The organism is Mesorhizobium sp. A556 (assembly GCF_054489545.1).
Window position 1 is genome coordinate 448,120 of record NZ_JBTMXA010000001.1, and the last position, 54,103, is coordinate 502,222.

59 protein-coding genes, 1 tRNA gene and 1 riboswitch (2 of these 61 running past the window's edge) are annotated in these 54,103 nt (G+C 62.3%); of the genes, 28 read left to right on the top strand and 32 right to left on the bottom strand.

Annotated features, from left to right (window positions below):
• From ACX3P0_RS02155 to ACX3P0_RS02185, 7 genes are all read right to left on the bottom strand, one after another.
• On the bottom strand, nt 1-615 hold the 5' portion of the coding sequence (locus ACX3P0_RS02155) for a methyltetrahydrofolate cobalamin methyltransferase (RefSeq protein WP_459078432.1). Its footprint begins 354 nt before the window's first position; 615 of the gene's 969 nt are visible here — the first part of the coding sequence; it begins with the start codon at nt 613-615; its stop codon lies beyond the left edge, outside the window.
• A gap of 78 nt (nt 616-693) precedes the next feature.
• A complete protein-coding gene (locus ACX3P0_RS02160) occupies nt 694-1,785 on the bottom strand; it encodes a methylenetetrahydrofolate reductase (RefSeq protein ID WP_459078431.1) in 1,092 nt (363 codons plus the stop codon).
• Nucleotides 1,782-2,387 carry a methylenetetrahydrofolate reductase C-terminal domain-containing protein gene (locus ACX3P0_RS02165; RefSeq protein WP_459078561.1) on the bottom strand — a complete coding sequence of 202 codons (606 nt, stop codon included), beginning with the start codon at nt 2,385-2,387 and terminating at the stop codon, nt 1,782-1,784. The genes ACX3P0_RS02160 and ACX3P0_RS02165 overlap by 4 nt, the downstream gene beginning before the upstream one ends.
• A 52-nt stretch (nt 2,388-2,439) precedes the next feature.
• The gene (locus ACX3P0_RS02170; RefSeq protein ID WP_459078430.1) at nt 2,440-2,742 is read right to left on the bottom strand and encodes a virulence factor; all 303 of its coding nucleotides are present in this window, start codon (nt 2,740-2,742) and stop codon (nt 2,440-2,442) included.
• 131 nt (nt 2,743-2,873) lie between these two features.
• Complete coding sequence (locus tag ACX3P0_RS02175; RefSeq protein WP_459086217.1) at nt 2,874-3,656, bottom strand: formyl transferase; 783 nt, start codon at nt 3,654-3,656, stop codon at nt 2,874-2,876.
• Between the two features lie 80 nt (nt 3,657-3,736).
• Nucleotides 3,737-4,333, bottom strand: coding sequence for a DUF4893 domain-containing protein (locus ACX3P0_RS02180; protein ID WP_459078428.1), 597 nt, complete (start codon nt 4,331-4,333; stop codon nt 3,737-3,739).
• A gap of 79 nt (nt 4,334-4,412) precedes the next feature.
• Nucleotides 4,413-5,066, bottom strand: coding sequence for a DUF1638 domain-containing protein (locus ACX3P0_RS02185; protein ID WP_459086219.1), 654 nt, complete (start codon nt 5,064-5,066; stop codon nt 4,413-4,415).
• Nucleotides 5,067-5,129: 63 nt separating this feature from the next.
• Between ACX3P0_RS02185 and ACX3P0_RS02190 the strand changes: the two genes are divergently transcribed.
• On the top strand, nt 5,130-5,285 hold the full coding sequence (locus tag ACX3P0_RS02190) for an entericidin domain-containing protein (RefSeq protein ID WP_459086221.1): 156 nt from the start codon (nt 5,130-5,132) through the stop codon (nt 5,283-5,285).
• Nucleotides 5,286-5,358: 73 nt separating this feature from the next.
• On the opposite strand, the gene ACX3P0_RS02195 is transcribed toward ACX3P0_RS02190, so the two are convergent.
• Complete coding sequence (locus ACX3P0_RS02195) at nt 5,359-6,057, bottom strand: corrinoid protein (protein WP_459078425.1); 699 nt, start codon at nt 6,055-6,057, stop codon at nt 5,359-5,361.
• A 256-nt stretch (nt 6,058-6,313) separates the two neighbouring features.
• Between ACX3P0_RS02195 and ACX3P0_RS02200 the strand changes: the two genes are divergently transcribed.
• The 3 genes from ACX3P0_RS02200 to ACX3P0_RS02210 all read left to right on the top strand — a co-directional run bounded on the left by ACX3P0_RS02200 (nt 6,314) and on the right by ACX3P0_RS02210 (nt 9,509).
• A complete protein-coding gene (locus ACX3P0_RS02200; protein ID WP_459086223.1) occupies nt 6,314-7,888 on the top strand; it encodes a trimethylamine methyltransferase family protein in 1,575 nt (524 codons plus the stop codon).
• Between the two features lie 106 nt (nt 7,889-7,994).
• Entirely contained in the window at nt 7,995-8,678 is a 684-nt protein-coding gene (locus tag ACX3P0_RS02205) for a hypothetical protein (RefSeq protein ID WP_459086224.1), read from the top strand.
• Nucleotides 8,679-8,771: 93 nt separating this feature from the next.
• Nucleotides 8,772-9,509 carry a dienelactone hydrolase family protein gene (locus ACX3P0_RS02210; protein ID WP_459078422.1) on the top strand — a complete coding sequence of 246 codons (738 nt, stop codon included), beginning with the start codon at nt 8,772-8,774 and terminating at the stop codon, nt 9,507-9,509.
• Here the strand turns inward: ACX3P0_RS02210 and cobT are convergent, their stop codons facing one another.
• The 7 genes from cobT to cbiE are packed head-to-tail and all read right to left on the bottom strand — an operon-like array spanning nt 9,510 to nt 15,790.
• Nucleotides 9,510-10,520, bottom strand: a complete 1,011-nt coding sequence (gene cobT / locus ACX3P0_RS02215) for a nicotinate-nucleotide--dimethylbenzimidazole phosphoribosyltransferase (protein WP_459086225.1) — start codon at nt 10,518-10,520, stop codon at nt 9,510-9,512.
• Between the two features lie 24 nt (nt 10,521-10,544).
• On the bottom strand, nt 10,545-11,309 hold the full coding sequence (locus tag ACX3P0_RS02220) for an adenosylcobinamide-GDP ribazoletransferase (RefSeq protein WP_459086227.1): 765 nt from the start codon (nt 11,307-11,309) through the stop codon (nt 10,545-10,547).
• Nucleotides 11,310-11,312: 3 nt separating this feature from the next.
• Nucleotides 11,313-12,626 carry a cobyrinate a,c-diamide synthase gene (locus tag ACX3P0_RS02225; RefSeq protein ID WP_459086228.1) on the bottom strand — a complete coding sequence of 438 codons (1,314 nt, stop codon included), beginning with the start codon at nt 12,624-12,626 and terminating at the stop codon, nt 11,313-11,315.
• Entirely contained in the window at nt 12,623-13,420 is a 798-nt protein-coding gene (gene cobA, locus ACX3P0_RS02230) for a uroporphyrinogen-III C-methyltransferase (protein WP_459086230.1), read from the bottom strand. Before cobA ends, ACX3P0_RS02225 begins: the two co-directional genes overlap by 4 nt.
• A complete protein-coding gene (gene cobM / locus ACX3P0_RS02235; RefSeq protein WP_459086232.1) occupies nt 13,417-14,181 on the bottom strand; it encodes a precorrin-4 C(11)-methyltransferase in 765 nt (254 codons plus the stop codon). The genes cobA and cobM overlap by 4 nt, the downstream gene beginning before the upstream one ends.
• Nucleotides 14,178-14,564: a cobalamin biosynthesis protein gene (locus tag ACX3P0_RS02240; protein ID WP_459078416.1), complete on the bottom strand. Its 387-nt coding sequence runs from the start codon at nt 14,562-14,564 to the stop codon at nt 14,178-14,180. The genes cobM and ACX3P0_RS02240 overlap by 4 nt, the downstream gene beginning before the upstream one ends.
• On the bottom strand, nt 14,561-15,790 hold the full coding sequence (gene cbiE / locus ACX3P0_RS02245; protein ID WP_459086234.1) for a precorrin-6y C5,15-methyltransferase (decarboxylating) subunit CbiE: 1,230 nt from the start codon (nt 15,788-15,790) through the stop codon (nt 14,561-14,563). The genes ACX3P0_RS02240 and cbiE overlap by 4 nt, the downstream gene beginning before the upstream one ends.
• A 1-nt stretch (nt 15,791) precedes the next feature.
• Between cbiE and ACX3P0_RS02250 the strand changes: the two genes are divergently transcribed.
• The gene (locus tag ACX3P0_RS02250) at nt 15,792-16,553 is read left to right on the top strand and encodes a cobalt-precorrin-6A reductase (protein WP_459086235.1); all 762 of its coding nucleotides are present in this window, start codon (nt 15,792-15,794) and stop codon (nt 16,551-16,553) included.
• Here the strand turns inward: ACX3P0_RS02250 and ACX3P0_RS02255 are convergent.
• The 8 genes from ACX3P0_RS02255 to ACX3P0_RS02290 form a co-directional block, all read right to left on the bottom strand.
• Nucleotides 16,517-17,281, bottom strand: a complete 765-nt coding sequence (locus tag ACX3P0_RS02255) for a precorrin-3B C(17)-methyltransferase (RefSeq protein WP_459086237.1) — start codon at nt 17,279-17,281, stop codon at nt 16,517-16,519. The two genes, ACX3P0_RS02250 and ACX3P0_RS02255, sit on opposite strands and share 37 nt — an antisense overlap.
• Complete coding sequence (locus tag ACX3P0_RS02260) at nt 17,278-18,042, bottom strand: precorrin-2 C(20)-methyltransferase (RefSeq protein WP_459086239.1); 765 nt, start codon at nt 18,040-18,042, stop codon at nt 17,278-17,280. Before ACX3P0_RS02260 ends, ACX3P0_RS02255 begins: the two co-directional genes overlap by 4 nt.
• The gene (locus tag ACX3P0_RS02265) at nt 18,039-18,671 is read right to left on the bottom strand and encodes a precorrin-8X methylmutase (protein WP_459086241.1); all 633 of its coding nucleotides are present in this window, start codon (nt 18,669-18,671) and stop codon (nt 18,039-18,041) included. The genes ACX3P0_RS02260 and ACX3P0_RS02265 overlap by 4 nt, the downstream gene beginning before the upstream one ends.
• Nucleotides 18,672-18,673: 2 nt before the next feature.
• A complete protein-coding gene (cobG, locus tag ACX3P0_RS02270) occupies nt 18,674-19,975 on the bottom strand; it encodes a precorrin-3B synthase (protein ID WP_459086242.1) in 1,302 nt (433 codons plus the stop codon).
• Nucleotides 19,972-23,319 carry a cobaltochelatase subunit CobN gene (cobN, locus tag ACX3P0_RS02275; protein ID WP_459086244.1) on the bottom strand — a complete coding sequence of 1,116 codons (3,348 nt, stop codon included), beginning with the start codon at nt 23,317-23,319 and terminating at the stop codon, nt 19,972-19,974. Before cobN ends, cobG begins: the two co-directional genes overlap by 4 nt.
• A 16-nt stretch (nt 23,320-23,335) precedes the next feature.
• Nucleotides 23,336-24,367, bottom strand: coding sequence for a cobalamin biosynthesis protein CobW (gene cobW / locus ACX3P0_RS02280; RefSeq protein WP_459086246.1), 1,032 nt, complete (start codon nt 24,365-24,367; stop codon nt 23,336-23,338).
• Nucleotides 24,368-24,369: 2 nt separating this feature from the next.
• The gene (locus ACX3P0_RS02285) at nt 24,370-24,795 is read right to left on the bottom strand and encodes a DUF1636 family protein (protein ID WP_459078408.1); all 426 of its coding nucleotides are present in this window, start codon (nt 24,793-24,795) and stop codon (nt 24,370-24,372) included.
• 24 nt (nt 24,796-24,819) lie between these two features.
• Nucleotides 24,820-25,021, bottom strand: a riboswitch (cobalamin riboswitch).
• A 2-nt stretch (nt 25,022-25,023) separates the two neighbouring features.
• Complete coding sequence (locus ACX3P0_RS02290) at nt 25,024-26,250, bottom strand: winged helix-turn-helix domain-containing protein (protein WP_459086248.1); 1,227 nt, start codon at nt 26,248-26,250, stop codon at nt 25,024-25,026.
• Between the two features lie 320 nt (nt 26,251-26,570).
• Between ACX3P0_RS02290 and ACX3P0_RS02295 the strand changes: the two genes are divergently transcribed.
• From ACX3P0_RS02295 to ACX3P0_RS02400, 22 genes are all read left to right on the top strand, one after another.
• Nucleotides 26,571-26,936 carry an NADH-quinone oxidoreductase subunit A gene (locus ACX3P0_RS02295; RefSeq protein WP_459086250.1) on the top strand — a complete coding sequence of 122 codons (366 nt, stop codon included), beginning with the start codon at nt 26,571-26,573 and terminating at the stop codon, nt 26,934-26,936.
• Nucleotides 26,927-27,508: a NuoB/complex I 20 kDa subunit family protein gene (locus tag ACX3P0_RS02300; protein ID WP_459078405.1), complete on the top strand. Its 582-nt coding sequence runs from the start codon at nt 26,927-26,929 to the stop codon at nt 27,506-27,508. The genes ACX3P0_RS02295 and ACX3P0_RS02300 overlap by 10 nt, the downstream gene beginning before the upstream one ends.
• 4 nt (nt 27,509-27,512) lie before the next feature.
• Complete coding sequence (locus tag ACX3P0_RS02305) at nt 27,513-28,118, top strand: NADH-quinone oxidoreductase subunit C (protein WP_459086252.1); 606 nt, start codon at nt 27,513-27,515, stop codon at nt 28,116-28,118.
• A gap of 8 nt (nt 28,119-28,126) precedes the next feature.
• Nucleotides 28,127-29,317 carry an NADH-quinone oxidoreductase subunit D gene (locus tag ACX3P0_RS02310; RefSeq protein ID WP_459078403.1) on the top strand — a complete coding sequence of 397 codons (1,191 nt, stop codon included), beginning with the start codon at nt 28,127-28,129 and terminating at the stop codon, nt 29,315-29,317.
• Nucleotides 29,317-30,558 (top strand): NADH-quinone oxidoreductase subunit E, encoded by a 1,242-nt coding sequence (locus ACX3P0_RS02315; protein WP_459086254.1) that lies wholly within the window; start codon nt 29,317-29,319, stop codon nt 30,556-30,558. Before ACX3P0_RS02310 ends, ACX3P0_RS02315 begins: the two co-directional genes overlap by 1 nt.
• Nucleotides 30,559-30,568: 10 nt before the next feature.
• Nucleotides 30,569-31,873 carry an NADH-quinone oxidoreductase subunit NuoF gene (gene nuoF, locus ACX3P0_RS02320; RefSeq protein WP_459086256.1) on the top strand — a complete coding sequence of 435 codons (1,305 nt, stop codon included), beginning with the start codon at nt 30,569-30,571 and terminating at the stop codon, nt 31,871-31,873.
• Between the two features lie 2 nt (nt 31,874-31,875).
• The gene (locus ACX3P0_RS02325; protein ID WP_459086258.1) at nt 31,876-32,391 is read left to right on the top strand and encodes an NADH-ubiquinone dehydrogenase; all 516 of its coding nucleotides are present in this window, start codon (nt 31,876-31,878) and stop codon (nt 32,389-32,391) included.
• Between the two features lie 73 nt (nt 32,392-32,464).
• Nucleotides 32,465-34,546 carry an NADH-quinone oxidoreductase subunit NuoG gene (nuoG, locus tag ACX3P0_RS02330; protein WP_459086260.1) on the top strand — a complete coding sequence of 694 codons (2,082 nt, stop codon included), beginning with the start codon at nt 32,465-32,467 and terminating at the stop codon, nt 34,544-34,546.
• Between the two features lie 2 nt (nt 34,547-34,548).
• Nucleotides 34,549-35,592 (top strand): NADH-quinone oxidoreductase subunit NuoH, encoded by a 1,044-nt coding sequence (nuoH, locus tag ACX3P0_RS02335; protein WP_459078398.1) that lies wholly within the window; start codon nt 34,549-34,551, stop codon nt 35,590-35,592.
• Entirely contained in the window at nt 35,592-36,083 is a 492-nt protein-coding gene (gene nuoI, locus ACX3P0_RS02340; RefSeq protein ID WP_459078397.1) for an NADH-quinone oxidoreductase subunit NuoI, read from the top strand. Before nuoH ends, nuoI begins: the two co-directional genes overlap by 1 nt.
• A 231-nt stretch (nt 36,084-36,314) precedes the next feature.
• Nucleotides 36,315-36,935, top strand: coding sequence for an NADH-quinone oxidoreductase subunit J (locus ACX3P0_RS02345; RefSeq protein WP_459078396.1), 621 nt, complete (start codon nt 36,315-36,317; stop codon nt 36,933-36,935).
• 1 nt (nt 36,936) lies between these two features.
• Nucleotides 36,937-37,245 carry an NADH-quinone oxidoreductase subunit NuoK gene (nuoK, locus tag ACX3P0_RS02350; protein ID WP_459078395.1) on the top strand — a complete coding sequence of 103 codons (309 nt, stop codon included), beginning with the start codon at nt 36,937-36,939 and terminating at the stop codon, nt 37,243-37,245.
• Between the two features lie 3 nt (nt 37,246-37,248).
• Nucleotides 37,249-39,222, top strand: coding sequence for an NADH-quinone oxidoreductase subunit L (nuoL, locus tag ACX3P0_RS02355; RefSeq protein ID WP_459078394.1), 1,974 nt, complete (start codon nt 37,249-37,251; stop codon nt 39,220-39,222).
• Nucleotides 39,222-40,727 carry an NADH-quinone oxidoreductase subunit M gene (locus tag ACX3P0_RS02360; RefSeq protein ID WP_459086262.1) on the top strand — a complete coding sequence of 502 codons (1,506 nt, stop codon included), beginning with the start codon at nt 39,222-39,224 and terminating at the stop codon, nt 40,725-40,727. The genes nuoL and ACX3P0_RS02360 overlap by 1 nt, the downstream gene beginning before the upstream one ends.
• Nucleotides 40,728-40,738: 11 nt before the next feature.
• On the top strand, nt 40,739-42,172 hold the full coding sequence (gene nuoN, locus ACX3P0_RS02365) for an NADH-quinone oxidoreductase subunit NuoN (protein ID WP_459078392.1): 1,434 nt from the start codon (nt 40,739-40,741) through the stop codon (nt 42,170-42,172).
• Between the two features lie 8 nt (nt 42,173-42,180).
• A complete protein-coding gene (locus ACX3P0_RS02370; protein ID WP_459086264.1) occupies nt 42,181-43,002 on the top strand; it encodes a biotin--[acetyl-CoA-carboxylase] ligase in 822 nt (273 codons plus the stop codon).
• A 77-nt stretch (nt 43,003-43,079) separates the two neighbouring features.
• The gene (locus ACX3P0_RS02375; RefSeq protein ID WP_459086266.1) at nt 43,080-44,750 is read left to right on the top strand and encodes a ribonuclease J; all 1,671 of its coding nucleotides are present in this window, start codon (nt 43,080-43,082) and stop codon (nt 44,748-44,750) included.
• 35 nt (nt 44,751-44,785) lie between these two features.
• Entirely contained in the window at nt 44,786-45,190 is a 405-nt protein-coding gene (gene mce / locus ACX3P0_RS02380; RefSeq protein ID WP_459086268.1) for a methylmalonyl-CoA epimerase, read from the top strand.
• The gene (locus ACX3P0_RS02385; RefSeq protein WP_459078388.1) at nt 45,187-45,450 is read left to right on the top strand and encodes a DUF1467 family protein; all 264 of its coding nucleotides are present in this window, start codon (nt 45,187-45,189) and stop codon (nt 45,448-45,450) included. Before mce ends, ACX3P0_RS02385 begins: the two co-directional genes overlap by 4 nt.
• 536 nt (nt 45,451-45,986) lie before the next feature.
• Nucleotides 45,987-47,315, top strand: a complete 1,329-nt coding sequence (gene proS / locus ACX3P0_RS02390) for a proline--tRNA ligase (protein WP_459086269.1) — start codon at nt 45,987-45,989, stop codon at nt 47,313-47,315.
• Complete coding sequence (locus ACX3P0_RS02395; RefSeq protein ID WP_459086271.1) at nt 47,312-48,598, top strand: lipoprotein-releasing ABC transporter permease subunit; 1,287 nt, start codon at nt 47,312-47,314, stop codon at nt 48,596-48,598. The genes proS and ACX3P0_RS02395 overlap by 4 nt, the downstream gene beginning before the upstream one ends.
• Complete coding sequence (locus ACX3P0_RS02400; RefSeq protein WP_459086273.1) at nt 48,595-49,278, top strand: ABC transporter ATP-binding protein; 684 nt, start codon at nt 48,595-48,597, stop codon at nt 49,276-49,278. The genes ACX3P0_RS02395 and ACX3P0_RS02400 overlap by 4 nt, the downstream gene beginning before the upstream one ends.
• A 583-nt stretch (nt 49,279-49,861) precedes the next feature.
• Here ACX3P0_RS02400 and lipB read toward each other — a convergent pair.
• On the bottom strand, nt 49,862-50,590 hold the full coding sequence (lipB, locus tag ACX3P0_RS02405; RefSeq protein WP_459086275.1) for a lipoyl(octanoyl) transferase LipB: 729 nt from the start codon (nt 50,588-50,590) through the stop codon (nt 49,862-49,864).
• A gap of 284 nt (nt 50,591-50,874) precedes the next feature.
• Between lipB and ACX3P0_RS02410 the strand changes: the two genes are divergently transcribed.
• Nucleotides 50,875-50,959: transfer RNA gene (locus tag ACX3P0_RS02410), tRNA-Leu, on the top strand.
• A gap of 30 nt (nt 50,960-50,989) precedes the next feature.
• Here ACX3P0_RS02410 and ACX3P0_RS02415 read toward each other — a convergent pair.
• The 8 genes in view from ACX3P0_RS02415 to ACX3P0_RS02450 are tightly spaced (each overlapping or abutting the next) and all read right to left on the bottom strand, a layout consistent with a single transcriptional unit that may run on beyond the window.
• The gene (locus tag ACX3P0_RS02415; protein WP_459086277.1) at nt 50,990-52,075 is read right to left on the bottom strand and encodes a tyrosine-type recombinase/integrase; all 1,086 of its coding nucleotides are present in this window, start codon (nt 52,073-52,075) and stop codon (nt 50,990-50,992) included.
• Nucleotides 52,072-52,254: a hypothetical protein gene (locus ACX3P0_RS02420; RefSeq protein ID WP_459086279.1), complete on the bottom strand. Its 183-nt coding sequence runs from the start codon at nt 52,252-52,254 to the stop codon at nt 52,072-52,074. Before ACX3P0_RS02420 ends, ACX3P0_RS02415 begins: the two co-directional genes overlap by 4 nt.
• Nucleotides 52,247-52,615: a DUF4326 domain-containing protein gene (locus ACX3P0_RS02425; RefSeq protein ID WP_459086280.1), complete on the bottom strand. Its 369-nt coding sequence runs from the start codon at nt 52,613-52,615 to the stop codon at nt 52,247-52,249. The genes ACX3P0_RS02420 and ACX3P0_RS02425 overlap by 8 nt, the downstream gene beginning before the upstream one ends.
• The gene (locus ACX3P0_RS02430) at nt 52,605-53,045 is read right to left on the bottom strand and encodes a hypothetical protein (protein ID WP_459086282.1); all 441 of its coding nucleotides are present in this window, start codon (nt 53,043-53,045) and stop codon (nt 52,605-52,607) included. Before ACX3P0_RS02430 ends, ACX3P0_RS02425 begins: the two co-directional genes overlap by 11 nt.
• Nucleotides 53,035-53,253 carry a hypothetical protein gene (locus tag ACX3P0_RS02435; protein ID WP_459086283.1) on the bottom strand — a complete coding sequence of 73 codons (219 nt, stop codon included), beginning with the start codon at nt 53,251-53,253 and terminating at the stop codon, nt 53,035-53,037. The genes ACX3P0_RS02430 and ACX3P0_RS02435 overlap by 11 nt, the downstream gene beginning before the upstream one ends.
• Nucleotides 53,246-53,581, bottom strand: a complete 336-nt coding sequence (locus ACX3P0_RS02440) for a hypothetical protein (RefSeq protein WP_459086285.1) — start codon at nt 53,579-53,581, stop codon at nt 53,246-53,248. The genes ACX3P0_RS02435 and ACX3P0_RS02440 overlap by 8 nt, the downstream gene beginning before the upstream one ends.
• Nucleotides 53,578-54,057, bottom strand: coding sequence for a hypothetical protein (locus tag ACX3P0_RS02445; protein WP_459086287.1), 480 nt, complete (start codon nt 54,055-54,057; stop codon nt 53,578-53,580). The genes ACX3P0_RS02440 and ACX3P0_RS02445 overlap by 4 nt, the downstream gene beginning before the upstream one ends.
• Nucleotides 54,054-54,103: the 3' end of a hypothetical protein gene (locus ACX3P0_RS02450; protein WP_459086289.1), read on the bottom strand. 169 nt of this gene lie beyond the right edge of the window; 50 of the gene's 219 nt are visible here — the last part of the coding sequence; the start codon falls outside the window, past its right edge — the gene reads right to left on this strand; it ends in the stop codon at nt 54,054-54,056. The genes ACX3P0_RS02445 and ACX3P0_RS02450 overlap by 4 nt, the downstream gene beginning before the upstream one ends.

Sequence of the window (54,103 nt, forward strand, 5' to 3'; positions counted from 1 at the left end):
CAGCAGCGCAAAAACCTGCCGGCCCGCGTCGCCCAGCGCGCCGATCGGCATGACCAGCGGGTCGACGACCACGTCGTGCGCGGGGATGCCGAAATCGGCGCAACGCTCGACGATCTTCTTGGCGACGGCGAAACGTACGTCGGGGTCCATGGAAATGCCGGTCTCGTCGTTGGAGATGGCGACGACCGGCACATTGTACTTCTTGATAAGCGGCAGGATGGCCTCGAGTTTTTCTTCCTCGCCGGTGACGGAATTGACCAGCGGGCGGCCCTTGGCGACCTTCAGCGCCGCCTCGATGGCCGCCGACACCGAACTGTCGATGGACAGCGGCAGGTCGACCAGGTTCTGGACGATTTCCAGCGTCTGAACCAGCAGGCCAGGCTCCGTTTCATTCGGATTGACGGAGGTGACGCCCGCATTGATGTCGAGCATGGTCGCGCCGCACGCGGCCTGCTGCAGTGCGTCCCGGATGACTGTCTCGAAATTGCCAGCCTGCATCTCGGCCGCAAGCTTCTTGCGACCCGTCGGATTGATGCGCTCACCGATCACGCAAAAGGGCTGATCGAAGCCGATGACGATCTCACGGGTCGCCGAGGCGACGATGGTGCGGGTCATGAATTTCTCCATTAAGATATAAAGGGTTCTTTATATCGTTATCTGTTTTCTATCAAGCGTTTGGTTGCCGTCATCCGGTCAATGCGCGGTCTTCACCATATCCACCTGCGTTTCGGTAATGTCTTCGTTCAATATCTGGTCGAGCCGGTCCGAAACCATCTGGTCGTCGCTTCGCGCCTCGCGCTTCCAGGGCCGACGACCCTTCAGCACGCCCGATTCGTCGACGATCTCGGCCACATACTCCTCTTGGCGATAGGCCATCACATGGATACCCGAGACACCGGGGATTTCCTTCACCTCGTCGATGATGTCGATGCAGAGCTGCTTGCCTTCCTTCTTCTGGTCCTGCGCGCCTTCCAGCCGCTTGATGACAGCGTCGGGAATATGGATGCCCGGCACGTTGCCCCGGATCCACTTCGCCGTCTTGGCCGAAGCCAGCGGACCGACGCCGCACAGGATGAAGACCTTATCCGTGTAGCCGAGGTCGCGTACATTTTGCATATAGGTGCGAAACATCGGTACGTCGAAACAGTATTGGCTTTGCACGAATTGCGCGCCGGCGGCGATCTTCTTGCCGAGCCGGTGCGGGCGGAAATCGTAGGGCGGTGCGAAGGGATTGATGGCTGCACCCAAAAACAACTGCGGCGGCGTCGTCAGCTTGCGACCCGACAGGAATTTGCCGTTGTCGCGCATGATGCGGACGGTTTCGAGCAGGGACATGCAGTCGAGGTCGAACACCGGCTTGGCGCCGGGCTGGTCGCCCGCCTGCACGCCGTCACCGGTCAGGCAAAGCATGTTGGCGACGCCCATGGCGGCCCCACCCAACACGTCGCCCTGGATGGCGATGCGGTTCTTGTCGCGGCAGGCGATCTGCATGATCGGCGCATAGCCCATGCGGGTCAAAAGGGCGCAGATGCCCACGGACGACATATGGCAATTCGCGCCCGAAGCATCGACCGCGTTGATGGCGTCGACCCAGCCTTCGAATATCTTGGCGCGGTTATAAACGTCTTCGGGATCGGCGCTGTCGGGCGGATTGAGTTCGGTCGTCACCGCGAATTCGCCGCGCCGCAATATGCGTTCCAGCCGCCCGCGCGACGTGTGGCCGGGCAGGGGCTCCAGCGGCAGGTCGATGCCGGCCGGGTTTTCGTCGCGCTGGCGCCCGATCATGCCGATGCCCCGTTGTTGATTGATGCGGCCTTGGCGGTTTCACGGGCGGCAGCGGCCTGAGCGGTCACCCGAAGCCAGGCCGATGTTTCACGCAACGACTGGTCGACCGGTTTCTGGACGTCGAGAATCTTGTCGCCATGCACCATCTGCCGGGAACCTTCCCATGCCTTGACCCAGACGCAGGGCATGCCCGGTTCCACTTCGCAATGACCGTTGGCGCGGACACCACCGCAGGGGCCGTTGCGTAACTGCTTGGGGCAGTTCATCGGGCATGACATGCCGGTCGAGGACAGGACGCACTGGCCGCACATGCGGCAGTCGAACATGAAGCCTTTCACGCGCTTCTCGATGAATTTGATCGGTGCTTCGACGCGGCCATAGCCGATGCCCTTCCACAGGGGATGCAGCATCAGGAAGGCGTCGGCGAACTTGGCATAAAACCATTCGAGCAGCCGCGAATGCCGCACCGACCAGAGCCGCACCGCAAACGAACGCTGCACGCGCCGCTGCGGCGAAACGTCGGCCGGCTTATAGGCGCTTTTCGGCGCCGTCTTCTTGACCATGGTTGCCTGCGTCACCCCTGCCGGGGCCGGGGGCACCATGGTGTTTGAAGCTGTTGCCGGTCCGGCGGCCGTGGTCGATGCCGGCTGGTTTTCAGACATTTTCCTTGCCGCCTGCCTTGGCGAGAGCGATCAGTCGCTCCCGGTCGAATTTTTCTTCGAGGTGCGCCGCCGCCTTGTCCGCCTCGGCCTCTAGCTCATCGCTGACAGGCACCGGATCGGCCTTGCGCCACTCGGACAAATAGTCGCCGGACTCGGCCGAGCCACTGCGCATAGCGGCCATGTCGATGGCTTCGGTGAAGCGCAGCGACAGTTCGCGCTTGGCGGTCTGCCGGCCTCTTTTCACAATGACTTGGGCAGGAATATCGCGCCAGTAAACGACGATCAGATCGGCCATGAATTGTACTCCTCGTAGTTTCGAGCATTGCTGCATGCGTTGTCGGACTGCTTGTTATGGGACGACGCGCGCGCCTTCAAAAGCGACAGATGCGGATGTCGCAAAAAGAAAGATCGCGAGTAAGGGGTTTTCTACCAGACGCCACGCCGGAATCCGGCCCAGAGATAGAACCAGACGGTCGGGTGAAACCATTGTTTCGAAGGTAATTTGGGGTCGAATGGCGAGAGCTTTCCGGCCAGCGCATCCGCAACCGCCTCGACACAAATTGCGCGCGAAAAGGCTGCCTGCCGCAGCGCGTAGCTTGAAATCGTATCGCCCGGTTGCGGCGTTCCCCGCGCCTGGCGCAACACAGCACCCGTATCGACGCCGGAATCGACGAGATGGACCGTCGTGCCGAAATTTTCCGCGTCATTGGAGGCCAATGCCCAATAGCCGCCGTTCATGCCGCGATATTTTGGCGTGATCCCGGCGTGGTAATTGAGCACAGGGCAGAGAATTTCGGAGAGGATGTCCTTGGACATCAGGCGGCACCCGGCCAGCAACACGACGTCCGGCCGGATTTTCGCAATCGCCTCTAGGCAGGCGCGCGAATTGGCTGACGGGACGTGGATGACCGACTGATCGGCCGAGGGTTCGATGCGCAGATTTTCCTCGCGGATCATTTTTTGCATATGGCCGGTGAAGAATCGCTTGCCCAATCGCGTCAGCAGCATGGTTCCAAGCTGCCCGGCAGCCGAAACCCAGCCCTGCCGGCGGGCGCGCCGCATCAGCAGGTGCTTTTTCGATTCAGGCTGTTCGAGGATCACGTCGATCGGACCGAAAGGGTCCGCAAGCGCGTTGACGATGGCCCAGATATGCAAGCCGCCTTCGGTGACGACCACGATCGGGGCGTGCGATTCAATCGTTGAAGCCATGGCTCGACCTTGTTGTCGGCGCAGGGTCTGCCGCGCGCACTCGCCAATATCCTGTGCTTGACCCGGTTAAGCCTTGGTGTTCAGCGCTTGAACTCAAGAATGTCGAGGTTGGATTCATAGTATGGCGCGGGGAATTCGATGCGCCACGCATCCGGGCCGTTGCGGAAAGCGTAGCCGACCTGATCGGTCTTGGGGCCGCTGCCATAGGGTTCCACAGGATCGCCCGCGACGTAGAAGGAGCCGAGATAGATCGAACGTTTTTCGCCATCGTCGTAGAAGAGCCCGGTGGTGCGCTGCGAGCCGCTGGTCTTTTTCAGGAACCAGCCGGAGCCGTCGTCCGTAACCTTGCATTTGAACCAGCCATAGATGACCAGAGCACCGAAATCGCCACCGACCTTGATGGTGCGGCAGCGCCAGTTGCCGGTTAGGTCCCAGTTGCCGGTTAGATTAGTGTCCGAAAACGCCACCAGCGGCCTGGCGAGCAGATCGTCCAGTTGCTTCACCTCAGCCGGATCGCCAGCCCTGGCTTCCTTGAGCGCTGCCTTGCGCGTCTCGCCATACTGATCGAGCCGGGTTTTATCAGCCGGCGTGATGAGCTTTTGCACCACCCCATCCGCCAGGGCGGCCGATGCGCCAATCGCCAAAACGGCCGCGAGGCCTATCGTGCGAAAATTCATCCAGTCCCCCGTTTTTGGCCTGCAACGGGAAGCATACGGGGTTTGGGCGTCATAGCCAACGGCCGGGCAGGATACAGGTCTATTTGGCCCGAGCAGCAATTCGTGCGGCATGCGCGAGTCCGGCCGGCAGGTCGCCATAACCGGTGGGGCGGCGCTCATAGACAAGGCCGAGCATTTTTGCGGCGCTTTCAGCTACCTTGTCGAGTTCCGGATCGTCGGTTTGGGCAAGGTAGATCAGCTTTTCGTAATTGCCGAAATAGTCCTGGATAAGCTCCGGATGCTTGTCCAGCCCGAGCGGCTTCATAAAGAAGGCATCGAACTGGCGGCACAGGAAGTCGGTCATGTAGAACGACATCATGTCGTCGTCGGCCAGTTTCCGGTAGGCTTCCATGCCTTGGTAGAAGGCAAAGCAGTGCGGACCGGGCATGCGCTCGACATCGTGTTTCTCGCAGACCCGGTCGAGATAGCCGCCCGTGCCGCAATCGGCATAGCCGACGAAGATATGCTCGTAGCCTTCAGCCTTGGCGTCGGTGATGGCCTTGTCCATGGCCGGCGCGATACGGTCGGGATAAAAATGGAACTCGGCGGGCAGGCAGGTGAGTTCGAGGTGATCGAGCTTGAGTTCCTGCTTCACCGCCAGGATTTCGCGCGCCAGCATGCCGCAGGCGATGACCAAAAGCCGCTCGGGCTTTCCGGCCTTGTCGGCGTTGGTGATTTTAAGCGCGTGTTCCATGGAACAAGTTCAACGTTCTGCCGTTTGTGGAGGCGCGTTCATTCATGAGAGGGAAGGCCAGTCATGACACTATCCAGATATTCATCCATCGCCGCCATTGCCAGCCTGTTGGTCGTGACCGGCTGCGCCAACACCATCCGCGGTGTCGGCAAGGACGCGGCAAATACGGTCAACGCCACGCAGAACGCTGGCAACAACGTCGCCAACGCTACGGAGTAATACTTGCAGGCTTCCCACTTAACCGTGGTGTGGTCAGCCGAAGGGCCGCTCGAAAGGGCGGCCCTCTCGTTGTTCAGGCGTTGGCGAGAAGGTTGTGCTTGCGCTTCATGAAGTCCTTGGCCGTCTCGACCGCCACGGCCGCATCGCGGCAATAAGCATCGGCGCCGACAGCCTTGCCGAACTCTTCGTTGAGCGGCGCGCCGCCGACCATGACGACGTAATCGTCGCGGATGCCCTTTTCCTTCATCGTGTCGATCACGACCTTCATGTAAGGCATGGTCGTGGTCAAAAGCGCCGACATGCCCAGGATGTCGGGCTGGTGCTCTTCGATGGCGGCGAGATATTTCTCGACCGAGTTGTTGATGCCGAGATCGATGATGTCGAAGCCCGCACCTTCCATCATCATGCCGACAAGGTTCTTGCCGATGTCGTGGATATCGCCCTTGACGGTGCCGATGACCATCTTGCCCTGCTTCGGTGCGCCGGTGGCTGCAAGCAGCGGGCGCAGGATGAACATGCCGGCCTTCATGGCGTTGGCGGACAGCAACACTTCCGGCACGAACAGGATGCCGTCGCGGAAATCCTCGCCGACGATGCGCATGCCCTCGACCAGGGCCTCGGTCAGGACCTTGTAGGGTATCCAGCCGCGCTCCAGCAGGATGTTGGTGCCTTCCTCGATTTCCTCCTTCAACCCGTCATAAAGGTCGTCGTGCATCTGCTGCACGAGTTCGTCGTCGGAAAGCTCGGACAGAATGATCTCGTCGTCGGCCATGTTTATCCAGCTCCAAATGCCAAGCGATCAGCCGCAGGGCTAATACGTTGGACAATACCTATCCCGTGGGGGGTGTCTATCCATAGCTGATTTGCGACTTCCGGCAAAAAGAAAGCGACTGGAAATCAATCGGATTCCTTGTCGATTTTGCGACAGGCGTTGGCGCTGGCTGGCCGTTTCGATTAGGGTGCATGACTACGATCCGGCGGGAAGCCGCAATATGAGCGGCCGGAAACGTTTTCAAGGAAGAACGATCATGAGCGAACACGCGGCAGTTGACCAGGAAGCGTCGAATACGCGACGCGGGCGTGCAGCCAGCGGCGGCGCGGCGGCGCGGCGCGCGGCGCGTTCCGGCGGCGGCCCCGGCACCCAGCTCACCTATATCAAGCGCAACATCAAGGTTTACGACGTGCTGGACGAGGAAGGTCTGGCGCTGATCGAGAAGAATACGGACATTGTTCTCGAAGAGACCGGCATCATCTTCCGCGACGACGAAGAAGCGCTGAAGCTCTGGAAAGAAGCCGGCGCCGACGTAAAGGGCGAGCGCGTGCACTTTCCCAAGGGCCTGTGCCGGTCGCTGCTGAAGACCGCGCCCTCCGTTTACACGCAGCATGCGCGAAACAGCGAGCGCTCCGTGCAGATCGGCGGCAACGCCACCGTATTCGCGCCGGTCTATGGTCCGCCCTTCGTGCGCGATCTCGACGGCAACCGCCGTTATGCGACGATCGAGGATTTCCGCAATTTCGTGAAGCTGGCCTATATGGCGCCGTCGATCCACCATTCGGGCGGCACGGTGTGCGAGCCTGTCGACGTGCCGGTCAACAAGCGCCATCTCGACATGATCTATTCGCACATCAAGTATTCCGACAAGCCGTTCATGGGGTCGGTCACAGCACCTGAGCGCGCGGAAGATACGATCGCGATGGCCAAGATCCTGTTCGGTGACGATTTCGTCGAAAACAACACGGTTTTGACCTCGCTCATCAACGCCAACTCGCCGATGGTATTCGACGAAACCATGCTGGGCGCGCTGAAAGTCTATGCGCGCCACAACCAGGCCTGCATCGTAACCCCGTTCATTCTGGCCGGCGCGATGAGCCCGGTGACGGTTGCCGGCACGCTGACGCAGGTTCTGGCCGAAGTGCTGGCCGGCGCTTCCTTCACCCAGTTGATCAAGCCGGGTGCGCCGGTGCTGTTCGGCACTTTCGCATCGTCCATTTCGATGCAGTCGGGTGCGCCGACCTTCGGTACGCCGGAGCCGTCGCTGGTGTCTTACGGTGCGGCGCAGCTTGCGCGCCGTGTCGGTCTGCCGTTCCGCACCGGCGGTTCGCTGTGCGCCTCCAAGGTCGAGGATGCGCAGGCCGCCTATGAGAGCGCCAACACGCTGAATTCGACCATTCTGGCCGGCACCAATTTCGTGCTGCATGCGGCAGGTTGGCTCGAAGGCGGCCTCGCCTCCAGCTACGACAAGTTCATGATGGACATCGACCAACTCGGCATGACGCAGAAATTCGCCGAGGGCGTGGATCTTTCCGAAAACGGCCAGGCGATGGACGCTATCCGCCAGGTCGGGCCGGGCAGCCATTATCTCGGCTGCGACCACACGCAGGCGAACTTCCAGACAGCCTTCTACCGCTCGTCCATTGCCGACAACAATTCGTTCGAGCAATGGCTGGCCGAGGGCGAAAAGACCGCGCCGCAGCGCGCCAACATCCTGGCTCGCCATTGGCTGGAGACATACGAAGCGCCGTTCCTCGATCCGGGCATCGACGATGGCTTGAAGGACTTCATCGCCAAAAAGAAGGAGTCCATGCCCGACGCCTTCACTTGAAAGGAGCCCGATACAGGCCGGGCTAAAGTGGCCAACATTATTCACAAGGAAGTCTGGCGGAGCGCGTTCTCTGACCCCGACAAGAAGCAGCGTTGACCTTGACGCCATGAGTCCTGGCCGCGCTCTCCTTGCCGAAATTGCGGTCGGCCTTGCTGAAAATGGGCTAACTCCGCGCGGCGGCTTCGTTTTTGACGCCAACGACGAGCCGCCGCCCGGTCCTTCCGGCCTGCCGGCAAAATCCGTCCTGCTGGTCGGGCAGGCAGGCGGCTCGTCCTGGCCGCATTTTTCGCGCTGGCGCGAGGGACAGCCTCCCGGCCTGAAAAATCCTCTCGATAGCTGGTCGCGCGAGGTGATCGGGGCCGTCGCGACGGAGACGGGCGCGCGGGCGGTCGGCCCCAATGACCAGCCCTATCTCCCGTTCCAGCAATGGGCGATGCGGGCCGAGGGCCTGAAATCCTCGCCACTTGGGATCCTCATGCACCCCGAATACGGGCTGTGGCATGCCTATCGCGGCGCGTTGCTGTTCGATATCGCGTTCGATTTTCCTGTTAAGAGCGCGAATCATCTTTGCGACGCATGTGTCGGAAAACCTTGCCTGAAAGCCTGTCCTGTCGATGCATATTCGGTGGGCGGCTTCGCCTATGAACGATGCCTGTCGCTTGTACGTGGCGCAAACGGTCACGCCTGCCGCACGGGCGGATGCCTCGACCGCAATGCCTGCCCCTATGGCACCGCGTATCGCTATCCGGCGGAAATGCAGGCATTTCACATGGCGGCTTTCTCACGGTAACATCCCGCACGAAATGTTGAAGCGCAGCCTCCCGGACTGGCTTGCACCGGGCCAATACACGGGTATCTATCGCCTGAAACAGCGGAGGGCGGCATGCCGAAGAAAGAAATCGAGATCAAGACGGACGACGGCATGGCCAAGGCCGGCCTCTTTCGGCCTGCCAACGATGTTTCCGCCGGCGCGGGTGTTATTTTCTACATGGATGCCTTCGGCCCGCGCCCGGCGCTCGACGGGATGGCGGAGCGGCTGGCCGGAGAAGGCTATGTCGTGCTGGTGCCGGATCTCTTCTATCGCAATGCGCCCTATGGCCCCTTCGACGCCAGGACTGCATTTGCCGTAGATCCGACCGCTACACAGCTTCGCGGCATGCTGGCCGGCACAACGCAGGCGATGACACAGGCCGACACCGGGGCGTTTCTAGACGCACTGGATCGGGAAGGCGCGACCGGCCCCATCGGCGCGGTCGGCTACTGCATGGGCGGGGCGCGTGCGCTGAACGCCGCCGCCGCCTTTCCGGATCGTATCGGGGCCGCCGCCAGTTTTCATGGCGGCAATCTCGCCAGCGACCCGGGTGACAGCCCTTATCACAATGCCGCACGGATCAAGGCGCGGGTCTATGTCGGCAGCGCTGGCATCGACAAGAGCTTCCCGCCCGAGCAATCCGCACGTCTGGCCGAAGCATTTCGAACGGCGGAAGTCGACCACATCATCGAGAACTATGTCGGCATGGCGCATGGCTGGTGCGTGCCGGACCACAGCGTCTATGACGAGGCCGGCGCGGAGCGCCATTGGAAGCGGCTCACCGGCTTTTTCGCCGAAGCGCTGGCGTAACTACTTCTCCGACACACCAGCCTCGGCGAAACTCGCCATGCGCGCATGGCATTCCAGCGCCGAGCGCACGATGTTGACGGCCAGGCAGGCTCCCGAGCCTTCACCAAGCCGCATGCCGAGATCGAGCAGCGGCGGCAGGTTGAGCACTTCAAGCAGGCGGCGGTGGCCGGCTTCCGCCGATACATGCGCGGCCAGCGTATGGGCAAGGCCGGAAGGATGCAACTTGGCCAGCGGTGCGACGGCTGCCGAACAGACGAAGCCGTCGAGCAATACCGGGATGCCGTGATGGCGCGCGGCAAGCGTCGCGCCCAAAATGGCGGCAAGTTCGCGCCCACCCAGTGCCGCGGCAACCGCCAGTGGATCGGAAAGCGCTCCGGCATGGCGCTTCAGCCCGGTCTCAATGGCCGAAACCTTCCGGTTGAGGCCTGCGTCGTCGACGCCGGTGCCGCGCCCGGTCCATTGCTGCGCGCCGCCGCCGAACAGGGCGGCTGAAATCGCGGCGGCGGGCGTCGTGTTGCCGATGCCCATCTCGCCGAAACAGACCAGATCGAGATCCGCGTTCACCGCGTCATAGCCGACCGATACGGCAGCAAGGAATGCATCGGTTTCCATTGCCGGGGTTTGCGTGAAATCGCCGGTCGGGTGGTCAAGATCGAGCGGGATGACGGCAAGTTCCGCGCCGGCGATCCGGGCCAACTGGTTGATGGCGGCCCCGCCGCCTGCAAAATTCGCGACCATCTGCACCGTCACTTCCGACGGAAAGGCCGAAACACCTTGCGCGGTGACGCCATGGTTGCCGGCGAACACGAATACCTTGACGCGGTCCAGTTTCGGTATGGCTTGGCCCTGCCAGCGCGCCAGCCATGAAGCGATCTCTTCCAGTCTGCCAAGGCTGCCTTGCGGCTTGGTCAATGTGTCCTGGCGGCTTCTGGCGGAAGCCGCCATTTTCTCGTCGCCAGCCGGGAGGTCGAGGCAGGCCGTGCGCAATTCTTCGAGCGATTTGAAGGGCATGGGACAAAAATCTCCAACAATGAGTCAGGAAAGAAAAACGGAGGCAACCAGCAGGATGACGATCTCGCTCAGTTGCTGAAGCGCGCCGACCGTATCGCCGGTGTGGCCGCCGACCTGTTTCAGGCAGATCAGGCGAAAGCCGAAGAACAGCGCGGCCAACAGGACAAGGGCGACGACCGCGCCGCTTATGCCCAGAAAGAATAGCGCTAGCGCACCGAGGATCGCGCCGACGCCGGCGATTTCGAGCGAGACCGTTCCCGCACCGGCCGACAAGCCATCGGCGCGGGCAGGCGGCAGCATGTGCATGAACGCGCCGGCCAGTGCGCGGGAAGCCATATGCGCGGGGATGAGGGCGCACAGGGCATGCGAGATGCCGGTGAGTTCGGACAGCGCGCTCCAGCGGATCAGCAGCGAGAGGCCTAGCGCCACCGCGCCATACGCGCCGATGCGGCTGTCGCGCATGATCTCCAGCTTTTGTTCCCGCGACTTCCCGCCGCCGAACCCGTCGGCAACATCCGACAGGCCGTCTTCATGCAGGCAGCCGGTGGCGAGCGCCATCGAGGCCAGCGTCAGAGCGGCGGACGGCGCGGCAGCGAGGCCGCAAAAAGTCGCAACAGTGTAGATCGCGCCACCGATGAGCGCGACCGCCAAACCGGCAATGGGGGCCGCCCAGATCGCCTGCGCCAGCGTGCGGCCGCGAAAATCGATGATGGGCAAGGGCAGGCGCGTGAAGAAGACAAGGCTGAGCGCGATGTCGGCAAGTGCTTGGCGGGGGCTTGGCTGGTTCATCGTTCAGGCCTTCGCGATGGCGTGGAAGAATGCGCCGCTGACATGGCCGCGCCGGTAGCCGGAGGTGCCGAGCGGATTGCCTTGTCCATCGGAAAGGTCGGCGAGCGGGTCGTCATTGCCGGGGGAAATCATGCGCGCATAGTGGAATTCATGGCCGCGCACCTGCGTGCCTCGAACGCCCAGCGGGCAGTCGGCGAGCAACCGAGCCTGCCGATAGCCGAGGTTCATCTTGCGCTTGGCGAAGCTGGTCGAGTGGCCGAGCAGGCCGAGCATCCTGTGGTTTTTGCCAGCTGCGTCCTCCAGCACCTCGCCCAGAACCATGAAGCCGCCGCACTCGCCATGGACAGGTTTCTCCTGCGCGAATTTCTGGATGCCGGCACGGAAATTATGCGCAGCGGCTAATTTGCCGGCATGAAGCTCGGGATAGCCGCCCGGTATCCAGCAGACGTCGCAATCCATGCGCGGCGCTTCATCGGCCAGCGGCGAGAACGGCACGACTTCGACGCCGACCTCGCGCCAATGCGCGGCGACATGCGGATAGAGGAAGGTGAACGCGGTGTCCTGCGCCAATGCGATACGCTGGCCGGGCGGTTGCAGCGCGTCGTCAAAGTCGCCGCCGATGGGCGCGAGCGGAGCCGCCAGGCGCATCACCGCGTCGAGATCGATGGAGGCCTCGACCATGTCGGCCATTCGGTCGATGAAGGCCAGCAGATCGGTATGTTCGCTTGCCTGAACGAGCCCGAGATGCCGCTCTGGCATGGAAAGTGTCGGGTCGCGCAGGATCGCGCCGACCACCGGCAGGCCAAGCGCCTCGACCGCGTCAGTACAGAGTTTGCGGTGGCGTTCGCTGCCAAGTCGGTTGAGCACTACGCCCGCCATCCGCACGTCCGGATGGTAGGTCGCGAAGCCTTTTGCGACGGCGGCTACCGTCGTGGACTGGCCCGACACGTCCAGAACCAGCAGCACCGGGACGCCGTAAAGGGCAGCGAGATCGGCAGCGGCGCCGGTGCGGCCGGGCGTTGACGGGATGCCGTCGAACAGGCCCATGGCGCTTTCGAGCACGATGAATTCCGCATCGTCGGACGCCTGCGACGCAAGCCCGTTGAGCAGGCTCGGCGTCATCGCCCAACTGTCCAGATTGACACCGGGAAGGCCGGTCGCGGCAGCATGGAAGCCGGGGTCAATGTAGTCCGGGCCGGATTTCGCGCCGCGCACGCGGATGCCGCGCCGGGACAGCGCGCGCAATATGCCGATGGTGACGCTGGTTTTTCCGGAGCCGGAGCGCGGCGCGCCGATGATGATCGCCTTCGCGGTCATGATTTTTGCGCCAGTTCAGCCCGCATCGCGACAATGCCGCCGACGACGATCAAGGCGGGGGAAACCACGTTTTCCCGCACTGCGGCTTCCGCCAGCGTGCCGAGCGTAGCGACCACCGTGCGTTCGCCGGGCAGGGTGGCGTTTTCGATCAGGGCCGCCGGTGTGTCTGCCGCCAGCCCGCCGGCGCGCAGATCTGCGATTGTCGCTGCCATGTGGGTCAGGCCCATATAGATGATGAGCGGGTGGCCGGTGCCGGCAAGGGCTGCCCAATCGGGCCGGTCGTCGGACACGGCGGCGAAGCCGGTTGCCAGGATCACCGCGCCGTTGACGCCACGCATGGTGGCGGGAATGCCGGCGGATGTAAGCCCCCCGAAGGCGGACGTGATGCCGGGCAGCACGCGGTAGGGAATGTCGTTTTCAACCAGCGCCAGCGCCTCTTCGCCGCCGCGCCCGAAGACGTAAGGGTGCCCTCCCTTGAGGCGCGCCACCTTGCGGCCTTCCTTCGCCAGCTTGACCAGCAGGGCGTTGATGTCGCGTTGCGGGATCGACAGCCGGCCGCCACGTTTTCCCACATAGAATTTCTCGGCCTGTTCGGCGACAGCGACGATTTCGGGCGACACCAGCGCGTCGTGCACCAGCGCATCGGTTTGCGCAAGCGCGCTCAGCACGTCGAGCGTCAGCAGGCTCGGGTCGCCCGGACCCGCACCCGCCAGCCAGACATGGCCCGGCTCCAGCGAACGGAGCGGGGCGTTGAGGCGGGCGAGAGCGCCGGCAAGGGCTGTGGTTGCGCTCATAATCCGTCCCGTCCGCGAAAGCGGCGCTGGTAGAAGGCATCGTAGAGTGAGCTTTCCGCAAATTCCTGCGCGGCCAGCGAGCGGCCGACGAAGATGATCGCGGTGCGCTCCATCGGGTCGGCCGCCAGTTGCGCCTCGATCGTTTCCAGCGTGCCTATCAGCACGCGCTCGTCGGGCCAGGAGGCGCGAAACACGATGGCGACCGGGCAATCGGCACCGTAAAGCGGGCTGAGTTCAGCCACGACGCGGTCGATGGCATGGATGGCCAGATGTATGGCCAGGGTAGTACCCGTGCGGCCGAAAGCGGCCAGCGTCTCGCCCGGCGGCATTTTCGAGGCGCGGCCGGAAACGCGGGTAAGCACCAGGCTCTGCGCCAGTTCGGGAATGGTCAGTTCGCGGCGAAGCGCTGCAGCAGCGGCGGCGAAGGCCGGCACGCCAGGCGTCAGCGTATAGGCGATGCCGTGCTTTTCCAGCCGGCGGATTTGTTCGGCAACCGCGCTCCACACCGAAAGATCGCCGGAATGCAGCCGGGCGACATCGTGGCCGGCCTCGTGCGCGGCGAGGTAGGCGGCTTCGATTTCGTCGAGCGACAGCGGCGCGGTGTCGATAATCTTTGTGCCCGGCGAACAATGCTGAAGCAGTTCCGGCGAAACGATCGAGCCTGCATAGAGACAGACCGGGCAATCGGCGAGCAGCCTTGCCCCGCGCAGGGTGATGAGGTCGGGCGCACCCGGTCCGGCGCCGATGAAATGGACGGTCATGCGTGGGCTCCGTTCGTCGCTATGGCGCAGGTTACGCCGCCCACCGCCACGCGCGATCCGAGCAGTTCCGCGTGTTGCCCTGCGGCGGCAAGGGCTGCGGTTTCCGACACGGATGGCGAGCCTGTGGCTGCGAGAGAATGCTCCGAGCGGGTGAGCGCGCGCAGCGACACGGCCCGTAATGCGGCTCTGTCAACCAGAAGAACAGGCAAGCGAAGCGCTTGCCCAACCGCCGTGATGGCGACCTCGGCCTGCTTGAAATGGGCGGTGGCAAGTGCGGAAAGGTCTGCCGTCGATAGGCCGTGTTCCGCGAGGGCCGCGTCGATGGCGGCGCGCACGTCATTCGCGCCGACGCCCTTTTTGCAGCCGATGCCTGCAACGATCATGGCTTGACCCAACTCCATTGCGTGACGGGCATGGCGGGCCGCCAAGCCAGCATGCTGCCGACGGGCGACGCGCGCGAAATGGAAAGGCGCGTCAGCTCGCCGCCAAGGCTGGCACGGCGGGCCAGCAGTAGCGCTTCCATTTCCAGCGTTACTCCGTTGGCGACCAGACGCCCGCCGGTGGTTAGGGCGCGAATGGCGGTGTCCAGAACGTCGGCGTCGGTGCCGCCGCCTCCGATGAAGATCGCGTCGGGCTGTTGCAAACCGGCAAGGGCCTGCGGGGCAGAACCTTCGACAGTGGCGAGGCCGGGAACGCCGCAGGCAGCAGCGTTGCGGCGGATGCGGGCGGCGCGTGTCGGGTCGGCCTCGATGGCGATGGCGCGCAGCGAGGGATGCGCCAGCATCCATTCGATGGAAATCGAGCCGGAGCCAGCACCGATGTCCCACAGCAATTCACCGCGACGCGGTGCAAGCGAGGAAAGCGTGACGGCACGGATTTCGCGCTTGGTGATCTGGCCGTCATGCTCGAACAGATGATCGGTCAGGCCGACTGTCAGCGGCAGGATTCTCGCGTCTGATTCTGATTCAAGTTCGAGCGCTATCACGTTGAGTGGATTGATATTTTCGATGGTTAAGGAATCGGCGCGCGCGGTGCTGATGCGCTCTTCCGGGCTTCCGAGTGCCTCAAGCACCGTCAGCTTCGAGGGGCCGAAACCTGTTTCGGTCAGAAGCTTCGCGATTGCCTTCGGCGCATCGGCATCGGAGGTCAGCGCGAGAATGCGGGTTTTAGCGTGAAGCAGTGGGCGGATCAGGTCGATCGGCTTGCCGTGCAGTGAAATGGTCTCGACGTCTTGTAGCGCCCAGCCAAGCCGTGCTGCGGCAAGCGAAAAGCTCGACGGTGCGGGAATGACATGCATTTCGCTGACCGGCACCTTGCGCGCCAGCGTGACGCCGACGCCATGCAGGAACGGATCGCCGGACGCCAGCACGCAGACCTTTTTCCCGACAAGCGCCAGCACATCACGCATTTCCGCATCGAAGGGCGTCGGCCACTGGTGGAGTACTCCCATGACAAGGGAGTGGGCCAGTTCGAGGTGGCGCTTGCCGCCGAAGACGAATTCGGCTTCAGCAATCAGCCGCTTGGCCTCGTCGCCCAGACCCGCTACACCGTCCTCGCCGATGCCGATGACGCTTAGCCAGGCGGGGCGCGATTGATGTTCAGTAGGCATGATGACCCACCGTATTCTGATCCTCGGCGGAACCACGGAAGCAAGGCAACTGGCCGCCAAGCTCGCCATGCGTCACACCGTGACGCTCTCGCTGGCCGGCCGCACCGAAAATCCGGTCGCGCAGGGCGTGCCGACGCGCGTCGGCGGTTTTGGCGGGGTAGACGGGCTGGTCGCCTATCTGGCCGGAGAAAAAATCGACCTGCTGGTCGATGCCACGCATCCTTACGCGGCGTGCATTTCGGCCAATGCCGCTGACGCCGCGCACAAGGCCGGCGTGCCGATCCTGGCACTGCGCCGTCCCGGTTGGGAACAGGGCGCGGGCGACCGCTGGATTCTTGCGGACGACGTTGCCGGCGCAGTCGCTGCGTTGGGCACGGAGCCCAAAAGAGTTTTTCTCGCGCTTGGCCGGCAGGAAGTTGCGGCTTTCGAGGCCGCACCCCAGCACCATTATCTTGTGCGCAGCGTCGATCCGGTAACGCCGCCGCTGGCTGTTCCCAGTGCTGCCTATGTTCTGGCGCGCGGGCCGTTTCCTGAAGCGGAGGAACGCGCGCTGCTGGTCGATCACCGGATCGATGTCATGGTTTCCAAGAATAGCGGCGGGCTCGCCACCTATGGCAAGATCGCGGCCGCGCGGGCGCTGGGCATCGAGGTGATCATGGTTCGACGGCCGATCCTGCCGGATGTGCCTTCCGCTGAAACCGTCGAGGCCCTGATCGAGATGATCGATCATTGCCTGGCCCCGGTGGCCGAACGCGGCGTGTAGACCAGCGCCGGCTTGTCGCCGCGCTTGATGATGCGTGTTTCCGGCGAGCCGATGATGATGCAGGTTGCCATGTCGGCTTTCGTGGCGTCGGCATCTGCCAGCAGAAAAGTTTCGATGCGCTCGTCGGGGCGGCCGGCGGCGCGGCCGAAGATGACGGGCGTGGTGCCGGGCAGGATCGCGGTCAGGCATTCGAAAGCGCGGCCAAGCTGCCAGGGGCGCGCCTTGCTGATCGGGTTGTAGAGCGCGATGACGAAGCCCGCGCCCGCCGCCGCCAGCAGGCGCAGTTCGATCAGGTCCCAAGGTTTCAGATTGTCGGACAGCGAGATGGCGCAGAAATCATGGCCGAGCGGCGCGCCGATGCGCGCGGCGACGGCCAGCATCGCGGTGATGCCGGGGATGAAGGAAAGCTCGATGGTGCGCCATTCGGCCGGGCCGGCCTCGATCGCCTCGCAGATCGCCGCCGACATGGCGAACACGCCGGGATCGCCGCCGGAAACGACGGCGACGCGGTGGCCTTGCGATGCCTTGATCAGCGCGTCCCTGGCGCGGGCCAGTTCCTCGCGGTTGTCGGAAGCGACACGCACTTGGTCGGCGCGCAGGTCGAGCCGGTCGACATAGGGCTTGTAGCCATAGAAGAATTCGGCTTCCGCGACGGCTTGCGTGGCCTCGGGCGTGACCTGGCTGGCGTTGCCGGGGCCAAGGCCGATGACGGTCAGACGCCCGCTCACAGCACCACTCCTGAGGTGAGTTCACCCGGACGGTTCACCCAGCCGGCCACCAATATGATGGTGAAATAGGGGGCCTTGTCATCGGTCTTGTCGGTCATCTTCATGGAGGCGCCGTTGGCCATGGTGCCGTGCTCGACATAGACGGCCTTTTCCAGCTTCCCCGATGCTTGCAGTGCACGCCTGATTTTCGGCAAATTGCGGCCGACCTTCATGATGACGGCTGCGTCGGTGTCGGACAGGCGGCGCGTCAATTCGGCCTCGCTCATGGTGCCGGGCAGCACCGTCAGCACGTCGTCGCCCTGCACGATGGGTTGGCTGGTCGCCGACCAGCAGCCGGACATGGCGGTCACGCCCGGAATAACCTCGGTCGGAAAACGATGCGCCAGCCGCACATGCAGATGCATGTAGGAGCCGTAGAAAAGCGGGTCGCCCTCGGACAGTACGGCAACGGTGCGGCCCGCATCGAGATGGGCGGCGACGGCGGCGGCCGACTGCTCGTAGAAGGCCAGGATCTGCGCCTTGTAGTCGTCGTGATCCTTGTCGATCTCGGTGGTGACCGGATAGTAGAGCGGCAGTTCGACAATTCCGGGCTTCATATGGCCATGGACGATGGCGCGGGCATTGCCATTGGCGTTGCGCTTGGCGAAATGTGCGACGACATCGGCCTCGGCCAGCGCGCGCACCGCCTTCAGCGTCAGCAGTTCGGGATCGCCGGGGCCGGTGCCGACGCCGATCAGGCGGCCTTGTGCTGATGTGGTCATAGGCCGGGCCTCGCCAGTGCGTTGAGGGCGGCGGCGGTCATGGCGCTGCCGCCAAGCCGGCCGCGAACGATGGCGTAGGGAACGCCATAGGAATTTTCGGCCAACGCATCCTTGGATTCGGCGGCACCGACGAAGCCGACCGGCATGCCGATGATGGCGGCGGGTTTCGGCGCGCCGTCGCGCAGTTTCTCCAGCAGGTAAAACAGCGCGGTCGGCGCGTTGCCGATGGCGACGACCGCCCCCGCCATGCGCTCACCCCACAGGTCGATTGCGGCGGCGGAGCGGGTATTGCCGATTTCCTTGGCCAGTTGCGCCGTGCTTGGGTCGCGTAGCGTGCAGATCACCTCGTTTCCAGCGGGCAGGCGGGCAGCGGTGACGCCGCGCGCCACCATCTCGGCATCGCAAAAGATCGGCGCGCCGGCCAGCAAGGCGGCACGGGCAGCGGCGACGAAATTTTCCGAGAATACGAAGTGTTGAGCCGCCTCGACCAGGCCGCAGGCGTGGATCATGCGGACGGCAACATCGGCCTCGGCTTCCGAAAAGCGCGAAAGATCGGCCTCGGAACGGATGATGGCGAAGGAGCGCTCATAGATCGCGGTGCCGTCGTGGATATAGTCGTAGGCGGCCATTTTCAATCCTGTCGGTATGCTTGAGCGATGCCCGAAATGCCGAGCCGTGCAAGGCCGGCGACTGTAGATTCGACAGGTCGGTGAGCGGCGCGCATTGCCGTTGCAACGCGGCCGATGCCATGTGCCGCGTCATAGCGTGGCCTGTAGCCGACAGGAAGGCTTTTTGCCGTTCCGTCCACGACAAGGCCGGCTCCCTTTTCGTCGCCGACCAGGGTCAGGGTCGCAGGGGCAGGGTGCGCGCATCCCTTGGCGCAGCCGGAGATGTGCAGCGTAAAGGACGGGTCGAACAATTCGGCAAGTTTTCCCGCGATTTCATCGGCGATTTCGCGCGTGGCGATCAGGCCCGAGGCGCAGGCTGGCGCACCGGGGCATGCCGCGATTTTCGTGCGCGGGTCGGTGGAACTGGTGACGAAGCCGAGTTCGGCGGCGCGCGCTTGCAGCTTTTGGCAGGCAGCTTTGGAAAGCTTGGGAAAAAGCAGCGCACGCTGCGGCGCAAGGCGGATTTCCGTTGCGCCGAGGGCGCTGGCCTCGCGGGCAAGCGCGATGATTTTTTTTGCCATCATCGATCCGAAGGGCAGGCCAATGCCGACGGCAAAAGCGTCATCGGCGAGAGGAAAGATGGCGACGGGTGAACGGTTTTCGCGAGGGACCGTTAGAGCGGCAGGCGTGATGGCCAGCAAATCCTTGGCGCGGCCTTCGAGGCCCAATGCGGCAATCGCTTGCAGGATGGAAAGGACGGCGCTCGGCGCTTCGGGGGTGTTCATCGAACGGATCGGCTTGGCAGTCATCGCGCTGCCGGCGATGGCGAGGCGCCACATGACCTCGCCGTCTTGGCGCTGCGTGGTCAGTCGTATATCGGCAAGGATGTCATCCATCGTCAACCGGCCGCCGCCGTCGATCACGACGGAGACTTTCGGCCCTAGACGCGAGGAGAGGCCGGTATCCGCAATCGTTTTGCGGATCGCTTGCGCCAGGGGGCGCGGGTCGGCGATCTCGTCCGGATCAAGCCCGGCCAGCGGGCCGGTTTCCACCGGTACGCCGGTGCGGACCGGGATACCGAGCGCGTCCACCTCCAACTCCAATTGCTGGGCGCTTTCCGCCGTTAGGCCGCGTATCTGAAGGCTGCCGCGCGCGGTGATTTCCATGATGCCGTTGCCGTGGCGCTGTGCCGCTTCACACAGGTCGATCAATTCATTCGGGGCGAGCCCGTCGGTTGCGGGATTGAGGCGAACCAGCAAACCGTCGCCAGTCTGCATTGGTGCGGACAGGGCCGGGCATGCGCCGCGCCGGGTGAAGGCGTTCATTCCGCCGCCTCCACTTCGTTGGGCGTTGTCGCTTCGGCAATGAGGGCGGCGAGGTCGTCGTCGATGGAATTGCGCAGCGGGTGCCACAGGCCGCGCCGCCGGGCCGACAGGAAACGCTCGGCAATGAATTTGGCGGCCGCCGGGTTTTCGCGCAGGATGAACGCCCGAACTTCCGGGTCGCCGACATAGGCGTCGTGCAGCGCCTCGATGAGTTCGCCTTGAATGGTGTTCGTCGTCTCGGCAAAACCGACCAGGCGGTCGACCGTTTCGGCTAATTCGGAAGCGCCGCGCGGGCCGTGGCGCATCTGGCCGTCGATAAAACGCTTGTTGACGGCGCGTGCCCGCACGACGCGCGAAACGGCTTGAGAAATCGAGCGGGGGCGGGGGCGTTGCGGGTCGGTGGTGTCGAGCACGATGACGTCGGCATTTTTGCCAAGTGCTGCCAGCGCCGCCGAAAAGCCGCCGATGAAGGCGACGTCGGCGGAGCCTTCCAGAATGTCGCGGCCGGGGTCGTCGCCGGTGTGGACGAGGAGGTCGGCCTCGGCGATGCGTTCAGCGAACGCGCCCGGCATGGAAATACCTTCGCCGTTTGCGCCGCCATAGGCGTGCGACGCGGCTGCGAGATAGGCCTGGCCGATTTCTTCGCGGGTGCTCCAGTCGCCGCTGGACAGAAGGTCTTCGACGCCCGCGCCATAGGTGCCGGGCGACGAGCCGAAAATGCGGGGGCTGATTCTTCCGGCGGCGCGGGTTTCGGCGGCGAGCGGGTTTTCCGAATCGTCCTCGTCGCGGGTGGCGACGGCATTAGCGGCAGCGTCGATCAGCGCGATCTGCGTCGGGAACATGTCGCGGAACAGGCCGGAAATGCGCCAGGTAACGTCGACGCGCGGGCGTCCAAGCAAAGCGGGCGGCAACACCTCGATGCCGGTGACGCGGCCGGTGGCGGCATCCCATTGCGGGCGGCATCCCATCAGCGCCAGGCCTTGCGCGATTTCCTCGCCGCCGGTGCGCAGCGATGCCGAACCCCACAGATCGATGACCAGCGAGCGCGGGTAGTCACCATGCGCCTGCATGTAGCTGAGCACGATTTCGTCGCTGGCCGCCTTGCCGATGTCGAACGCCGTGGGCGTCGGCATGGTGCGCGGGTCGGCGGTAAACAGATTGCGCCCGGTCGGCAGCACGTCGGTACGGCCACGCGCCGGCGCACCCGCCGGGCCGGCGGCGATGTGCTTGCCGTCGAGCGCGGCGATCAGCGCGTCTTTCTCGGAGGCAGTGCTCTGGCGGCGCAAGGGATCAGCCTCGTCTTTGGGCGAGCGGCCGTAAATATGCAGGCCGTCCTTGATGGCGAAATCCTTCAGGTCGCACAGCCAGGCATCGATGCGGCGCAGGGCTTCGTCGGGCGCATCGGTTTTCGCGACGCCCGCTTCCTTGGCGAGGTTGGTTTGCGCGGCGGTTTCGACGATCAGCTTGGCCAGCAGGTCGCGGCGGCGGCGGTCGAGGCCGTCGGCTTGCGCATACTCGTCCACCAAGCGCTCGAGCTTCTGCTGGTTTTCGTCCAGTCCGGCTTCCATCAGCGGCGGCGGCAGGTGCCCGAGTGTCACGGCTGAAATGCGGCGCTTGGCCTGTGCTGCCTCGCCCGGATTGGAAACGATGAAGGGATAGACGACGGGAAGCGAGCCGGTGACGATCTCGGGAAAGCAATTTTCGCTCATGGCGACCGTCTTGCCGGGTAGCCATTCCAGCGTGCCATGCGCACCGACATGGACGATGGCATGGACGCCAAGCACCCTTCGCAGCCACAGGCCGAAGGCGAGCAGTTCATGGCGCGGCGGCAGCGTCGGGTCGTGATAGTCGGCGCGGCGGTCGGCGGAGCGTCCACGATCGGGAGCCAGTGTTACGGTGACATTGCCGAAGGTGGCGGCGCGGAAGGGTATTTGGGGGTGGGTCGTGTTCAGTTTTCCCCAAGCTGCCTCGACGGCCTCGCATGCGGCGGCGGGCAGTTCTTCGGACAAGGCAAAATAGTCGGAGGTGCTCAAACCGTGGCTGCCGCGCTCCAGCAGTTCCAGCAGCGCGCGAGGCGATTGCGGAATCGCTTCAACGGCATAGCCGTGGTCTTTCATGTCGTGCAGCATGGCTAGAACGCTGGAAGGCACATCGAGACCCACCGCATAACCGGTGCGACCGGGTGCGCTTGGATAGTCGGGGATCAGGATCGCAAGCTTGCGCTCGGCTCGCGGGGTGCGTTGCAGGCGGACGAAGGCTTTTATCCGATCCGCCACTTGCGTGACGCGGTCGGGTTCGGGGCGGTTGGCGAGCGCGCGCAAACCGAGCGCCGGATTGGTGTCCATCTCGCCCTTGAACGAGATCGCGCCGGCCAGGATACGGCCGTCAAGTTCGGGCAGGACCACGTGCATGGCGAGATCGGCGGGGGCGAGGCCGCGCTGGTTTTCTTGCCAGATATCGCGGCGCGTCGTTGCCACGATTACCTGGAATACCGGCACGCCGGCGCGGTCGAACAGCGTCTGGCTGCCCGGTTCAGCACCCGAGGCGAAGGCCGTGGCGGCGACGATGGCAGAGGGGTTCAGCGTGGTAAGAGCGGTTTCGACGACGGCAAGCGAGGCCGGGTCCTTCAGGCTGGAGACGAAGATGGGAACAGGCGTCATGCCGCGCTGCCGGAGCGCTTCGGTCAAGGAATCGATGGGGGCGATATCGGCCGCCAGCAGCATCGAGCGATAGAAGAGAATGGGAACGACGGCGGCTGTTTCGCCCTCTATGCAGGGCACTTCGACGACGCCCTTGCCCGGCTCGTAATAGCCGGCCTTGGGTACTGTGACCGGCTCGGCGGCGGAAATATCTGTTCCGGCCAATTTCGCCAGGCGATGCACCAGGGCTGCCATGTTGGCGGGGCCGCCTTCGCGAAAATAGTCGAGCAGGGCCTCGAGTTCGGCGCGGTGCAGGGTGGAGGCCTCGATCAGCCGCAAGTCCTCGTCGCGGCATTCGCCGGGCAGCAGCGCCAGTTTAATGCCGCGAGCGCGCGCGATGGAAGCCAACTGGTCGCAGCCGTAGCGCCACCAGTCATAGCCGCCAAGAATACGGACTAGGATGACCTTTGCATGCTGCGCAACGCTGTCGATCCATAGATCGACGGACATGGGATGGCGCAAATCGCGCAAGGGCGCGAGCCGCATCGACGGCAAGCGCTGCGCGTCGGCCTGCCATGCAGCCGCCAGACCGGCCAGATCACTATCGGTGAAGGACAGCGCCACCACATCCGCCGGCGTCTGCCGCAGATCGACAGGCTCGGCGAGATCGTCGAGCGAGGCGGAAGTGGTGGTCAGAATGTGCATGGGCGGCGCGCCGACTTTATCCGATCAATATTTTCTCGATGACGGGGCGGTTCAACCCTTTCAGGCCGATGACCACCAGGCGCGAGCGGCGGTCGTCTTCGGGCGTCCAGACGCGGTCGTAATAGTGAGTGACGCGGGGGCCGACCGCTTGCAGCAAAAGCCGCATCGGCTTGGTGGACACTTCGACAAAACCTTTCACGCGCAGCACGTTTTCCTGTTCGGCGGCGGCGATGACGCGCTTGGCGAGGTCGTCGGGGTTCGCGATCGAGGGGATGTCGATGATGATCGAATCGAAATCGTCGTGCTCATGACCGCCCATGCCGTCGTGATGGCTCCAGCGGTTTTCGATGTCGTCTTCGACGGCGAGGCCGAGACCGAGCAGCACCGACGGATCGACCTTGCCTTGCGAGACCGGCAGGGTTTTGACGGCGCGGGCACGGCTCTTGGCGATGATGTCGTTGGCGCGCGCCATGGCGGCATCGTCCATGAGATCGCTCTTGGACAGGATGATGAGATCGGCGCAGGCGACCTGATCCTCGAACACTTCCTCGACCGGATCGTCATGGTCGAGCGTCGGGTCGGCGGCGCGCTGGGCGGCCAGCGCATCCATGTCGGAAGCGACCTGACCGGCGGAGAGCGCTGCGCCATCGACCACGGCGATGACACCGTCGACAGTGACGCGACTTTTGACCGTCGGCCACTGGAATGCCTGAACCAGCGGTTTCGGCAGGGCAAGGCCGGACGTTTCGATCAGGATGTGATCGACAGGGGGCTGGAGCGACAGGATACGGTCGAGCGCGGGCACGAAATCGTCGGCGACCGTGCAGCAGATGCAGCCATTGGCGAGTTCGACGATATTTTCCTCGGGGCAGGTGTCGATGCCGCAGCCTTTAAGAATATCGCCGTCGACGCCGATGTCTCCGAATTCGTTGACGATGAGGGCCAGCCGCTTGCCGCTGGAGTTCTCCAGCAAATGGCGAACCAGCGTGGTTTTTCCCGAACCGAGAAAGCCGGTGATGACGGTGCAGGGAACACGGGATGCGGTCATGGTCAGTCCTTCAGCGTGGCAAGGGGAGGGATGCGTGCGACGAGGCCGCGTTTCAGCGAATCGGGGCGGCCGCGCCAGGGGATGAGGCCGTCGCTGGACGTGGCGAAGAGTTTTGCGCCGGCGACGAGATCGGGGCCGCTGGTTACGGTCAGGTCGCCGAAAACATAGCTCCAGCAGCCGTCGCGCAGGATGGCTGCGCTGAGGCGGCGCTTGCAGTTGCCAAGGCATTCGACGGTGCGGATATGGATGTTTTCGTCGATAGCGGCGCGGCGTGTATTTTCCGCCAACGTCTCGCCTGCGCTGGGACGGGCATCCGAGCCGGTTTCGTCGCGGCACGATGAACAGACGATGATCGTCGCCTCGATACCGGATAGAATATCGGCGGACTCAGCCGGAAAATTGCCGTTCTGGTTCAAGACCTGCTCCATGCCCGGAAACCCGCCAGGCTATCGGATTATTTCTCGCAGACGGCAGGTCTCCTGGCTCGCGGGTCATCGCCTTGGCCGCCTTCCCAGGAAAATCCCAGTGGCATTCGGCCTTGGCTCGTCGCTTACAGTTGCGGGGACAGCCGCGGATTTGCGACTTTCGTCGCGCACCGCATTCCCTCTTCGCTCCTCCCTGTGAAAAGAGGAGACCGTCTGGAGCGGATTTAGGCGTTAGTGAGAGGCCGTGTCAACGTGTCGATGCGACAGCGCGATGTCGGCCAGCGCCGGTCCGAGATCGCCGGCCGGCGTGATTTCGATATGTTCAAGGCCGAGCCAGCCCTGCATCTGCTTCAGTTCCTCGAAAAGATGGGCGGCGGCGTCTGTGGGTGCGGTCGCTTCGGCGTAGGCGGCGTGGACGCGCAGCACGCTTGCCGGGCGGTCGGCCTTGAGGTCGACGCGGGCAGCGATTTTATCGCCGAGCAGGAAAGGCAGCACATAGTAGCCATACTGGCGCTTTTCGGCCGGCGTGTAGATTTCGATCCGGTAGCGGAAGTCGAACAGGCTTTCGGCGCGCGAGCGCTCGAACACCAGCGGATCGAAAGGCGCGAGCATGGCGCGCGCCTCGACCTTACGCGGCATACGGGCGTCCTTCTGGAGATAGGCCGGCTTGTTCCAGCCCTCGACGCGGACAGGCAGAATTTCGCCTTCATCGACCAGTTCTTCCAGCCGGCCCTTCATGTCGGCAGGAGAGAGACGAAAATAATCGCGTAAACAGTTGGCGGTGGCGACGCCGTGGGCGCGGGCCGAGATGCGCAGCAGTTCGCGATGGGAGTCGGCGGGCGAGGGCGTGGGCAGGGCCAGGACCGCCTGCGGCAGCACGCGTTCGGGCAGGTCGTAGAATCGCTCGAAGCCGCGCCGATAGGCGGTGGTGATGCGCCCGGCCCAGAACAGCCATTCGAAGGCGTGCTTAGCCTCGCTCCAACCCCACCAGCCGCCGGAACCTTTCTGGCCGTCAAGCTCGGATGCGGCAATCGGCCCGCGCGCCACGATTTCGCGAAAAATGTCTTCTATATAGGCGGCGCGTTCGCGGCCGAATTTGGCGAGGCCGCCATACATGCCGTCGCCGCGCTCCGCCCGCGCCATGCGCCAGCGCATCAACGGCCAGGTTTCGACCGGAAGGTAGGAAGCTTCGTGCGCCCAATACTCGAAGACTGCACGTTTTCGTGAAATGGCAGCATTGTCGAGCAGCGAAAGCGGGTAGGGGCCGAGCCTGGAATAAAGCGGCATGTAGTGCGCGCGGATCACGGCGCTGACGGAATCGATCTGCAACAGGCCGGTCCGCGACAAAACGCGCGAAAAATGCCGGCGGTCCGGCGTGCCGGCTGGCCGCGTGTCACAGAAGCCTTGTGCAGCAAGCGCTATGCGGCGCGCGAGCCGGAGCGATATGTTTTCCTTCATGCCGGTTCCGGGCAATCCTTGAGCTTGGGGGCGGTGATTCCACGCATGGTAACAGGCATCCGGTACAGGAATGTCAGGAGATAAAAGTGGAGTAAAAAAAGAAGGAAATCAAACGCGCGCCAATCGGGCCAGTTTACCCACCGACGCCATTCCGATACCGTATTTTGAACAAGGTTTGACTTGCTTCGCCCGGAGTGCTGCGCTAACCCTCGCCGCGTTGCAGCATAGGCTCTAAACCGGTTCAGCACGCGCGTCGCGTTTCCGTGTTCGAGAATGGTGCTATAGATCAAGGCGGATTGGCCGCATCGGGAAGTTGGAGCATGAACGCGCTTATCAGTTCATACCTGCCCATCGTCATTTTCATCGGCGTGGCGCTGGTTGTCGGTCTGGCCTTGCTGGCCGTACCGTTCATGGTGGCCTTCCGCAGCCCCGATCCGGAAAAGCTTTCGGCCTATGAATGCGGCTTCAATTCCTTCGACGATGCCCGCATGAAGTTCGACGTCCGCTTTTACCTGGTGTCGATCCTGTTCATCATCTTCGATCTTGAGGTGGCTTTCCTGTTTCCATGGGCGGTCTCCTTCGGCGAGATCGGCATGCTCGGCTTCTGGTCGATGATGGTGTTTTTGGCGGTGCTGACCATCGGCTTCGCCTATGAGTGGAAAAAGGGAGCGCTGGAATGGGATTGAACGACAGTTCCGGCACGCTGGTCGCGCCGCGTCCCAAGGGTATTCTCGATCCGAACACGGGCAAGCCGGTCGGCGCGGACGATCCGTTTTTCCTGGGCATCAACGACGAGCTTTCCGACAAGGGTTTTCTCGTCACCTCGACCGAGGCATTGATTACGTGGGCGCGCACGGGCTCGCTGATGTATATGACCTTCGGCCTGGCCTGCTGCGCGGTGGAAATGATCCACTCCGCCATGCCGCGCTATGACAGCGAGCGTTTCGGAATCGCGCCGCGCGCATCGCCGCGCCAGTCGGACGTGATGATCGTGGCGGGCACGCTGACCAACAAGATGGCGCCGGCGCTGCGCAAGGTTTACGACCAGATGCCGGAGCCACGCTACGTCATCTCCATGGGTTCCTGCGCCAATGGCGGCGGCTATTATCATTATTCCTATTCGGTGGTGCGCGGATGCGACCGCATCGTGCCCGTGGATATTTATGTGCCCGGCTGTCCGCCCAGTGCGGAAGCGTTGATGTACGGCCTTCTTCTGCTGCAGAAGAAAATCCGCCGTACCGGCACGATCGAACGGTGAGCGCATGAGCGACCTACTTTACGACCTGGCGGATCATATCGCGGCAACCGTCGGTGCGGACGTCCTCGAAAGCGTCGTCGCCTATGGCGACCTGACGCTGACGGTGAAGGCCGCCGACATCGTCCATGTGGCGACTTTCCTGCGCGACGATCCGAAATGCCGGTTCATATCCATCATCGATGTTTGCGGGGCGGATTACCCATCGCGCCCTGACCGTTTCGAGGTGGTTTACCACTTCTTGTCGCCGCATTTGAACCATCGCATTCGCATCAAGGTTTTGGCGAATGAGGATACGCTGGTGCCGTCGATTACCGGCGTATTTGTTGGCGCCGACTGGTTCGAACGCGAGACTTACGATCTTTACGGCATCCTGTTTTCCGGTCACCCGGATTTGCGGCGCATCCTTACCGATTACGGTTTCGAAGGGCACCCGCTGCGCAAGGATTTTCCGCTGACCGGCTTTGTCGAGGTGCGCTATGACGACGAGGCCAAGCGCGTCATCTACGAGCCGGTGGAATTGAAGCAGGAATTCCGCAATTTTGATTTTCTCTCGCCATGGGAAGGCACGGACTACGTGCTGCCGGGCGACGAGAAAGCCAAGGCGAACTGAGGCAAACTATGGCCGAAACGTCGGTACGTAATTTCAACATCAACTTCGGCCCGCAGCATCCGGCGGCCCACGGCGTTTTGCGCCTTGTGCTCGAACTGGACGGCGAGGTCGTGGACCGTGTCGATCCGCATATCGGACTGCTGCATCGCGGCACCGAAAAGCTGATGGAGCACAAGACCTATCTCCAGGCTGTGCCCTATCTCGACCGGCTCGATTATTGCGCGCCGATGAATCAGGAGCATGCGTTCGCGCTCGCCGTCGAGCGCCTGCTCGGTATCGAGGTGCCGAAGCGCGGGCAACTGATCCGAGTTCTCTTTTCCGAGATCGGCCGCATCATGTCGCACCTGCTCAACGTGACGACGCAGGCCATGGACGTCGGTGCGCTGACGCCGCCGCTGTGGGGCTTCGTCGAGCGCGAAAAGCTGATGGTTTTCTACGAGCGCGCTTCCGGCTCGCGCATGCATGCCGCGTATTTCCGGCCAGGCGGCGTGCATCAGGATCTGCCTGAGCAACTGATCGAGGACATCGGCCGCTGGATCGATCCGTTCCTGAAGTCCGTCGACGATCTTGACGTGCTTTTGACGCCGAACCGTATCTTCAAGCAGCGCAATGCCGACATCGGTGTCGTTTCGCTGGAAGATGCCTGGGCCTGGGGCTTTTCCGGCGTCATGGTGCGCGGCTCGGGCGCCGCATGGGATTTACGCAAGTCGCAGCCCTACGAATGCTATGACGAGATGGAATTCGACATCCCCGTCGGCAAGAACGGCGACTGTTTCGACCGTTACCTGATCCGCATGGAAGAAATGCGCCAGTCGGCGCGGATCATGCGCCAGTGCGTGGACCGGTTGCTTGGCAAGGACGGCACCGGGCCGGTATCCAATCTCGACGGCAAGGTGGTGCCGCCGAAGCGGGCCGCGATGAAGCGCTCGATGGAAGCGCTCATCCATCACTTCAAGCTTTACACCGAGGGCTACAAGGTGCCGGCGGGCGAGGTCTATGCGGCCGTCGAGGCGCCGAAGGGCGAGTTTGGCGTCTATCTTGTCTCGGACGGCACCAACAAGCCTTATCGCTGCAAGCTGCGCGCGCCGGGGTTTGCCCATTTGCAGGCCATGGATTTCCTCTGCCGCGGCCACATGCTGGCGGACGTCACCGCGATCCTCGGCTCCCTCGATATCGTGTTTGGTGAGGTCGATCGCTAATGAGTGTGCGCCGTCTAGCAGAAGCCAGCGTCCAGCCAGCAAGCTTCGCCTTCGACCAGGCGAATACGGTGGCCGTGAAGCAGTGGATCAAGAAGTATCCGAAGGGCCGCGAGCAGTCTGCGATCATTCCGCTTTTGATGATCGCGCAGGAGCAGGAAGGCTGGGTCACGAAGGCGGCCATCGAGTCGGTCTGTACCATGCTGGACATGCCCTTTATCCGCGGGCTGGAAGTAGCGACCTTCTACACGCAGTTCCAGCTGAATCCTGTCGGCACCCGCGCCCATGTGCAGGTCTGCGGCACCACGCCCTGCATGCTGCGCGGCTCGGGCGACTTGATGGATGTGTGTCGCTCCAAAATCCACGATGACCAGTTCCACACCAACGATAGCGGCACGCTGTCGTGGGAAGAGGTCGAATGCCCGGGCGCTTGCGTCAACGCGCCGATGGTGATGATTTTCAAGGATGCCTATGAGGATTTGACGCCGGAACGGCTGTCCGAAATTATCGATGCATTTGAAGCGGGCAAGGGCAATACGGTGACGCCCGGTCCGCAGAACGGCCGCATGAATTCGGAGCCGTTTGGCGGACTCACCTCGTTGACCGACGAGAAGGCCATTCTGAAGTCGACGCGCGACAGGGAAGCAAAGGCTGCTTCCAAGGCCGCGAAAATTCCGCCTTCAGATGCCGCCAAGCCCGCGACCGACAAGGCGGAGACCAATCCCGCACTGAAAACGCCGGCCAAGCCCGCACCCGCCGCTGAGACGAAGTCGCCTTCGCCGACTTTCAGCGCCAAACAGGCCAACAAGGCCGAGCCGGCTGTCGAGGCCGTCGAAGGCAAGCAGCGTACCGGGCTGAAGGTGACTGCGGCGCCGAAGGGCGCGTATCAATCGCCACAGACACTCAAGCGCGTAGCCGTCGACGTCGCCGGCACGAAAGGTCCTGCAGCTAAGCCTTCGTTGGAACACAAGGATCGCCCCGCCGCCATCGCCAAGCCGGCGGCAGCGGACGACCTCAAGCTCATTTCCGGCGTAGGGGCGAAGAACGAAGGCATTTTGCATTCGCTTGGTATCTTCACTTTCGCGCAGGTCGCTTCTTGGAAGAAGGCCGAACGCGACTGGGTCGACGGCTATCTCAATTTCCATGGCCGGGTCGAGCGCGAGGATTGGGTGAAGCAGGCCAAGGCGCTCGCCAAGGGCGGCGTCGCCGAATACATCCGCGTCTTCGGCAAGAAGCCGGTCTGAGGGACGAAAAATGCTTCAGGACAAAGACCGCATCTTCACCAATATCTACGGCCGGTTCGACACGTCGCTGGCCGGCGCGATGGCGCGTGGCGCATGGGACAATACCCCCGGCATCATCGCCAAGGGCCGCGAGTGGATCGTCAACGAGATGAAGGCGTCCGGCCTGCGCGGGCGCGGCGGGGCGGGCTTTCCGACCGGTCTCAAATGGTCGTTCATGCCCAAGCAGAGCGACGGCCGCCCGAGCTACCTTGTCGTCAATGCCGACGAATCCGAACCCGGCACCTGCAAGGACCGCGATATATTGCGCCACGATCCGCACACGCTGGTCGAAGGCTGCCTGCTCGCCGGTTTCGCGATGGGCGCGGTTGCCGCCTACATTTATGTGCGCGGCGAGTTCATCCGCGAGCGCGAGGCGTTGCAGCGCGCCATCGACGAGGCCTATGCGGCCAAGCTGATCGGCAAGGGCAACACGTCCGGCTATGATTTCGATATCTACATGCACCACGGCGCCGGTGCTTATATCTGCGGCGAGGAAACGGCGCTGCTGGAAAGCCTTGAGGGCAAAAAAGGCCAGCCGCGGCTGAAGCCGCCATTCCCGGCCAATGTCGGCCTCTATGGCTGCCCGACGACGGTCAACAACGTCGAATCCATTGCCGTTGCCCCGACCATCCTGCGGCGCGGCGCGGCCTGGTTCTCGTCGTTCGGCCGCCCCAACAATGCCGGCACCAAGCTTTTCTGCATCTCCGGCCACGTCAACAATCCGTGCACGGTCGAAGAAGCGATGTCGATCCCGTTCCGCGAACTGATCGAGACGCATTGCGGCGGCATTCGCGGCGGCTGGGACAATCTGCTGGCGGTTATCCCGGGCGGAGCCTCGGTGCCGCTGGTGCCGGCCGAGCAGATCATCGATACGCCGATGGATTTCGACGCCCTGCGCGATCTCAAGTCGGGCCTCGGTACGGCAGCCGTCATCGTCATGGACAAGTCGACCGACATCGTGAAGGCGATCGCGCGCCTGTCCTATTTCTACAAGCACGAAAGCTGCGGCCAGTGCACGCCGTGCCGCGAAGGCACCGGCTGGATGTGGCGGGTGATGGAGCGGCTGGTGGTCGGTCAGGCGCAAAAGCGCGAGATCGACATGCTGCTCGACGTCACCAAGCAGGTGGAAGGCCATACGATCTGCGCGCTTGGCGATGCGGCGGCGTGGCCGATCCAGGGCCTGATGCGGCATTTCCGTGGCGAAGTGGAACGGCGTATCGACGAGTTTTCGCGCAATGCGCACCAGGCCGAGCCGGTGCTGGTGGCGGCGGAGTGACGATGACGAAGGACACGAAAGACATTTTGCCGAAGGAGGTCGCTAACGCTGTCGACCTGCTCGCGAATCCTGTTGCGGGTGCTGTGGCGATGTCGGCGTTCGGCATCGGGCTTGCCAGCCATGCCTTCGGCGTCTGGGTGGGTGCTATGACGGGCGCGGCAGGCGTGTCCAAGCAGTTTTTCGACCCGGAAGCTGCCGGGCAGCCAACTGAGGTGGCGAAGCCGTCGAAAGTCGTGACCAAGTCCAAGCGCGTCAAAGCGGACGTTCTGGCCGAGGATGTTCGTCAGTCGATACCGGCCGACAAACTGGGTGCAGCCGATGATTTGAAGGCGATTTCGGGTGTCGGGCCGAAGCTGGAGCAGGTTCTGAACGGGCTCGGCATCCGGTCTTACGGGCAGATTGCCGCGTGGACACCCGACGAGATCGAGGCGACGGAAGAGACACTTGGCTTCAACGGTCGAATCGTTCGTGACGATTGGATCGGTCAGGCTGCGGCGTTGGCTGGAACGAAACATTGAATTGCTGCCGCTGGCCGCTTCGGTGGCTGCGGAGAAGAAGAATTGCGGAATGTCCGCAGAGGTTTGAGGCGACATGACTAAGCTCAAGGTCGACGGGAAAGAGATCGAGGTACCCGACCACTACACGCTGTTGCAGGCGGCGGAAGAGGCGGGTGCGGAAGTGCCGCGCTTCTGCTTCCACGAGCGGTTGTCGATTGCCGGCAACTGCCGCATGTGCCTGGTCGAAGTGAAGGGCGGGCCGCCCAAGCCGCAGGCTTCCTGCGCCATGGGAGTGCGCGATCTGCGCCCTGGCCCGAATGGCGAGCCGCCGGAAGTCTTTACCAATACGCCGATGGTCAAGAAGGCCCGCGAAGGCGTGATGGAATTCCTGCTGATCAACCATCCGCTCGATTGCCCGATCTGCGACCAGGGCGGCGAATGCGACCTGCAGGACCAGGCGATGGCGTTCGGTACCGACGGCTCGCGCTACAAGGAAAACAAACGCGCGGTCGAGGACAAATATATCGGCCCGCTGGTCAAGACGATCATGACGCGCTGCATCCACTGCACGCGCTGCGTCCGCTTCACCACGGAAGTGGCCGGCATTTCCGAGCTTGGCCTGATCGGCCGTGGCGAGGATGCCGAGATCACCACCTATCTCGAAAGCGCGATGACTTCCGAGTTGCAGGGCAACGTCATCGACCTGTGCCCGGTCGGCGCGCTGACCTCGAAACCCTATGCGTTCCAGGCTCGTCCGTGGGAATTGACCAAGACCGAATCCATCGACGTGATGGATGCGGTGGGTTCGGCCATTCGTGTCGATTCGCGTGGCCGCGAAGTGATGCGCATCCTTCCGCGCATCAACGAGCAGGTGAACGAGGAATGGATTTCCGACAAGACCCGCTTCATCTGGGACGGCCTTCGCACGCAGCGCCTTGACCGGCCCTATGTGCGCAAGGACGGCAAGCTGGTGCCGGCTAGCTGGGCCGAGGCGTTTTCCGCGATCAAGGACGCCGTCTCAAAAACTTCGCCAGACAAGATCGGTGCGATTGCCGGCGATCTGGCCGCCGTCGAGGAAATGTATGCGCTGAAGCAGTTGATGGCGTCGCTGGGATCGGCGAACCTTGATTGCCGGCAGGACGGTGCGGCGCTCGATCCAGCGCTTGGCCGGGCAAGCTACATCTTCAACTCGACCATCGAGGGCATCGAGCAAGCTGATGCCGTGCTGATCATCGGCGCTAATCCTCGTTTCGAGGCTTCCGTGCTCAACACGCGAATTCGCAAGCGCTTCCGCGCCGGCCCGCTGCCGGTCGGTGTCATCGGCGATATCGGCGACACGCGCTATGACTACGAACAACTGGGCGCCGGCCCCGAATCGCTGAAGGATCTGGCCGATGGCAACGGCAAGTTTTTCCAGACACTCAAGAAAGCCAGCCATCCGCTGATTATCGTGGGGCAGGGCGCATTGGCGCGTGCCGACGGTGCGGCGGTGCTGGGCCAGGCGGCGAAGCTCGCCACAGCAGTCAATGCCAGCCGCGCGGACTGGAACGGCTTTGCCGTGCTGCATACGGCTGCGGCGCGCGTCGGCGGCCTCGATCTGGGCTTTGTCCCGGGCGAGGGCGGCAAGGACGTTGCCGCCATGCTCGGCGGCACCGAAGTCCTGTTTCTGCTCGGTGCGGACGAACTCGACATGGCCAGGACCGGCGGCGCATTCGTCGTCTATATCGGCACGCATGGCGATGCCGGCGCGCACCGCGCCAACGTCATCCTGCCGGGCGCGGCCTATACGGAAAAGTCGGGCACCTATGTCAACACGGAAGGCCGCGTGCAGCACGCAAGCCGCGCCGGTTTCGCGCCCGGCGACGCGCGCGAGGACTGGGCGATTTTGCGGGCACTGTCGGATGTGCTCGGCCATAAACTGCCGTTCGATTCGCTGCCGCAGCTTCGCGCCCAGCTTTATGCGGAATTCCCGCATTTCGCCCGCATCGACCAGATCGCCGCAGGAGACGAGGCCGATATCGCCAAGGTGGCGAAGCTGGGCGGAAAGCTTGGTAAAGGGGCTTTCACCTCGCCGATCAGGGATTTTTATCTTACCAACCCGATTGCGCGCGCTTCGGCGGTAATGGCGGAGTGCTCCGCTCTGGCCCATAACGGCTTCAAGCAGGCGGCGGAATAAACATGGATACGTTTTTCTCCTTCTACGTGCTGCCGGCGCTGATCATCCTGTTGAAGTCGGTCGTGCTGATCGTCGTGCTTTTGATCTTCGTGGCCTATATTCTCTACGCCGACCGCAAGATCTGGGCAGCGGTGCAGTTGCGCCGTGGTCCCAATGTCGTCGGCCCCTGGGGCACGCTGCAGGCGTTCGCCGATCTTTTGAAGTTCGTGTTCAAGGAACCGATCATTCCCTCCGGCGCCAACAAGGGCGTGTTCCTGCTGGCCCCGCTGGTATCGGCGGTGCTGGCGATCTCGGCATGGGCGGTGATCCCGGTCGATGCCGGCTGGGCCATAGCCAACATCAATGTCGGCATCCTGTTCGTGCTCGCCATCTCCTCGCTCGAAGTCTATGGCGTGATCATGGGCGGCTGGGCGTCCAACTCGAAATATCCGTTCCTCGGCGCGCTGCGTTCGGCAGCCCAGATGGTGTCCTATGAAGTCTCGATCGGCTTCGTCATCGTCACCGTGCTGCTCTGCGTGGGGTCGCTCAACCTGTCGGATATCGTGTTGTCGCAGCAGGATGGGCTCGGAACGCGCCTTGGCCTGCCCAATACGCTGCTCGACTGGCATTGGCTGTCGCTGTTTCCGATGTTCATCATCTTCATGATCTCGGCGATGGCCGAGACGAACAGGCCGCCCTTCGACCTCGTGGAGGCGGAATCGGAACTGGTGGCAGGTCACATGGTCGAGTATTCCTCGACGCCGTTCCTGCTGTTCTTCCTCGGTGAATATGTCGCCATCGTGCTGATGTGCGCGCTGACCACCATCCTGTTCCTCGGCGGATGGCTGCCGCCCTTCGACTTCGCGCCGTTCACCTGGGTTCCGGGCGTGATCTGGTTCGTGCTGAAGGTGTGCTTCGTCTTCTTCATCTTCTCGATGGCCAAGGCGGTGCTGCCGCGCTACCGCTACGATCAGTTGATGCGGCTCGGCTGGAAGGTGTTCCTGCCGATCTCGCTGTTCATGGTCGTGGCAACGGCCGCGTTTCTCAAATTGACGGGATTTGCCTGATGTCCGGGTTCAGTCAGGCGGCGGTATCGCTGCTTCTCAAGGATATTGTCGCCGGCTACGTACTCGGCTTGCGCCAGTTCTTTGCGCCCAAGGAAACGATCAACTATCCGCACGAGAAGGGGCCGATCAGCCCGCGTTTTCGTGGCGAACACGCCTTGCGCCGCTATCCGAACGGTGAAGAACGCTGCATCGCCTGCAAGCTGTGCGAGGCAATCTGCCCGGCGCAGGCGATCACCATCGAGGCCGGACCGCGCCGCAACGACGGCACGCGCCGCACCGTGCGCTACGACATCGACATGGTGAAGTGCATTTATTGTGGCTTCTGCCAGGAAGCCTGCCCGGTGGACGCGATCGTCGAGGGGCCGAACTTCGAATTCGCGACGGAAACGCGCGAGGAACTTTATTACGACAAGGACAAGCTTCTGGCGAACGGTGACCGCTGGGAGCGCGAACTGGCGCGCAATATGGAGTTGGACGCTCCGTATCGCTGACAAATCGGACGTACAGGGGACATGGCTGGAAGATGAAGCCGAAGAGTTTGCGAACCTTTCGGACACGCCCATCCCCTGAATTTTGAGTTGTGCATGTTTCTTTCGGCTCAGGTCTTTGAACCGGATCGGAACATGCGCTAGGAACACGCGGCTTCGCTACCGGAGGCGGTACGAGGCATTGTAGACGGGCAGGGCGCTGGCGCTTTGCCGGACAGGAACCCGGGGGAACCCATGCTGAACGGACTAGAGGCGGCCTTCTTCTACCTCTTCGCCTTTGTCGCGGTGGCGTCGGCCTTTATGGTCATCGCCTCGCGCAATCCCGTGCATTCCGTGCTGTTCCTCATCCTCACCTTCTTCAACGCGGCCGGGCTGTTCATGCTGGCGGGCGCTGAATTCCTGGCGATGATCCTGCTCATCGTCTATGTCGGCGCGGTCATGGTGCTGTTTTTGTTCGTCATCATGATGCTGGATGTGGACTTTGCCGAGTTCAAGAGCGGAGCGCTGCAATATGCGCCCATCGGCGCGCTGGTCGGCCTCATTCTGGCCGTGGAATTGATCGTGGTGACCGGCGGCTATGTGTTTTCGCCGAAGATCGACGCCGTCGCCTCCCACCCCATTCCAGACCTCGCGGTGCGCTCGAATACGGCGGCGCTCGGCGACATCATCTACACGGACTATCTCGTTTTCTTCCAGATCGCGGGCATGGTTCTGCTCGTCGCCATGATCGGCGCCATCGTTCTCACGTTGCGCCATAAGCCGAACGTCAAGCGCCAGCATATTCCGACGCAGAACGCCCGCACGCCGGAAACGGCAATCGAAATCAAGAAGGTTGTGACGGGGAAGGGTATCTGACATGAGCGTCGGCATCGGACATTACCTGACCCTTTCGGCCGTGCTGTTCACGCTCGGCATCTTCGGCATCTTTCTCAATCGCAAGAACGTCATCGTCATCTTGATGTCGATCGAGCTTCTGTTGCTGGCCGCGAACCTCAATTTCGTGGCGTTCGCCTCGGTGTTGGGCGATCTCGTCGGGCAGGTGTTCACCCTGTTCGTACTGACGGTCGCTGCTGCGGAAGCCGCGATCGGGCTTGCCATTCTCGTCGTATTCTTCCGCAATCGCGGCTCGATCGCGGTCGAAGACGTCAACATGATGAAGGGCTGAGGAATGTATCAGGCCATAGTCTTTCTTCCCCTTATCGGCTTTCTAGTCGTCGGCCTGTTTGGCACGCCGCTTGGCGCCAAGGCGTCGGAATATATCACCTCCGGCCTGCTGGTGATCTCGGCGGTGCTGTCGTGGGTCGCCTTCTTCTCCATCGGTTTTTCGAATACGGAAGTGTTCACCGTGCCGGTGCTGCGCTGGATCCAGTCCGGCGGCATCGACGCGGCATGGGCGCTGCGCATCGACACGCTGACCGTGGTCATGATGGTGGTGGTCAACACCGTGTCGGCGCTGGTTCACATCTATTCGATCGGCTACATGCACCACGATCCGAACCGGCCGCGCTTCTTCGCCTATCTGTCGCTGTTCACCTTCGCCATGCTGATGCTGGTGACCTCCGACAATCTGATCCAGATGTTCTTCGGCTGGGAGGGCGTCGGCCTCGCCTCCTATCTGCTGATCGGTTTCTGGTACAAGAAGCCGACCGCCAATGCCGCCGCCATCAAGGCGTTCGTCGTCAACCGTGTCGGCGATTTCGGCTTCATCCTCGGCATCTTTGGCGTGTTCGTGCTGTTCGGCTCGCTCAATCTCGGCACCATCTTCGCCAATGCCGCGACGTATCTGCCGGCCGAGGGTGCGCCGGAGGGGGCTGCGGTGCTGAATTTCCTCGGCTACATGCTCGATAAGCAGGCGGCCATTACCATCGTTTGTCTGCTCCTGTTCATGGGCGCGATGGGCAAGTCGGCGCAGGTGCCGCTGCACACCTGGCTGCCGGACGCCATGGAAGGCCCGACGCCGGTTTCGGCGCTTATCCATGCGGCAACCATGGTTACCGCCGGCGTGTTCATGCTGGCGCGCCTGTCGCCGCTGTTCGAGCTTTCGCACACGGCGCTCCTGATCGTGACCTTTATCGGCGCGATTACCGCCTTCTTCGCGGCGACGGTCGGCCTGGTGCAAAACGACATCAAGCGTGTCATCGCCTATTCGACCTGCTCGCAGCTCGGCTACATGTTCGTGGCGCTGGGCGTCGGCGCCTATGGCGTCGCCATCTTCCACCTGTTCACGCACGCCTTCTTCAAGGCGCTTTTGTTCCTTGGCTCCGGCTCGGTCATCCATGCGGTGTCGGACGAGCAGGACATGCGCAAGATGGGCGGCCTGCGCAAGCTGATCCCATCCACCTACTGGACCATGATCATCGGCACGCTGGCGCTGACCGGCGTCGGCATTCCGGCGACGATCATCGGCACCGCCGGCTTCTTCTCCAAGGACGCCATCATCGAGGCCTCTTTCGTTGGCCAGAACTCGATGGCCGGCTTTGCCTTCCTGCTTCTGGTCATCGCGGCCGGCTTCACCAGTTTCTATTCGTGGCGGGTGATTTTCATGACCTTCCACGGCGAACCGCGCGCCAGCCACGAGGTCATGCACCATGTGCACGAATCGCCGCCGGTGATGCTGGTGCCGCTGTACATCCTGGCCGCAGGCTCGCTGTTTGCCGGTGTGCTCTTTGCCCACTATTTCATTGGCGAGGGCTATGCCGAGTTCTGGAAGGCGTCGCTGTTCACGCTGCCGGACAACCACGTGCTGCATGCCATGCATGAAGTGCCGTTGTGGGTGCAATTGGCGCCGATCGTCGTCACCGTCATCGGCTTCCTCTTGGCGTACCAGTTCTATATCCGCGATCCGCAAATGCCGAAGAACCTCGCGGCGCAGCATCGCGGCCTTTACGCCTTCCTGCTCAACAAATGGTATTTCGACGAACTGTACGACTTCCTGTTCGTGCGGCCGGCAAAGCGCCTCAGCACCTTCCTGTGGAAGACAGGCGACGGCAGGATCATCGACGGGCTCGGGCCTGACGGTATTTCGGCGCGTGTCATCGACGTCACCAACCGCGTGGTCAAGCTGCAGACCGGCTACCTCTATCACTACGCCTTCGCCATGCTGATCGGCGTTGCGGCTCTCGTCACCTGGATGATGCTCTGATGACCGACTGGCCAATTCTATCGACGGTGACGTTTCTGCCGCTGGTGGGCGTGCTTTTGGTGCTGCTCATTCGCGACGATAGCGAGAACGCGCGCCGCAACGTGCGCGCCATCACGCTGCTGACCACCGCCGTCACTTTCATCGTTTCGCTGTTCATCTGGATCGGCTTCGACAATTCGCAGGCCGGCTTCCAGATGGTGGAGAAGCACGCCTGGCTGGATTCCGGCATCTCCTACCATATGGGCGTCGACGGCATTTCGATGCTGTTCGTGATCCTGACGACGTTCCTGATGCCGCTGTGCATCCTGGCTTCGTGGGAGACGATCCAGAAGAACGTCAAAGCCTACATGATTTCGTTCCTGCTGCTGGAAACGCTGATGGTTGGCGTGTTCTGTGCGCTCGACATCGTGCTGTTCTACGTGTTCTTCGAAGGCAGCCTGATCCCGATGTTCATCATCATCGGCGTGTGGGGTGGCAAGCGGCGCGTCTATGCCTCGTTCAAGTTTTTCCTTTATACGCTGCTCGGATCGGTGCTGATGCTGCTCGCCATCATGGCGATGTTCTTCCAGTCCGGCACGACCGATATTCCGACGCTGTTGACGCATAATTTCCCGGCATCGATGCAGACCTGGCTGTGGCTGGCCTTCCTCGCCTCGTTCGCGGTGAAAATCCCGATGTGGCCGGTGCATACCTGGTTGCCCGACGCCCACGTCGAGGCGCCGACGGCGGGGTCGGTGATCCTTGCCGGCATCATGCTGAAGCTTGGCGGGTACGGTCTCATCCGCTTCTCGCTGCCGATGTTCCCGCTTGCCTCGGACATGTTCGCGCCGCTGGTCTTCACGCTTTCGGTGGTTGCCATTCTCTACACCTCGCTGGTCGCGCTGATGCAGGACGACATGAAGAAGCTGATCGCCTATTCGTCGGTGGCGCATATGGGCTTCGTCACCATGGGCATCTTCGCCGCCAACCAGCAGGGTGTGCAGGGCGCGATCTTCCAGATGCTGTCGCATGGCCTGGTTTCCAGCGCGCTGTTCCTGTGTGTCGGCGTCATCTACGACCGGATGCATACGCGCGAAATCGACGCTTATGGCGGGCTGGTCAACACCATGCCGAAATATGCGGTCGCGTTCCTGATCTTCACCATGGCCAATGTCGGCCTGCCCGGCACCTCCGGCTTCGTCGGCGAGTTCCTGACGATGCTCGGCGCCTTCCGCGTCAATACGTGGGTTGCGGTTCTGGCGGCCATCGGCGTCATCCTCTCAGCGTCTTATGCGCTGTGGCTTTATCGGCGCATCATTTACGGCGCGCTGACCAAGGAAAGCCTGAAGGGCATGCTGGACCTGTCGCTCCGTGAAAAGGCGATCCTCTACCCGCTGGTGATCCTCATCATCTTCTTCGGCGTCTATCCGGCGCCGGTGCTCGATGCGACGGCCCAATCGGTCAACAACCTCGTCACCAACGTTACTGCATCCATTGAAGCCGCGCAGACCGCGGCGGCGAACTGACCGGGGGAACTATGACGCCGGACCTTTATTTCAGTCTTTCGCTCACCACGCCCGAGCTGATCGTCGCAGTCGGTGCGCTGGCGCTGCTGATGGTCGGCGTCTATGCGCGCGGCAATACCAGTACGCTTGTCACCACGCTGGCGGTCCTTGTGATGGCTGCCGCCGGTGCCTGGATCGTGTTGTTCACCGGCGACGGCTATGCCTTCAACAATGCGTTCGTCAGCGATCCGTTTGCCAGATTCATGCAGGTGCTGACGCTGATCGGCTCAAGCGTGACACTCATCATGTCCATCGGCTTCGCCAAGGCGGAGAAATTCGACACGTTCGAATATCCCGTGCTGGTCATGCTTTCGACGCTGGGCATGATGCTGATGGCGTCGGCCAACAATCTGATCGCGCTTTACATCTGCTTCGAGTTGCAGTCACTGGCACTTTATATTGTCGCCGCGATCAACCGCGAAAGCCTGCGTTCGAGCGAAGCCGGCTTGAAATATTTCGTGCTCGGCGCGCTCGCCACCGGCATGATGCTCTACGGCATCTCGCTGATTTATGGCTACACCGGCTCGGTCGAGTTCGCCACGATCCGCGATGCGGTCGGTGCGGAGCGGCAGGTCGGCGTGCTGTTCGGCCTGGTGTTCATCCTGGCCGGCCTGGTGTTCAAGATTTCCGCCGCCCCGTTCCACATGTGGACGCCGGACGTCTACGAAGGCTCGCCGACGCCGGTGACCGCCTTTTTCGCGGTGGCGCCCAAGGTGGCGACTATGGCGCTCATCCTGCGCCTCGTCATGGCTCCCTTCGAGCCCGCCGCCGCCGACTGGCAGCAGATCATCGTCTTCGTGTCCATCGCCTCGATGGCGGTCGGCTCGTTTGCCGCCATCGGGCAACGCAACTTCAAGCGCCTGATGGCCTATTCCTCGATCGGTCATATGGGCTTTGCGCTAGTCGGCCTTTCGGCCAACAGCCAGGACGGCGTGCGCGGCGTCGTCATCTACATGCTGATCTACGTGGCGATGACGCTGGGCACTTTCGCGTTCATCATTGCCATGCGCCGCAAGGAAGGGCCGGTGGAAAAGATCGACGACCTTGCCGGCCTGTCGAGCACCAATCCTGTCATGGCAACGATGCTGACGATCCTCCTGTTCTCGCTGGCCGGCATTCCGCCGCTCGCCGGGTTCTGGGCGAAATGGTACGTGTTCCTCGCCGCTATCAATGCCGGCCTCTATGCCCTTGCGATCATCGGCGTGCTGACCTCGGTGGTTGCCGCGTTCTACTATCTGCGGATCATCAAGATCATGTGGTTCGATGAGCCCGTTGGCGGTTTCGTGCCGATGGCCGGCGAATTGCGGGTGGTTCTTGGTCTTTCGGGTGCTTTCGTTCTGTTTTACGTGCTGATCGGCGGGCCTATAGGCACCTTGGCGCAGGCTGCAGCCAAGAGCTTCTTCTGACGGGCGGCATGGCATTTCGCCTGGCTCCACCCTGCGAGGCGGAAGGGTTCCGCCTTGAAGCCCATGAAACGGTAGGGTCGACCAATGCGCTGGCGCTCGATCACGCGCGGGCAGGCGACCCCGGTAAGCTCTGGGTCGTTTCCAAACAGCAGGAAAGCGGGCGGGGGCGGCGCGGCCGCGTATGGGCTACGCCGCACGGCAATCTGGCCGCAACGCTGTTGCTTCGCTTCGAAGGCGATCTCCGGCTTGCCGCGACGCTGGGCTTCGTCGCCGGGCTGGCGCTGGCCGATGCGCTTGACGCGGTGGTTCCCAAGGGGCGCATCGCGATCGGCCTTGACGGGGCAAGCGCTGGAAAAAACCGCTTCGAACTGAAATGGCCGAACGACGTTCTGGCTTCGGGCGCCAAGCTTGCCGGAATATTGCTGGAATCATCGATGCTCGATGGCGGGCGATTGGCGGTTGCCGTCGGGATCGGAGTCAATGTGGTGGCTTATCCACCGGATTTGCCTTATCCGGCAACTTCGCTTCATGCGCTTGGTGCCGAGTGCGATGCGGAAACGTTGTTCCTGGCGCTGTCGGATGCCTGGAGCGCCAATGCGCGCCTCTGGAATGACGGGCGTGGTCTCGGTGCCATTCGCGAGCGCTGGCTGGCGCGGGCAGCGGGGCTTGGCGGACAGGTTGCCGTTAGACTGGATGGCAAGGTAGTGCGCGGGACTTTTGAGACGATTGACGAAGACTGCCGGTTCGTGATCCGCGACGACCAGGGTTCGGTTCTGACGATCGCGGCGGGCGACGTGCATTTCGGAGCGGTTGCCTCCGCCCACGCCTGAACGGCGAGAATTATCGGCCCCAGATTTATAGGCCAGTGCCAGGCCCCTCGGTCCGGCCGGCCAGAAAAGGAAAGACAATGGCGAAAGCAACCACAACCGATCTCGTATTCGTGCCGCTTGGCGGTGTCGGCGAGATCGGCATGAACTTCGCTCTTTATGGCTACGGTCCGGCCAATGCCCGCGAATGGATCGTCATCGACGTCGGCGTGACCTTCCCGGATGCAACGCTGCCCGGCGTCGACCTGGTGCTGCCCGATACGCAATTCATCGAGCGGCATCTCGACAAGTTGCGCGGCATCGTCATCACGCACGCACATGAAGACCACTACGGCGCGCTGCTCGACCTCTGGCCGAAGCTGAAGGCACCGGTGTGGATGACGCCGTTCTCGGCCGGCCTGCTCGACGCCAAGCGGCAGGGCGAGCACAATGCACCGAAAATTCCCGTGACGATTTTCCGGGCCGGCGAAAAATTCACCGTCGGTCCGTTCGAGATCGAGGCGATCCCTGTCGCGCACTCCATTCCCGAGCCGATGTCGCTGGCGATCACAACGCCGTTGGGGACCGTCATCCACACGGGCGACTGGAAGATCGATCCGGCACCCACCGTCGGGCCGATGACCGACGAGGCGCGCTTCCGCGCCTATGGCGACAAGGGCGTGCTGGCGTTGATCTGCGATTCCACCAATGCGATGCGGGAAGGCGACTCGCCCTCCGAGCAGGCGGTGGGCGAGGGCATCAAGGGTGTGATCCAGAAGGCCGTGGGGCGAGTTGCCGTTACCACCTTTTCTTCCAATGTCGGGCGTATCGTTTCCATCGCCAGGGCGGCGCGCGATGCCGGGCGCCAGTGCCTGGTGCTTGGCCGTTCGTTGAAACGCGTCATCGATGTGGCCGGTGAACTCGGCTATCTGGACGGTCTGCCGGAATTCATCAGCGAGGAAGATTTCGGGTTCATCCCGCGCGAAAATCTCGTCATCATCTGCACCGGCAGCCAGGGTGAGCCGCTGGCTGCGCTGGCAAAACTGTCGCGCGGCGAAATGAAGGCGGTGGCGCTGACGGCCGGCGATACGGTGGTGTTCTCGTCGCGCACGATTCCGGGCAACGAGAAGGCGATCCTGGCGATCCAGAACGGCCTGATCGATCTCGGCATGAAGATCATCGAGGATGGCGATGCGCTGGTGCATGTTTCCGGCCACCCGCGCCGCAGCGAATTGAAGCAGATGTATTCATGGGTGCGCCCGCAGATCGGCGTTCCGGTGCATGGCGAGGCGGCGCACCTGGCCGCGCAAGGCTCGCTGATGGCGATGTCCGGTATCGGCCAGGTGGCGCAGGTGCGCGACGGCGATATGCTGCGGCTGGCGCCCGGACCGGCAGCCATTATCGACAAGGTTCCTTTCGGGCGCATCTACAAGGACGGGCGGCTGATCGGCACCGAGCAGGCAATGGGCATCAAGGACCGGCGCAAGCTTTCCTTTGCCGGCCATGTTGTGGTCAATGTCGTGCTGGACGAGAAATACGAACTGGCCGGCGACCCGGATCTGGTCTCGATCGGCGTGGCGGAAGTCGACCGGCGCGGCGAGGCGCTGGAAGATTTGATGCTCGATGCGGCAATCGGCGCCGTAGACTCCATACCCCGGCAGCGCCGAAAAGACCTGGACATGATACAAGAAGCCGTTCGGCGCGCGGTGCGTAGCGCTGCCAACGAAGCCTGGGGTAAGAAGCCGGTGGTGACGGTGTTCGTCACGAGGTAAAACTGCCGGCGAGGACAAGGCCGTAAAGGCGAAAAATGCTTGGACGCCTGAATCACGTGGCGATTGCCGTACCGGACCTTTCGGCGGCAATTGCACTCTATCGAGATACGCTGGGCGCCAGCGTGACCGCGCCGCAGGACTTGCCCGAACATGGCGTGACGGTGGTTTTCGTCGATGTCGGCAACACCAAGATCGAATTGCTGTCGCCGCTGGGCGAAGGGTCGCCGATTTCCGCATTCCTGGAAACGAATCCATCAGGCGGCATGCACCATATCTGCTATGAGGTAGACGATATACTGGCTGCGCGCGACCGACTTAAAGCCGGTGGAGCGCGGGTTCTGGGCGACGGCAATCCGAAGATCGGCGCGCATGGCAAGCCGGTGCTTTTCCTTCATCCGAAGGATCTTTTCGGTACACTGGTCGAATTGGAGCAGGCATGAGCTGGATTTCTTTCGCGGCCTTGTATTTCATCACCTGGTGGACCGTGTTGTTCGCGGTCCTGCCCTTCAGCGTAACAACGCAGGACGACGACCAGAACGTGACGCTCGGTACCGTGTCGAGTGCGCCGCGTGGGCCGCATATGCGGCGTGCGATTGTGCGGACGACCCTTATCGCCGGCGTCATCATGGGCATTTTCTGGTGGGTGACGCACGGGCTTGGATTAGGCTTCGACGATATTCCGCGCGTCGTACCGGTCTGAAGTAATCCACTGCGCCAGAGCATCGGACCGAAAAGCGGTTAGTTGCCGGCTTTCGGATTGTGCCACCACTCAATCAAAGCATTAGAGCATCCCGAAATATTCGGGCGTCCTTTTGGATGCACGGCGCTCTGAACTGGATATAGCCGCCAAAAAAAAGCAAGGCACGAAGCCTTGCAAATAAACGCGTCCGATCTGTTTCCACAAACGGCGGCTGCGAATTACCGCGCCTAGATCGCATCCTCCCAAGACTTTGACCGCGTAGGAGAGCAGATTTGTCTCTGCCCTCTCGGTTATCGGGGCACACTAAACTAACCCGAGCGCCGGAGTCACGAAAAATATTGCTTTGAAACAAGCTTTTATGTGTTGCATCGCACAATGAATCGCCCTCGGCGCTTCGACCATAGGATGGGCGAAGCCGGCGACATTGCCGCGCCCGGTGCGGGTTCCCATCCCGCCATGAAATGGCTATGAAGCCCATGCAAGCAAGCTTCGGTGGCCCGATTCCTGCGCCGCCATCCTCAGTCACGGACGATATCATGCGTTTGTCGCGCTATTTCCTGCCCATCCTCAAAGAAAATCCGCGTGAAGCCGAGATCATCTCGCATCGGTTGATGTTGCGCGCCGGCATGATTCGCCAGCAGGCGGCCGGCAGTTTTTCCTGGCTGCCGCTGGGCAAGCGGGTGCTGGACAAGGTCTGTGCAATCGTGCGCGAGGAGCAGAACAGGGCCGGCGCACTGGAAATCCTGATGCCGACCATCCAGTCGGCCGATCTGTGGCGCGAAAGTGGCCGCTACGACGACTATGGCAAGGAGATGCTGCGGCTTAAGGACCGGCACGAGCGCGACATGCTCTTTGGCCCGACCAATGAGGAAATGGTGACGGAAATCTTCCGTTCCTACGTCCGATCCTACAAGGATCTGCCGCTCAATCTCTACCATATCCAGTGGAAGTTCCGCGATGAAGTGCGGCCGCGTTTCGGCGTGATGCGCTCGCGCGAGTTCCTGATGAAGGATGCCTATAGTTTCGACCTCGATTTCGAGGGTGCGAAGGCGGCCTATAACCGCATGTTCGTTTCCTACCTGCGCACCTTTACCCGTCTGGGATTGCAGGCAATTCCGATGCGCGCCGACACCGGGCCTATCGGCGGCGATCTCAGCCACGAATTCATCATTCTGGCCGACACCGGCGAAAGCCAGGTTTATTGCCATCGCGACTATCTCGGCCTTCCCGTGCCCGGAGAAAACACCGACTTTTCCGACGATGCCTCGATCGGCGACATCGTCACGAAGTGGACGACCCCTTACGCCGCGACCGACGAGATGCACGACGAAGCGGCGTGGGCCAAGGTGGCGGAAGGCGACCGGCTTTCGGCGCGTGGCATCGAGGTCGGTCACATCTTCCACTTCGGCGACAAATATTCGAAGGCCATGGGCGCCAAGGTGACTGGCCCGGACGGCAAGGATCATTTCGTGTCGATGGGTTCTTACGGCATCGGGCCTTCGCGGCTGATTGCCGCGATCATCGAAGCCAGCCACGACGACAGCGGCATCATCTGGCCGGAATCGATCGCGCCGTTCGACATTGGCCTCATCAACATGAAGGCGGGCGATGCCGAATGCGACCGGGTTTCAAGCGAACTCCATGCCGCGTTGGTCGCCGCCGGCAAGGAAGTGCTTTACGACGACACCGATCAGCGGCCGGGCGGCAAGTTCGCGACCGCCGACCTGATCGGCCTGCCATGGCAGGTCATCGTCGGCCCGCGCGGTGTGGCGGCCGGTGAAGTCGAGATCAAGAACCGCAAGACGGGCGAGCGCGAGACGCTGCCGATTGCAGCCGTGGCCCAGCGTTTCGGTGCAATCGCATGAGCGAAGCTGCTGTGGCGAAACAGGCGGCGGCAGGCCCGTTTTCGGTATTCGAGCGCATGGTGGCATGGCGCTATCTGCGTTCGCGGCGCAAGGAAACGGTGATCTCGGTCATCGCCTCGATTTCGTTTCTCGGCATCATGCTGGGTGTCGCCACGCTGATCGTCGTGATGGCGGTCATGAATGGTTTTCGCGCCGAATTGCTGTCTCGCATTCTTGGCGTGAACGGTCACCTGATCGTGACGCCGATCGACATGCCGCTTGAAGATTACGCTGCCGTCGCAACCCGCATCAACGGTGTTCCCGGCGTGAAATACGCCATTCCGCTGATCGATGGGCAGGTATTGGCGCAAGGCAATGTAGGCAGCGGCACCGGCGCCCTGGTGCGCGGCATCCGCGGCGAGGATCTCGGCAAGATCGCCATCGTCGCCAACAATATCAAGCAGGGTTCGATTGTCGGTTTCGACAGCGGCGAGGGCGTCGCCATCGGTAGCCGCATGGCGGAAAGCCTCGGCTTGGTGCTCGGTGACATGATCACGCTGATCTCGCCGGACGGCGACGTGACGCCGCTCGGCACCACGCCGCGCATGAAGGGCTATCCGGTCACCGCGATCTTCGAGGTCGGCATGTCGGAATATGACAGTTCCATCATCTACATGCCGTTTTCGGAAGCGCAGCTCTATTTCAACATGGAGAACAAGGCGCAGACCATCGAGATCTACGTCGACGATCCCGACGACATAGATGCGTTGAAACCGAAGGTGGAGGAGGCGGCGCAGCGCCAGATATTTTTGACCGACTGGCGCCAGCGCAACCAGACCTTTTTCTCCGCCCTTCAGGTCGAGCGCAATGTCATGTTTATGATCTTGACGCTGATCGTGCTGGTGGCGGCGTTGAACATCATTTCGGGCCTGATCATGCTGGTAAAGGACAAGGGGCACGACATCGCCATCCTGCGCACCATGGGCGCTTCGCGCGGCGCTATTCTGCGCATCTTCATGATGACCGGGGCGGCGATCGGCGTGACCGGAACGCTGGCGGGCGTCGCGCTGGGCGTCGTGATCTGCCTTAACGTCGAGCGGATACGGGAGTTCTTTTCCTGGGTTTCGGGCACGGTGTTGTTCAATCCCGAGCTGTATTTCCTGAGCCAGTTGCCGGCAAAGATGGATTTTTCCGAAACGTTCTCGGTCGTGCTGATGGCGTTGGGGCTGTCCTTCCTGGCAACGCTGTTTCCCGCCTGGCGCGCAGCCAGACTCGATCCGGTCGAAGCGCTGAGGTACGAATGATGGCAGAAGCCATTATCGAGTTGAAGGCGGTCGAACGCCATTACGTGCAGGGCGCGCGCAAGCTTACCATCCTGAACGGCGCTGATTTCTCGCTGCATCGTGGCGAGATCGTCGCGCTGGTGGCGCCCTCCGGCGTCGGAAAATCGACACTGCTGCATACGGCGGGCCTGCTGGAACGGCCGGACGCCGGTGATGTCATGCTGGCCGGGCGTGCCTGCGGCCGGCTGAACGACGAGCAGCGCACCACGATCCGGCGCAACGATGTCGGTTTTGTCTATCAGTTCCATCACCTGCTGCCGGAATTCACGGCGCTGGAAAACATCATGATGCCGCAGTTGATCAAGGGGCTTACGCGCCCCGTGGCCGCCGAAAGGGCGGCGCAGCTGCTCGACTATATGCAGATCGGCAAGCGCGCCGCCCACAGGCCGTCCGAGCTTTCGGGCGGCGAACAGCAACGGGTGGCGATTGCACGTGCCGTCGCCAATGCGCCGCTGGTGCTGCTGGCGGATGAGCCGACCGGCAATCTCGACCCGGTGACGGCGTCCTATGTGTTCGAGGCGCTGGAGGCTCTGGTCCGGCAGTCCGGGCTCGCAGCCTTGATCGCCACGCATAACCTTGCCCTGGCCGAGCGCATGGACCGCCGCGTTACCCTGGCCGACGGAAAAGTCGTGCCGCTATAAACGGTGCGGATAATTATTTTCCGCTGAACATAGAGCGCGCTGCGTCCAATCGGACGCACGGCACTCTGACGGTTTGGTCGAGCATCGGATCAATCCGAAACCGGTCACCATTTTTCGGTCCGATGCTTTAGCGCTGGCATCGGCGACGGTTAAAATCCGGCTGCGGCCTGATCGCGCCGGATTTCATATGTGACCCGCAAGCCGATCTTTGGCGGTCTTGCCCGGCTTAGGCTCTCCCGCCCGGCTTTTGGTTCCCTCGCAAGTCACCGCATCAAAGCTTCAACTTACGCTTTCTTTACCATGGCCTCCGGCTCTGCCCGCTCAGCGCCCGGCCACGCGCAAAGCATTTGACATTTGAACAAAACTAGAACAAAGTGAAAACATAACAACAACAGGAGAGAGTTATGAGCGATCTGGTTCAGGATGTCGTCTCGCTGGTGTGCATGAGTACCTTTCTCGTCTCGATGGCCATCTGGATCGGCGCGATGTGATGAGCCGACTTGCCGGGTTGGGCGCTTCTGCCACGCCCGTTCCAAGGCAGCAGGCTACAACCGGCTGATCGGCGCTGAAATGCGTCAGGCCGTCAGCTCGGCGGGGATGGAATTTCCGCCGCGCCGAAAACGCCCACGAAGGCACTTTTCAATGCGGCATCGAGATCGGCCATCGTGACTGGCAGGCCAAGGTCGACAAGGCTGGTGACGCCATGGTCCTGCACGCCGCAGGGCACGATGCCGCCGAAATGGCCGAGGTCGGGTTCTACGTTGATCGCGATGCCGTGGAAACTGACCCAGCGGCGCAGCCTTATGCCGATGGCGGCGATCTTGTCTTCTGTGGCCGAGCCGTCCGGCATGGGCGGGCGGTCTGGCCGTACCACCCATACGCCGACGCGATCCTCGCGCCGTTCGCCCCGAACGTTGAAGGCGGCGAGGGTGGCGATGATCCACTGCTCGAGCGCCGCGACGAAGGCCCGAACGTCCTCGCGTCTCTGCTTCAGGTCGAGCATGACATAGGCAACGCGCTGGCCGGGGCCGTGATAGGTATATTCGCCGCCGCGTCCCGCCGCAAAAACCGGGAATCGATCTGGGTCGATCAGGTCTTGTCCATGTGCGCTGGTGCCCGCCGTATAGAGTGGCGGGTGTTCCACCAGCCAGACCAGCTCGCAAGCGCTGCCTGCCCGGATCGCCTCGGCCCGCGCCTCCATGATGGCGATGGCGTGCGGATAGGGGGTGAGGCCCGGCTCGACCAGCCATTCTACCGGCGCGGAGCCGGGCAGGGGCAGAAACGACGTGGCAAGTTTGCTGCGTTCAGGCATGACGTATCTCTAGGGCGACGGATGCTCGGATAAAGCCGGGCTGTCGCCCTATCTTTTGTGTGGGCATCGGATTTTCCGAAAACCGGTTTCGGTCCGATGCTCTAGCTGTATTGCCATATGGCAATAGCATGATCAAACGTCCAGTTTTGGGGCTGACGGATGGTCCGCGTGCGGAATGGCAAATTAGGATCGATCAGCCCTGCGATTATTGCACCGCGCACCCTTGTTTCGCCCGGAACGATTTGCTACACGCCGCGAGCCGGTTGTTGCCGGCTCTACCACGTGCGGTCGTGGCGGAATTGGTAGACGCGCAGCGTTGAGGTCGCTGTGGGGCAACCCGTGGAAGTTCGAGTCTTCTCGACCGCACCATTCTCTTTTTGAGCCATTGTAAGGCTTTGATTAGCCTATCATTTTTTTTGGGTGCGGGCCATCTGATAAAAAGTCAGGGCGTTGAGCGTTCTCGATCTTTTCCGATGCCTGCCTGGATAAGCGCTTCCGTTCTGCCTTTTTCGTATAGAGCTTGGACATCATCCCGCCTTCCCAGCCGAACAGCGCATCAAGCTCTTTATCGGTTGCGCCGGCCTCTGCTGCGCGTGTTGCACCAATTTTTCTGACGCCATGGGCCGAACGCTTCTCAAGCCCTGCTTTGCGGCAAGCCACGCGGAAATAGTTGCCGAACGTCTCTTTCGCGATCGGCTTTCTGTTGTCACCGACGATCAGGGCAAGATCACCTGTCGGGCCAGCGGCAAGCGTTTTTGCCAGCACCGGCAGGATGGGGATGCTGACCTCCATCTTGAATTTGCTTTTCTCGGTCTTGATCGTGGCAACGCTGTCGCGAATGTGCTGCTTGCCGATTATAACGGCATCGCCGCGGCGAAGCCCGGTGTAGAGCAGGACGTGGAGCCAAACGCGCTCTTTCGTGCCTTCCGGCCACTTTGCCTCATAGGCCGCTACATCATCCTCGGACCATGCAATGAACCCGTCCCCGTCTTGGCGTTTCGGGTTCTTCACCGTTTCGGTTGGATCGGATTTGATAAATTCAGCATCGACTGCCCAGCGGAATAAGCCACGCATCGCGTCGAGGTAGTTTCTGGCCTGTGCCGGCGTTGAGGCGCGGGCTTCCCGACCATTGACGATAGATTTCCGAGAGATCGATTTATAGGGGTGATGGCCCGCTTTGGTCGAAACCCCTTTGAGGATGTTATCTCGTTGCCGTCTGGTGGCCACAGACAGCGCCGCGTAGGCACCGCTGTCCTTGTACCGGGTAATGAGCCACGCCAAGCTGCCAGCGCCAGCCAAGGCTCTCCTTGGCGGCTCTATGGCTGAAAGGGCGGCAAGGTACTTGGCGTCGAAGTCGGGCGCGTTCAGATTTGGGAGGCGAGTTCGCTTGCCTTTATCCTTGCGGAAGTAAAATACGACCTTCCCGTGGCGCGAGCGCTCACAGGTGACGAAAGGCGGCAGCTTTTTTGGCATGCCATCGATCAAAGCTCGATATCCTCTCCGAGGTCAATTGTGCTGCCATCCTGTGCAGGGATAACGTGTTCTTCGGGGACAAGTCGTATCAGCACATTGCCAATCTGGACGATTGGTGCGTAGCCGGCCTTCTTCGCGCCCTCGCACAAGGCTCGAACCTGGCGTTGCGTGAGCGGCAGCGCCCTACTCATTTCTCCCTTCCTCCTTGGCAGGGAGAGGGCGATTAGCGAGTTCGATCAAAACGTCAGCATGGCAGGGGAGGCCCGGCTTGCACCAGCATGCGAGGTTCTTGCCCCGCAGCGCCGAAATGTCCGGGACCGTCGGCAAGATGCAACCGTGCGCCCAATGGCGCTCGCCTAGAAGCCAAGCCTTGAACGCGCCGACGCAATTCGCATTGGCGACTTCAATCGAGCCTTTATATCCAGCATCCCAGAAAGCCTCGGCTTTGAACGGGTTTCCATATCGTGTGGACCGATCCACCTTCATGGTGTTCGGCGGCATCTTCCAGCCCTTCTTGCGCGAAAGCTGAACGCGTTGCGGTTCACCGGTCATCCCGCGCCTCCTTGGCTTTGAGGGCTTGGAGGGCCGCAAGAAGCGACAAGACCAGCGCAATAGGCTCGCGACCGGGCGGACGCAGATCAATGTCGGTTACCTCGATCCAGTCGATGTCCTCGCTAACCTCCAGCTTCAACCGTTCGCCGTGGATAGGGCAGTTGTAATCCGGGAACAGCCACGCATCGTCGGATACGCAACACGTCGCCACCCTGTAGCCCCATCCTGGTAGGACACGTTTCACAAGAGCAACGGCAGCGTCTAGGCTGGCGGTGATAGGCGGTGTAGTGCTGTCCGTTGTCCAGACGCCGTGGAAGTCATACCAGTGATCTTTAGCGCCACCAGCGAGCACCCGGTGGATTGCCGCATCCACCTCCCGATCCGGCCCGGTCAGCCCACGTACCCGCTCCATTAGCTCATCAATCGACATGATGCGCCCCCTTGGCTTCCGGCTGGGGAGCCTCCTGAACGGTGAGTGTGGCAAATTCTTCACCGGTTGCGCGGCGGTATATGCCTTGCAACTTCAGGCGTAGCGGCTCCCACTGCACGGGCGGCAGATAGCCGTTGAGCAGACCGCGACAAGCAAGATTGACCTGTATGGACGCTAGATCGTCGGCAAGGTTCTCGCGCCTATTCATGGGGAGCCTCCGGGACAAGAGAGCGGAAAGAGATTGCGATGGACCGCGCGGCAGCTTCTTCGGCTGCATGGATCATCGCCCCGTGGCCGTCCTTGTCTTCTCGCGCCAACAGTTTCAGCCCGAGGTCGGCATTTGCCTGTTCAATGGCAATCGCCGCGCACCGCTCTACCGTCACCGGGTCCAGTTCATCCGGGCCAAGGATGCGGTAGCCGGCGGTGGTAAGTGCTTCAAGGACGCCGTGAGCGAACAGATTTGTTCCTGAGAAGGTAGGATTATCGTGCCGCAAGTAGGTCTGTATTGTCCTAGCTATCACGTCTCTGGCACTCACTGGCTGGCCTCCTTGCTGGCGAGGAAGGAGACGGCGACTTCACGGTAGCTGTCCACCATCCGCTTATAGGCAAATTCGTCATAGACGATTTCAAGCGGATAGCCGTCTTCGGTACGGCGGCTGTCGCCTTCTTTCGGGTAGTCCCGGATTGCCTCTAATCGCTTCAGCGCTTCTGCTAGTTCGGCAGAGAGGCGGTCACGGTCGGATATCGTCTCCAACCAGTTGTCGAAGTTGGCTACAGCCTGTTCGGATGTTTCGTGCCAAAGCGCCTCCACCTTAGCCAGCTTGGCCTCGGCGGCTTCTACACGGTCAAAGGCGCTCAACTTCAATTTGCACTGATGGTCTCGTAAATCGACCTGTCGCTCGACTTCCGCCGTCAGCGCCTTGTTGTCAGCGGTGAGGCGGGTGATGGTGGCTTCGAGATGGGCGATACGAACCGTCTCTGGTGTTCCAGATAATCCACCCCACGCACTCATGGCTCCCGCCCTCCATCCAGTATGGAGCGACCGGCAGGCTCCGAGA

Bases quoted from the DNA above. Each gene is read 5' to 3' on its own strand.
- ACX3P0_RS02160 (WP_459078431.1), bottom strand. From the start codon at position 1,785: ATGATCGGGCGCCAGCGCGACGAAAACCCGGCCGGCATCGACCTGCCG.
- ACX3P0_RS02165 (WP_459078561.1), bottom strand. From the start codon at position 2,387: ATGGTGCCCCCGGCCCCGGCAGGGGTGACGCAGGCAACCATGGTCAAG.
- ACX3P0_RS02170 (WP_459078430.1), bottom strand. From the start codon at position 2,742: ATGGCCGATCTGATCGTCGTTTACTGGCGCGATATTCCTGCCCAAGTC.
- ACX3P0_RS02175 (WP_459086217.1), bottom strand. From the start codon at position 3,656: ATGGCTTCAACGATTGAATCGCACGCCCCGATCGTGGTCGTCACCGAA.
- ACX3P0_RS02180 (WP_459078428.1), bottom strand. From the start codon at position 4,333: ATGAATTTTCGCACGATAGGCCTCGCGGCCGTTTTGGCGATTGGCGCA.
- ACX3P0_RS02185 (WP_459086219.1), bottom strand. From the start codon at position 5,066: ATGGAACACGCGCTTAAAATCACCAACGCCGACAAGGCCGGAAAGCCC.
- ACX3P0_RS02190 (WP_459086221.1), top strand. From the start codon at position 5,130: ATGACACTATCCAGATATTCATCCATCGCCGCCATTGCCAGCCTGTTG.
- ACX3P0_RS02195 (WP_459078425.1), bottom strand. From the start codon at position 6,057: ATGGCCGACGACGAGATCATTCTGTCCGAGCTTTCCGACGACGAACTC.
- ACX3P0_RS02200 (WP_459086223.1), top strand. From the start codon at position 6,314: ATGAGCGAACACGCGGCAGTTGACCAGGAAGCGTCGAATACGCGACGC.
- ACX3P0_RS02205 (WP_459086224.1), top strand. From the start codon at position 7,995: ATGAGTCCTGGCCGCGCTCTCCTTGCCGAAATTGCGGTCGGCCTTGCT.
- ACX3P0_RS02210 (WP_459078422.1), top strand. From the start codon at position 8,772: ATGCCGAAGAAAGAAATCGAGATCAAGACGGACGACGGCATGGCCAAG.
- cobT (WP_459086225.1), bottom strand. From the start codon at position 10,520: ATGCCCTTCAAATCGCTCGAAGAATTGCGCACGGCCTGCCTCGACCTC.
- ACX3P0_RS02220 (WP_459086227.1), bottom strand. From the start codon at position 11,309: ATGAACCAGCCAAGCCCCCGCCAAGCACTTGCCGACATCGCGCTCAGC.
- ACX3P0_RS02225 (WP_459086228.1), bottom strand. From the start codon at position 12,626: ATGACCGCGAAGGCGATCATCATCGGCGCGCCGCGCTCCGGCTCCGGA.
- cobA (WP_459086230.1), bottom strand. From the start codon at position 13,420: ATGAGCGCAACCACAGCCCTTGCCGGCGCTCTCGCCCGCCTCAACGCC.
- cobM (WP_459086232.1), bottom strand. From the start codon at position 14,181: ATGACCGTCCATTTCATCGGCGCCGGACCGGGTGCGCCCGACCTCATC.
- ACX3P0_RS02240 (WP_459078416.1), bottom strand. From the start codon at position 14,564: ATGATCGTTGCAGGCATCGGCTGCAAAAAGGGCGTCGGCGCGAATGAC.
- cbiE (WP_459086234.1), bottom strand. From the start codon at position 15,790: ATGCCTACTGAACATCAATCGCGCCCCGCCTGGCTAAGCGTCATCGGC.
- ACX3P0_RS02250 (WP_459086235.1), top strand. From the start codon at position 15,792: ATGACCCACCGTATTCTGATCCTCGGCGGAACCACGGAAGCAAGGCAA.
- ACX3P0_RS02260 (WP_459086239.1), bottom strand. From the start codon at position 18,042: ATGACCACATCAGCACAAGGCCGCCTGATCGGCGTCGGCACCGGCCCC.
- ACX3P0_RS02265 (WP_459086241.1), bottom strand. From the start codon at position 18,671: ATGGCCGCCTACGACTATATCCACGACGGCACCGCGATCTATGAGCGC.
- cobG (WP_459086242.1), bottom strand. From the start codon at position 19,975: ATGAACGCCTTCACCCGGCGCGGCGCATGCCCGGCCCTGTCCGCACCA.
- cobN (WP_459086244.1), bottom strand. From the start codon at position 23,319: ATGCACATTCTGACCACCACTTCCGCCTCGCTCGACGATCTCGCCGAG.
- cobW (WP_459086246.1), bottom strand. From the start codon at position 24,367: ATGACCGCATCCCGTGTTCCCTGCACCGTCATCACCGGCTTTCTCGGT.
- ACX3P0_RS02285 (WP_459078408.1), bottom strand. From the start codon at position 24,795: ATGGAGCAGGTCTTGAACCAGAACGGCAATTTTCCGGCTGAGTCCGCC.
- ACX3P0_RS02290 (WP_459086248.1), bottom strand. From the start codon at position 26,250: ATGAAGGAAAACATATCGCTCCGGCTCGCGCGCCGCATAGCGCTTGCT.
- ACX3P0_RS02295 (WP_459086250.1), top strand. From the start codon at position 26,571: ATGAACGCGCTTATCAGTTCATACCTGCCCATCGTCATTTTCATCGGC.
- ACX3P0_RS02300 (WP_459078405.1), top strand. From the start codon at position 26,927: ATGGGATTGAACGACAGTTCCGGCACGCTGGTCGCGCCGCGTCCCAAG.
- ACX3P0_RS02305 (WP_459086252.1), top strand. From the start codon at position 27,513: ATGAGCGACCTACTTTACGACCTGGCGGATCATATCGCGGCAACCGTC.
- ACX3P0_RS02310 (WP_459078403.1), top strand. From the start codon at position 28,127: ATGGCCGAAACGTCGGTACGTAATTTCAACATCAACTTCGGCCCGCAG.
- ACX3P0_RS02315 (WP_459086254.1), top strand. From the start codon at position 29,317: ATGAGTGTGCGCCGTCTAGCAGAAGCCAGCGTCCAGCCAGCAAGCTTC.
- nuoF (WP_459086256.1), top strand. From the start codon at position 30,569: ATGCTTCAGGACAAAGACCGCATCTTCACCAATATCTACGGCCGGTTC.
- ACX3P0_RS02325 (WP_459086258.1), top strand. From the start codon at position 31,876: ATGACGAAGGACACGAAAGACATTTTGCCGAAGGAGGTCGCTAACGCT.
- nuoG (WP_459086260.1), top strand. From the start codon at position 32,465: ATGACTAAGCTCAAGGTCGACGGGAAAGAGATCGAGGTACCCGACCAC.
- nuoH (WP_459078398.1), top strand. From the start codon at position 34,549: ATGGATACGTTTTTCTCCTTCTACGTGCTGCCGGCGCTGATCATCCTG.
- nuoI (WP_459078397.1), top strand. From the start codon at position 35,592: ATGTCCGGGTTCAGTCAGGCGGCGGTATCGCTGCTTCTCAAGGATATT.
- ACX3P0_RS02345 (WP_459078396.1), top strand. From the start codon at position 36,315: ATGCTGAACGGACTAGAGGCGGCCTTCTTCTACCTCTTCGCCTTTGTC.
- nuoK (WP_459078395.1), top strand. From the start codon at position 36,937: ATGAGCGTCGGCATCGGACATTACCTGACCCTTTCGGCCGTGCTGTTC.
- nuoL (WP_459078394.1), top strand. From the start codon at position 37,249: ATGTATCAGGCCATAGTCTTTCTTCCCCTTATCGGCTTTCTAGTCGTC.
- ACX3P0_RS02360 (WP_459086262.1), top strand. From the start codon at position 39,222: ATGACCGACTGGCCAATTCTATCGACGGTGACGTTTCTGCCGCTGGTG.
- nuoN (WP_459078392.1), top strand. From the start codon at position 40,739: ATGACGCCGGACCTTTATTTCAGTCTTTCGCTCACCACGCCCGAGCTG.
- ACX3P0_RS02370 (WP_459086264.1), top strand. From the start codon at position 42,181: ATGGCATTTCGCCTGGCTCCACCCTGCGAGGCGGAAGGGTTCCGCCTT.
- ACX3P0_RS02375 (WP_459086266.1), top strand. From the start codon at position 43,080: ATGGCGAAAGCAACCACAACCGATCTCGTATTCGTGCCGCTTGGCGGT.
- mce (WP_459086268.1), top strand. From the start codon at position 44,786: ATGCTTGGACGCCTGAATCACGTGGCGATTGCCGTACCGGACCTTTCG.
- ACX3P0_RS02385 (WP_459078388.1), top strand. From the start codon at position 45,187: ATGAGCTGGATTTCTTTCGCGGCCTTGTATTTCATCACCTGGTGGACC.
- proS (WP_459086269.1), top strand. From the start codon at position 45,987: ATGCGTTTGTCGCGCTATTTCCTGCCCATCCTCAAAGAAAATCCGCGT.
- ACX3P0_RS02395 (WP_459086271.1), top strand. From the start codon at position 47,312: ATGAGCGAAGCTGCTGTGGCGAAACAGGCGGCGGCAGGCCCGTTTTCG.
- ACX3P0_RS02400 (WP_459086273.1), top strand. From the start codon at position 48,595: ATGATGGCAGAAGCCATTATCGAGTTGAAGGCGGTCGAACGCCATTAC.
- lipB (WP_459086275.1), bottom strand. From the start codon at position 50,590: ATGCCTGAACGCAGCAAACTTGCCACGTCGTTTCTGCCCCTGCCCGGC.
- ACX3P0_RS02420 (WP_459086279.1), bottom strand. From the start codon at position 52,254: ATGAGTAGGGCGCTGCCGCTCACGCAACGCCAGGTTCGAGCCTTGTGC.
- ACX3P0_RS02425 (WP_459086280.1), bottom strand. From the start codon at position 52,615: ATGACCGGTGAACCGCAACGCGTTCAGCTTTCGCGCAAGAAGGGCTGG.
- ACX3P0_RS02430 (WP_459086282.1), bottom strand. From the start codon at position 53,045: ATGTCGATTGATGAGCTAATGGAGCGGGTACGTGGGCTGACCGGGCCG.
- ACX3P0_RS02435 (WP_459086283.1), bottom strand. From the start codon at position 53,253: ATGAATAGGCGCGAGAACCTTGCCGACGATCTAGCGTCCATACAGGTC.
- ACX3P0_RS02445 (WP_459086287.1), bottom strand. From the start codon at position 54,057: ATGAGTGCGTGGGGTGGATTATCTGGAACACCAGAGACGGTTCGTATC.